The 57671-nt window shown below is 58.7% G+C and carries 39 protein-coding genes and 1 pseudogene (1 of these 40 cut by a window edge); 24 read left to right on the forward strand and 16 right to left on the reverse strand.

Going from position 1 to position 57671, the window contains the following annotated elements:
* From I2E69_RS12600 to I2E69_RS12615, 4 genes and pseudogenes are all read left to right on the forward strand, one after another.
* Positions 1-205, forward strand: a pseudogene (locus tag I2E69_RS12600) (DUF4855 domain-containing protein); the annotation flags it as partial.
* 15 nt (positions 206-220) lie between these two features.
* Positions 221-1693, forward strand: a complete 1473-nt coding sequence (locus I2E69_RS12605) for a DUF4855 domain-containing protein (RefSeq protein ID WP_229095509.1) — start codon at positions 221-223, stop codon at positions 1691-1693.
* A 51-nt stretch (positions 1694-1744) separates the two neighbouring features.
* Complete coding sequence (locus I2E69_RS12610) at positions 1745-3490, forward strand: DUF4855 domain-containing protein (protein WP_288331764.1); 1746 nt, start codon at positions 1745-1747, stop codon at positions 3488-3490.
* A gap of 23 nt (positions 3491-3513) precedes the next feature.
* Positions 3514-4773, forward strand: coding sequence for a hypothetical protein (locus tag I2E69_RS12615; RefSeq protein WP_195461585.1), 1260 nt, complete (start codon positions 3514-3516; stop codon positions 4771-4773).
* 86 nt (positions 4774-4859) lie between these two features.
* On the opposite strand, the gene I2E69_RS12620 is transcribed toward I2E69_RS12615, so the two are convergent.
* The 9 genes from I2E69_RS12620 to I2E69_RS12660 all read right to left on the reverse strand — a co-directional run bounded on the left by I2E69_RS12620 (position 4860) and on the right by I2E69_RS12660 (position 16231).
* A complete protein-coding gene (locus I2E69_RS12620) occupies positions 4860-5558 on the reverse strand; it encodes an SGNH/GDSL hydrolase family protein (protein WP_195461586.1) in 699 nt (232 codons plus the stop codon).
* Between the two features lie 12 nt (positions 5559-5570).
* The gene (locus tag I2E69_RS12625; RefSeq protein ID WP_195461587.1) at positions 5571-6656 is read right to left on the reverse strand and encodes an SGNH/GDSL hydrolase family protein; all 1086 of its coding nucleotides are present in this window, start codon (positions 6654-6656) and stop codon (positions 5571-5573) included.
* A gap of 7 nt (positions 6657-6663) precedes the next feature.
* Complete coding sequence (locus I2E69_RS12630; RefSeq protein WP_195461588.1) at positions 6664-7299, reverse strand: GDSL-type esterase/lipase family protein; 636 nt, start codon at positions 7297-7299, stop codon at positions 6664-6666.
* An 11-nt stretch (positions 7300-7310) separates the two neighbouring features.
* Positions 7311-9116 carry an FAD-dependent oxidoreductase gene (locus tag I2E69_RS12635; protein ID WP_195461589.1) on the reverse strand — a complete coding sequence of 602 codons (1806 nt, stop codon included), beginning with the start codon at positions 9114-9116 and terminating at the stop codon, positions 7311-7313.
* Positions 9117-9191: 75 nt separating this feature from the next.
* Positions 9192-10358: an AGE family epimerase/isomerase gene (locus I2E69_RS12640; RefSeq protein WP_157359516.1), complete on the reverse strand. Its 1167-nt coding sequence runs from the start codon at positions 10356-10358 to the stop codon at positions 9192-9194.
* A 58-nt stretch (positions 10359-10416) separates the two neighbouring features.
* Positions 10417-11811 (reverse strand): sugar porter family MFS transporter, encoded by a 1395-nt coding sequence (locus I2E69_RS12645; RefSeq protein ID WP_229095510.1) that lies wholly within the window; start codon positions 11809-11811, stop codon positions 10417-10419.
* 7 nt (positions 11812-11818) lie between these two features.
* Positions 11819-12922 carry a DUF4434 domain-containing protein gene (locus I2E69_RS12650; protein WP_195461591.1) on the reverse strand — a complete coding sequence of 368 codons (1104 nt, stop codon included), beginning with the start codon at positions 12920-12922 and terminating at the stop codon, positions 11819-11821.
* A 350-nt stretch (positions 12923-13272) separates the two neighbouring features.
* Positions 13273-14721 (reverse strand): phosphodiester glycosidase family protein, encoded by a 1449-nt coding sequence (locus tag I2E69_RS12655; protein ID WP_195461592.1) that lies wholly within the window; start codon positions 14719-14721, stop codon positions 13273-13275.
* 490 nt (positions 14722-15211) lie between these two features.
* Complete coding sequence (locus tag I2E69_RS12660; protein WP_195461593.1) at positions 15212-16231, reverse strand: LacI family DNA-binding transcriptional regulator; 1020 nt, start codon at positions 16229-16231, stop codon at positions 15212-15214.
* Between the two features lie 356 nt (positions 16232-16587).
* Between I2E69_RS12660 and rbsK the strand changes: the two genes are divergently transcribed.
* From rbsK to I2E69_RS12760, 20 genes are all read left to right on the forward strand, one after another.
* A complete protein-coding gene (gene rbsK, locus I2E69_RS12665; RefSeq protein WP_195461594.1) occupies positions 16588-17496 on the forward strand; it encodes a ribokinase in 909 nt (302 codons plus the stop codon).
* 30 nt (positions 17497-17526) lie between these two features.
* On the forward strand, positions 17527-18537 hold the full coding sequence (locus tag I2E69_RS12670) for a GRP family sugar transporter (protein ID WP_195461595.1): 1011 nt from the start codon (positions 17527-17529) through the stop codon (positions 18535-18537).
* A gap of 15 nt (positions 18538-18552) precedes the next feature.
* Positions 18553-19581, forward strand: a complete 1029-nt coding sequence (locus I2E69_RS12675; RefSeq protein WP_195461596.1) for a nucleoside hydrolase — start codon at positions 18553-18555, stop codon at positions 19579-19581.
* Between the two features lie 25 nt (positions 19582-19606).
* Complete coding sequence (locus I2E69_RS12680; protein WP_195461597.1) at positions 19607-22885, forward strand: SusC/RagA family TonB-linked outer membrane protein; 3279 nt, start codon at positions 19607-19609, stop codon at positions 22883-22885.
* Positions 22886-22896: 11 nt separating this feature from the next.
* Positions 22897-24699 carry a RagB/SusD family nutrient uptake outer membrane protein gene (locus I2E69_RS12685; protein ID WP_195461598.1) on the forward strand — a complete coding sequence of 601 codons (1803 nt, stop codon included), beginning with the start codon at positions 22897-22899 and terminating at the stop codon, positions 24697-24699.
* Between the two features lie 35 nt (positions 24700-24734).
* A complete protein-coding gene (locus I2E69_RS12690) occupies positions 24735-26522 on the forward strand; it encodes a BACON domain-containing protein (protein WP_195461599.1) in 1788 nt (595 codons plus the stop codon).
* Between the two features lie 84 nt (positions 26523-26606).
* Complete coding sequence (locus I2E69_RS12695; RefSeq protein WP_195461600.1) at positions 26607-27767, forward strand: hypothetical protein; 1161 nt, start codon at positions 26607-26609, stop codon at positions 27765-27767.
* Between the two features lie 8 nt (positions 27768-27775).
* Positions 27776-29089 carry a glycosyl hydrolase family 28 protein gene (locus tag I2E69_RS12700; RefSeq protein WP_195461601.1) on the forward strand — a complete coding sequence of 438 codons (1314 nt, stop codon included), beginning with the start codon at positions 27776-27778 and terminating at the stop codon, positions 29087-29089.
* Complete coding sequence (locus tag I2E69_RS12705) at positions 29089-30714, forward strand: calcineurin-like phosphoesterase C-terminal domain-containing protein (protein WP_195461602.1); 1626 nt, start codon at positions 29089-29091, stop codon at positions 30712-30714. The genes I2E69_RS12700 and I2E69_RS12705 overlap by 1 nt, the downstream gene beginning before the upstream one ends.
* A gap of 178 nt (positions 30715-30892) precedes the next feature.
* Positions 30893-31480 (forward strand): RNA polymerase sigma-70 factor, encoded by a 588-nt coding sequence (locus tag I2E69_RS12710; protein WP_195461603.1) that lies wholly within the window; start codon positions 30893-30895, stop codon positions 31478-31480.
* A 123-nt stretch (positions 31481-31603) separates the two neighbouring features.
* Entirely contained in the window at positions 31604-32587 is a 984-nt protein-coding gene (locus I2E69_RS12715) for a FecR family protein (RefSeq protein ID WP_195461604.1), read from the forward strand.
* A 119-nt stretch (positions 32588-32706) separates the two neighbouring features.
* Positions 32707-36039, forward strand: a complete 3333-nt coding sequence (locus I2E69_RS12720; protein WP_195461605.1) for a TonB-dependent receptor — start codon at positions 32707-32709, stop codon at positions 36037-36039.
* 25 nt (positions 36040-36064) lie between these two features.
* Positions 36065-37636, forward strand: coding sequence for a RagB/SusD family nutrient uptake outer membrane protein (locus tag I2E69_RS12725; RefSeq protein WP_195461606.1), 1572 nt, complete (start codon positions 36065-36067; stop codon positions 37634-37636).
* A gap of 2 nt (positions 37637-37638) precedes the next feature.
* A complete protein-coding gene (locus I2E69_RS12730; RefSeq protein ID WP_195461607.1) occupies positions 37639-39474 on the forward strand; it encodes a beta-N-acetylhexosaminidase in 1836 nt (611 codons plus the stop codon).
* A 2-nt stretch (positions 39475-39476) separates the two neighbouring features.
* Positions 39477-40493: a DUF6528 family protein gene (locus tag I2E69_RS12735; RefSeq protein WP_195461608.1), complete on the forward strand. Its 1017-nt coding sequence runs from the start codon at positions 39477-39479 to the stop codon at positions 40491-40493.
* Positions 40494-40502: 9 nt separating this feature from the next.
* Positions 40503-41423 (forward strand): sugar phosphate isomerase/epimerase family protein, encoded by a 921-nt coding sequence (locus tag I2E69_RS12740; protein WP_195461609.1) that lies wholly within the window; start codon positions 40503-40505, stop codon positions 41421-41423.
* A 22-nt stretch (positions 41424-41445) separates the two neighbouring features.
* Positions 41446-43152: a hypothetical protein gene (locus I2E69_RS12745; RefSeq protein WP_195461610.1), complete on the forward strand. Its 1707-nt coding sequence runs from the start codon at positions 41446-41448 to the stop codon at positions 43150-43152.
* Positions 43153-43296: 144 nt separating this feature from the next.
* Entirely contained in the window at positions 43297-44046 is a 750-nt protein-coding gene (locus tag I2E69_RS12750) for a lipopolysaccharide kinase InaA family protein (protein ID WP_195461611.1), read from the forward strand.
* A 238-nt stretch (positions 44047-44284) separates the two neighbouring features.
* On the forward strand, positions 44285-45130 hold the full coding sequence (locus tag I2E69_RS12755; protein ID WP_195461612.1) for a prephenate dehydratase: 846 nt from the start codon (positions 44285-44287) through the stop codon (positions 45128-45130).
* A gap of 22 nt (positions 45131-45152) precedes the next feature.
* Positions 45153-46217 (forward strand): bifunctional 3-deoxy-7-phosphoheptulonate synthase/chorismate mutase type II, encoded by a 1065-nt coding sequence (locus tag I2E69_RS12760; RefSeq protein WP_195461613.1) that lies wholly within the window; start codon positions 45153-45155, stop codon positions 46215-46217.
* A gap of 330 nt (positions 46218-46547) precedes the next feature.
* Here the strand turns inward: I2E69_RS12760 and I2E69_RS12765 are convergent, their stop codons facing one another.
* The 7 genes from I2E69_RS12765 to I2E69_RS12795 all read right to left on the reverse strand — a co-directional run.
* Positions 46548-47555, reverse strand: coding sequence for a glycoside hydrolase family 130 protein (locus I2E69_RS12765; RefSeq protein WP_195461614.1), 1008 nt, complete (start codon positions 47553-47555; stop codon positions 46548-46550).
* 2 nt (positions 47556-47557) lie between these two features.
* On the reverse strand, positions 47558-48856 hold the full coding sequence (locus I2E69_RS12770) for an MFS transporter (RefSeq protein ID WP_195461615.1): 1299 nt from the start codon (positions 48854-48856) through the stop codon (positions 47558-47560).
* 18 nt (positions 48857-48874) lie between these two features.
* Entirely contained in the window at positions 48875-50935 is a 2061-nt protein-coding gene (locus I2E69_RS12775; RefSeq protein ID WP_195461616.1) for a family 20 glycosylhydrolase, read from the reverse strand.
* A 147-nt stretch (positions 50936-51082) separates the two neighbouring features.
* Positions 51083-52297 (reverse strand): DUF1735 and LamG domain-containing protein, encoded by a 1215-nt coding sequence (locus I2E69_RS12780; RefSeq protein ID WP_195461617.1) that lies wholly within the window; start codon positions 52295-52297, stop codon positions 51083-51085.
* 27 nt (positions 52298-52324) lie between these two features.
* Positions 52325-54652: a glycoside hydrolase family 18 gene (locus I2E69_RS12785; RefSeq protein ID WP_195461618.1), complete on the reverse strand. Its 2328-nt coding sequence runs from the start codon at positions 54650-54652 to the stop codon at positions 52325-52327.
* Between the two features lie 38 nt (positions 54653-54690).
* Positions 54691-56268, reverse strand: coding sequence for a SusD/RagB family nutrient-binding outer membrane lipoprotein (locus I2E69_RS12790; RefSeq protein WP_195461619.1), 1578 nt, complete (start codon positions 56266-56268; stop codon positions 54691-54693).
* A gap of 13 nt (positions 56269-56281) precedes the next feature.
* Positions 56282-57671: the 3' portion of a SusC/RagA family TonB-linked outer membrane protein gene (locus I2E69_RS12795; RefSeq protein ID WP_195461620.1), read on the reverse strand. 1970 nt of this gene lie beyond the right edge of the window; the window shows 1390 of its 3360 coding nt (coding positions 1971-3360); the start codon falls outside the window, past its right edge — the gene reads right to left on this strand; its stop codon occupies positions 56282-56284.

The raw sequence follows: 57671 nt of genomic DNA on the forward strand, positions 1-57671 counted from the left end.
GAAACCCAACTGCGACGTGTACAAAAAACGCTTCCGGGAATATATGTCCAACGCCAAATCGGAGGGAATCTACGGCAAACAGCCGCTGAGCTACTACCACGGGACCAACGGGTTCTACGACCTGTGGGCGTCCCCGGCAGAGAAGGACAAGGAACTCTACCACGAATTCTGTCAGTTCGTGATCGGAAACCCATTGCGGAAATAAAAATCGGATACCGGCATGACAACCACAAGATTCATAACAATGCTCCTGTGCTGCGTCTCATTCATCTGTTGCAGCAACGGCAAAAGCGGCGAGGACGAGGGTTTGCAGCCCGCGATGAGCATGAAGATACTGACCTCATCGGCCTCATCGGTGACTCTGCGCGTAGAGAGTGTGAACGCCTCGCACTGCCGCATCCTGTGCGCGGCGACCAACGACGAATCCTCGCGGACGGCCCGGCAGGTCTTCGACGAGGGTAAAACCTACACCGGCAACAGGATCGTAATCGACGGGCTGTCGAAACTCACGACCTACACGGTCTTCGCCGTAGCCTGCAACGACAAAGGCGACTTCGGAACCCTGCAATCCGTTAAATTCACCACCGAAGCGACAGACCCCACGATGTACGCCTGGGAACAGAGCCGCGGCGGAATCCTCTCCTTTTCGGACCTGGTGCTGTGCTACGGAGGCAGTTCGCACCGAACGCCTTACCGGTGGGATAAGCAGCGGTTCGCACCGTTCGTCACCTATACCGACAAGCAGGGAAAGGAGCACTGGCTGTTCGACAGTTTCCTGGCCATCGAGTTCCAGGTAACCAGCAGCGTCGACAGCAAGCCCTACTCCTATATGGTGGGATTGAAACTCACTTCGGCGGCAAAGCCCCAATGGCAGGAGCTGATCGACTACTGGTTCGACAAGGACAACGGTATAAATGCACTCGAAGAGGCCGTGAAAGAGGCCGCACAACGCATGGGAACGCCGCCGTCCAAACGCAAAGTCGTCATGATCATGCCCGATCCGATCATTTACAGGGAGTACGCCGACGAATCCGCATCGACGGTCTACTGGGGCGAACTGAACGGCCGCACAATGAATTTTGCAAATGCCCAAGACCGCACAGCGGTTTACAAGTGGTATATCGACCAGGTGCGCAAGAAATTCAATGAAACAAATTACCAGTATGTCGAACTGGCCGGGTTCTACATTATTTCGGAGGATCTCACCACGCCGAGCTACGGCTGGAACAATGAGCTGAAGCGGTCGGACGAGATTATTCCGCCTATTGCCGAATACCTCAACTCGCTCAACGAATGTCTCTGCTGGATTCCCTACAACCGGGCTTCAGGATATAACAAGTGGACCGATTTCGGCATCAACTACGCCTACATGCAGCCCAACCATTTCTGGGACGATAAAAACGAGCACCCTCTTCCCCGCTTCTTTTCCGATATCAAAGCCAATAATCTGGCGATGGAATTCGAATTCGACGAAGCGCTGCTGGAAGGAAAACCCAACTGCGACGTGTACAAAAAACGCTTCCGGGAATATATGTCCAACGCCAAATCGGAGGGAATCTACGGCAAACAGCCGCTGAGTTACTACCACGGGACCAACGGGTTCTACGACCTGTGGGCGTCCCCGGCAGAGAAGGACAAGGAACTCTACCACGAATTCTGTCAGTTCGTGACCGGGAATCCGCTGCGGAAATAAAATTCAACGTTCAATATTGTTATGAAAGCCTTTAAATACTTTGCATTTTCCGTGTGCTTGGTACTGTTTGCCGGAAGTTCCGGAACTGCCGCCGCACAAAACTACCAGACGACCGACATTCAGGACCTCGCGCTGATCTATCAGGGCGGGAAACACCGGCTGGACTGGACGGTCGACGAATTCCGCCCCTACGTCGTACACCAATTCCTCGACGGTTCGAAACATTGGCTTTTCGACGGATTCCTGTTCCTCGAATTCAAAAACGGCACGGGCCGCTGCTACACCGTCGGGTATGAGAAAGAATTTGCCCGCAAACCCGAATGGGAGTGGCTCCTGGACCACATCTTCGACGAGGGCAAGTCGCTTTCCGCGCTGGACCAATGCATCGGCGAGCAGATCGCAGAGATCGGCAAACCGGCGTTCAGGCATAAGGTCGTGCTGGGACTTCCCGAAGCCGTGCGCGACCAGAAAGACTGGGGCGAACTGGATGGCCGCAGGATGGACTTCTCGAAAGACGAAGACCAGATCGCCGCGACCAAATGGTATATCGACCAACTGATCGCGCGGTTCAAAAAAGCCGGGTACAAACACCTGGAGCTCTCGGGCTTCTATTGGGTCGCCGAAGACACCAACCATTGCGGTGACCTGACCGTCCCGCTCAGCGAATATATCCACGCGCAGAAGAAACTTTTTTACTGGATTCCCTACTGGCAGGCCAAAGGCCACGAGGACTGGAAACGCCTGGGATTCGATGTGGCTTATCAGCAGCCCAACCACTTCTTCAACAAGTCGATCCCCGACAGCCGCCTGGACGAAGCCTGCGCCGTCGCCCGCAAAAACGGCATGGCGATGGAGTTCGAATTCGACGAGCGGGCTACCATTGCCGCCCCCGATACGTTCTATGACCGGATGCTGGCCTATATCGACCGGTTCGAAAAGAACGATGTCTTCAACGCATCGGCCGTAGCCTACTACTGCGGCAACCGCGGTGTACTAACGCTTTTCGAGTCGAACGAACGCAAAGACAAGGTCATCATGGACCGTCTGGCCCGTATCATCTATACGCGCCAGGTGATGAAATACGGATTGCCCGTCAAAAACAAAACCCGCGTGGTGGCCCACCGCGGATTCTGGCATACCGACGGTTCGGCGGAGAACTCCGTTTCCTCGCTGTTAAACGCCGACAAACTGGGCGCCTACGGTGCGGAGTTCGATGTCTGGATGGCTGCGGACGGCAAACTGGTAATCCACCACGACGACAAACACGGCAGCTATGAGATGGAGAAAAATCCCTCGACCGTACTGACGACGCTCGAATTGGCGAACGGCGAGAAAATCCCCACGCTGGAACAGTACCTGCAGGCCGCCCGGAAAACGAAACTCGAACTGGTGCTGGAGGTCAAACCCCACGCTACGCCCGAAGCCGACGCCGAAGCGGTCCGCAAGATCGTGGAGATGATCGGCAAATACGGACTCGCAAAGCGCGTAACCTATATTTCGTTCTCGTTCCATGCGCTGAAAGAGTTGGTGCGCGTGGCCCCGGCCAAAACCCCGATCATGTACCTGGGCGGCGGCACGCTGCCCGAAGACCTGAAAAAAATGGGGATGACGGGATGCGATTTCAACTACTGGGTTTTCCAGAACAATCCGACGTGGCTCCATTCGATCAAATGGCTGAAAATGGCTTCGAACGTCTGGACGGTGAACAACCCGGTCGAAATGTTGTGGGTGATCGAAAACGGGTTCGATTTCATCACCACCGACCGTCCCGACCTGTTCCTCAGGCTCGTCCGGTGACACCACGCCAAAAACGAAAAAAAATGAGACACCGAATTTTACGCTGCCTGCTGATCTGCTGTCTGCTCCTGCCTGCGTCCGCCTGCGCCGACAAAGGTTCCGGCGAAGAGAGCGGCAGCAACGGCGGCAATGCCGACGACGGCAAACGCCCCTATTCCGAGATGATGTACGTCAAGCGCCAGGGCGACAACCTCTACATTTCGGCCAAAATGGACGCTTCGACGGATATCCTCTACTGGTTCAAGCGCTGCCTGTTCAACGAAGTCTATACCTTCTACCGCGTGGGAACCCGTCCCAATACGGACCGGACGCCCACGACCCGCCCGGAAAGCGAACCCGCCGAGGTGCTCAACCTGGCTTACAGCGACAATATCGGCCCGTTCAATATCCAGGGCGGCGGCTGGTGCGGAGCGAACCACAAATACATGGAGCGTACGGCCCGGACGGCCTACAACAAGAGTTTCAGCATAACGGTGGACGGGCAGCCCCTCGAAGGCGACAAGGCCGTATGGAGCCGGCAGGGAATAACGATCGAGGCGGAAAACGTGATTCTCGACCCGACGCATCCGTACAAAAACGCCGATAACGAGGAGGAACTGCGCGATAAGCTGTGCCACGAGTTCGCAACCTACCGGATCTTCCGCAACAACATCGACGTGACGGTACGCCACGATTTCTGCTGCAAAAATCCAGTGACGATAGCGATTTACTACGGCATGCAGTCGATGTTCGCGAACAAGACCCATTTCGCCACGCCGGGCGGGGCTTACAGCAACTGGACACCCCCTCCCGCAGCCGGGGAATCGTCATTCACCAAAGCCGACTACCCCGATTTCCGACGATTCGTGGAGAAAAATACAAAGGCTTACCAGTCGGCATATCTGTTGCCGGACGGGTTGGGCGACCATAGCTGGCTGGCAGATGCCGACGTGATGTTCATCTGTGCATCCTACGGCAAAAGTTACCACAAGCTGATTTCGAACAAACCGATCCAAAACGGCGATGCGATCGACTGGCGCGGCGTTTACACCTGGTTCGCAGCGCCGATTGCCGACGACGGCGACATGCTGTGCTACGAAGGAGCAGTGAACGGATATCCGGCGGTCTTCATCGACACCAAAAGAGCGTGTGAAAAAAGCATAACGCTGCCTTCGCACCTCGATCCGGAGAAGTACGAAACGATCGGCCCGAACGGAGGAATCCGCATCACGCCCGACGGAGCCGGGAAGCTCCGGATTTCGGCCGATAAGGCCGGCGGATGCGTCCTGTCGTTCTGCAAGTGACCGAGCGGCCCCTGCCGGGAACAGCCAAAGAAAGAGGTCGACGGCAATCGTCGACCTCTTTTTTTGTGCAGATACCGGCCCGCAGGCTATTTATGACGCTTGGATCCCGTGTGTTTGAGCGCAGCGCCGATCACCGGCTGCACGATCGCCTCCATTACATCGTAACCTGCCTCCGTGGGGTGAACGCCGTCGCCGGTATAGGCGGCGATCATTCCCCCGTCCGGCTCGGCCATCGGCGTGTGGTAATCGACATAGGGAATCTTCTCCTGCGCGGCATAGGCACGAATCATCCGGTTCAGCTCGATGATCTTCGGAGCGGGTTCCAGCCCCTTGTGCCAGCCGAAATCCCGGGCAGGCAGCAGCGAACAGAGAATGGGAGCGATGCCGTTCGCCCGCGCCAGTTCGACCATCGAGACGATGTTGCCGAAAATGTGCGGCAGCGAGATATAGCCGTTATTCTGGGCGATGTCGTTCGCACCTCCGCAGATCACCACGACCTGCGGATGCAGGTCGATGACATCGGCCCGGAAACGCACGAGCATCTGCGAAGTCGTCTGGCCGCTGATGCCGCGGCTCACATAACCGTTCGAAGAAAAGAATCCGGGGTGTTTGCCGATCCAGCCCTCGGTGATCGAATTGCCCATGAAAACCGCTTTCGGCGCGGAAGGTTGTTCCCGGTTCGCCTGTTCGAACCTGCTAAAACCGGCCCAGTCATTCTGGGCATGCGCATCGGCGCAGATCACAATGCCGGCAAGTACGGCAACGACAGTCAATAGTTTTTTCATTTTATGCTGATTTTATTCGATTGCCCGCAGCGGCATCTCCCAACCGGTGATCGTTGCGATGTAGGGAATTACCGCCGCGGCTATTTTGCGGTGTCCGCGGTAATTGGGGTGATAGCCCGCTCCCAGATCTGCATCCATGTCGTGAATCTCGTCGAATTGCAGGATACAATGCAGGTTCTTATCGTTCAATCCCTTGATAATCGTTCGGGCGAAATCGGAAAACGGCTCGGCGCCCTGCGGCACGACGTAGAGGATCGGCACGTCGCCGTATTTTTCACGCAAATTGCCGCACATGCGCCGGAAAGCCTTCCCGAACACACGCTCCGAAGGCACAATGTCCGCACTCAGATCGTTGGTTCCCAATTTGATGACCACAATATCGGGTTTATAGCCCTGAAAATCCCATCGGGAATCGGCGACCTCGTCGAACGTGCGCATCATGCGGTCGGTCATGGTCATCTCCGAAGCCGCTTTCGGATCGCCCCAATTACGCACGATCCCCCGTCCCGAATGAGCGATCAGCACGTAATCCGCATCGAAGTAGCGGGCCGTAATGCAGGCCCAGGCCAGGTCGCAATTCTCGGTCCGGGGCGTAAACGGCTCGCGGGGCGACAGCCCCTCGGTTCCGTAACCGCAGGTATGCGAGTCGCCGATAAACTCGATCAACCTCCCCGGTGCGGGCGGCGGCGCCAGCAACCTGCCGTCGGTCTCTATCGCGTAGAGCGTCGTTCGCCCCTGCTCGGCTTCGGTCCGCTTCTGAACCGTCACGGTGTGCGGTCCGCGGCGGAGTTTTCCGGCAAGCGGGATGACAGAGGTCCCGCCCTCGACCGTCACCGTGCCATAGAGCTTGCCATCGACGAAGACATTGTAGTAGTTACACCCGGTGTCCGAAGCGCGCATCGAGCAAGCCGTACCGTCGAAACGGAACGAGAAATGGCTGCCGCTCCAATCGAACGACAGGCTGCCGGCGGCGTCTCCGGCGGCACGCCCTACAAAGCGGACCAGTTCCGAATCGGCCCGGCAGGAACGCGGCCCGCCGTCGGCCGCACCGACCCCGGCCGACAGAAACAGCGCGACAGCAAAGAACAGGATTTTCATAGCCGGATTATTTTACGTACGGACGAATCTTGTCGATCCAGACTTTATAACCGTCGGCCTTGAGGTGAATCCCGTCGAAATGGTATTTTTCGGGCAGTTGTCCGTTCTCGGCCATGCTGCTCCAAATATCGATGTATTGCAATCCGCGCGCTGCGGCGGCCTTTTGCAGCAGGGCGTTGAACTCGGCGATACAGACATTCTTGCCTTTGAGCGATTCGCCGCGCGACTCGTCGACGGGCAGTGCGCTCTGGATGTAAACCTTCGTGCGGGGAGATTTGTCCGCAATAATGTCGAGCATCCGCTCATACTGCCCGAGCAGGTCTTCGTTGCTGATATCCGTGAACACCAGATCGTTCACTCCTGCCATAATAAAGATGGCGCGCGGCTGCCCTCCGACGATGGGGTCGAGGCGGGCAAGCATCCCGACGATACGGTCTCCGCCGATACCGCGGTTGAGCACCCGCTTATCCGGGAAATACTCGGACCAGAATCCGCGTTCGGTGAGGCTGTTGCCAAGCATGACGATATTACGGCGTGTTACGGGCACGAGTTCCTCGACATTGCGCTTGGTCGTGTAGTAGTCCTGGGCAGAAACGGCTGTCGTCAGCAGGGCGGCCAGCAGTAAAAAAATCATTTTTTTCATGATCGGATGGTTTATTTGAGATTTCCTTCAAAATCAATGTCCCGCTCGAACGGATGCAATGCCTCGTCGACCATGCGGGCCGCTTCGCGCCGGGTCAGGGGCGTCGTATCGGCGCTCGGGGCAATCCGTCCGCCGGCTCTGCGGAGCAGGTCAGCCGCCGAAGCCGCCGTGAGGGGCGCCGGGTCGTCCTCGACCGCGATCTGCGGGGCATAGTCGTGCAACCCCAGCGTAAATTCCCCGACCGATACCGTCCGCTCGGGGTAAAACCACGAACGATTCGCCCACTGGTAGGGTTCGCCCGTCATGCGCAGGATGCCCGTGGAAGCGATACGCTGCAACAACCCGAAATCCGGATCGTCAGGCTTCACGTCATAGAGCGGCTGAAGATAAGCTTTCTGGGCCAGCAAGGCAGCCTGAAGCCGCCGTACGGGGACTTCGCGGGGCGTACAGCCGGCCTTGACCGCAAGGGCCGCCAGCGTCCCCGCGGCCTGTCCGGTAAGCATGACGACGGGCTGCACGCGCGTCGACCCGTTGATCAGGTTCGAGACCGAGATCGCTTTGTCCGAAACGATAAGATTGTCGGTTCGGGCCGGAATCATTACTCCCGCCGGAACACAAAACGACGGCACGGGCAGGAATGCGATGCCGGGAACGTCGGGACGGCATTTGTGGTGATGGTCCACCGGGTAGTCGCCTACCGAAATACCCGTCCGGTAAAGCGGCGCAGGCCGGTCGTAACGTGCCATCACGTCGTCGAAAGTCAGCATGACGACCCCTTCCGCCCGGCGTCCCTCGCGATGGTAAGGCAGATAGGCCAGTCCGTCGGGAGTGTCGAATTCGTCGGCGGCGATACCCAGGTTGCGGTATCCCAGTTCGGTCTGGATGTAATAAATGAAACGCAGCGTCTTTTCACGCGCCGGACGCAACGCGGCTTCGCGCCGTTCATACGGCAGTTCGACGACATTGAGGTAGATGTCGTTGCCCTTGGTCGGCCAGTTGATCATGTACTTGCCGTTGGGCAGGCGACCGTAGGTAATCACCATTTCGGACGGAATCGGATCGCCGACAGCCGTCGCATTACAACCGGAGAATTCCGCGGGATCGTAGTCCTCGGGGCGCGGGATCGTCCTGTCGGTCCCGGGACCGTAGTCCTTGAGAATCGCAGTGACTGTCAGGTCCTGTACGATATTGCGGGCCTTCTCCGGGGCCAGCGACTCGCCCGTCAGGCTGCGCGAATCCATTCCCAACCGGTAAGGCGTACCGCTCAGGGGAAGCGCGTCGCCCAGGTCGGTGGCGTCGACGGTGACTTCAGCCGAAACCTCCAGCCTGTTGCCGGCTTTGTCGACGAACCGCGCCCCGGTGACTTTACGGCCGCGCCTGAATACCTTCACGGGGCGGAATCCATACTCGACCGACAACGCCGGTTCGGCCGCAGCCATGGCTTTGAAAATACTGTCGGCGACATGGGGTTCGAAGAGCGTATTGCTCACCCATCCGGTAGCCAGAGCCGGGGCTCCTCCGTAATGGGCCCGGAGCGCCTCGCGGAATTCATTCCACAAGCCCGAAGGCAGATTGGCATTGCCGTCGACGGCCGGAACGCCCTGCGCCGTAAACATTCCGCCGAGCATCGGCGTGGATTCGACGACGAGCGTCGTCACCCCCTGCCGCGCCGCGGCAACGGCCGCTGTCGTGCCGGATGTCGTACCGCCGATAATCAGGACATCGACCACCCGACGGGTGGTTTTGGCGGCTGCCGACAGTGCGAAAGCGACGGTTACGACCAATACGGCCGCGAGAAGGAATCCTGTACGTTTCATGCTTTTGACTTTTACGAATGAAACTCGCGGCTCAGGTTCGGGCCGCGAGTGAATTGAATTTGTATACAGGCCCGCCTACTCGCACTGTTCCAGAATTTGCCATATCTGGTACATGCCGCGCGGGACGTGGAAGCATCCCTTCCATTTGCCGCCCTTGAGCGGAAGCAGCACCTCGCCGCGGCGGTTCAGGTAGCCGAACCATTCGGGGTATTCGGAATCTTTGAAGTGCGTCCACATATATTCGTGCAGTTTCCCGAACCAGGCCAGGCACGCTTCGTTGCCCGTCATCCGGTAGCCTTTGATCATCGTGATCGCCGACTCGATATGCACCCACCACAGTTTCTGGTCCCATTCGAGCTGCTGCTGGGGATGGCCCAGCCGGTCCATGAAGTAGAAGATGCCGCCGTACTCCTTGTCCCAGCCGTATTCGATGGTCGACAACGCGATCTTCACGGCTTTGTCGATCAGTTCGGGACGGTTGAGCCGCTTACCCAGGTCCATAATGAACCACATGGCTTCGAGCGAGTGTCCGGGATTGATCGAACGCCCCTCGAACGAATCCACCAGCGAATTGTCCGCCGCCGAGACATTCTCGACGATCAGCCCCAGGTCGGGTTGATAAAACACGTCCAGCACCTCGTGCAGACAGGTTTCGACAATCTGGTCGATGAGCTTCGGATCGATCAGGTGCTCGATTTCGAGCGAGAGGTTGCACAGGATCATCGGCAGCGCAAAGTCCTTCATCGGACGCGTGCCGGGGTGGCCCTTGCTCCATTTGCCCTTGGGATTCGAGCGCTTTTCAAGCACCCGGTCGAAGGTCTTCCTGGCGATCAGGGCGTACTCTTCGTTGCCGGACGCTTTGGCCAACTGCGCAAAAGCCATCGTGGCGAAGGTATAGGAAAAGATGTTGTAGGGATCGACGATCGGCTGTCCGTCGCGCGTGAGCGAGAAGTACCAGTTGTAATCGCCGTCATGCCCGTATTTCCGGAGGAACTCGCCGCCCTGAACCGCACAGTCCAGCCACTCCTTGCGTTGTTCCACCTGGTTGTAAAGCATCGAGAACATCCACACCTCACGGCCCTGCAGCCAGATGAATTTATCCGTGTCGTAGACGCTTCCGTCACGATCGAGGCAGGTGAAATAACCGCCGTACTGTTCATCCTGCGAGTGCTCGAGCCAAAAGGGCAACACACTGTCCAGCAACTCCGACTTATATTGATCGGCTAATTCTTGAAAATTCATCATATTACTATTCGGTTAATTTCGAGGTTGTTAAAACCGCGATGAAAACATTGGTAAACTATTTCTGCCAGTACTTTTCGATCTCTTCGAGCGAGCGCCCCGTGGTTTCGGGAACGGCCTTCCAGATAATCAGGATATAAGGAACGCACATGGCGGCGAAGAGGAAGAACGTACCTGCGGGGGTGAGGTTTTCGAGCATCCACGGCGTCAACTGGCCGATCAGGTAAGTGCCGATCCACAGGGCGAGTCCGGCGATCGACATCGCCAGCCCGCGGATGCGGGTGGGATACATCTCCGAAAGCAGCACCCAGATTACGGCGCAGATCGACACCGCGCAGCAGAAGATGTAGGCCAGGAAGAAGATTAGCAGGAACGTACTGGACACACCCCATGCCGCTCCCCACAGGAAGTAGAGCCCGATGCAGACCAGCGACAGGATCATGCCCGACACGCCCCAGTATACCAAACTTTTACGCCCCACACGGTCGATAATCACCAGAGCCAGAACCGTAGTCAGCATATTGACCATCCCCACGAGTATCTGCGAAAAAAGCGAGTCCCCGCTCGAAAGACCGGCGTTCTCAAAAATCGTCGGACCATAGTAGAGCACCGCATTGACCCCCATGAACTGCCCCAGCACAGCAATAAACACGCCGATCAGAACCGCCTTGCGGATACCCGGAGCGAACAGCATACGCCATTCCGACTTTATCTGCTGCGATCCAGCGGCGCGCACGGCCGCGATCTCCGCCGAGGCGACTTCCGAAGAGCGGTAGATACGCTCCAAAACGGTATGGGCCCGTGCGTCGCAGTTGCGCAGCACGAGCCAGCGCGGACTTTCAGGGATAAAGAAGATGACGATGAAGAAGAGAAGCGCCGGAAGCGTTTCGCTTCCCAACATGCCGCGCCACATCTCCGTTACCAGGATTTTCTGCATCAGGGCGGATGAATAGACCGCCGTTTCGGCCGATCGCAGGATCAGGAAATTGACCAGATAGGCTCCCAGGAATCCGATCGTGATGGCCAATTGGTAGAGCGACACGAGCGTACCGCGCCAGCGCGCTACGGCGACCTCCGAGATGTACATCGGCGAGACGATCGACACGACGCCGATACCCACCCCGCCGATGATGCGGTAAATGACCAACTGCGTGAAATCGGGACTCAGGGCGCAGCCGATGCCCGATACGGTAAAGAATACGGCCGAGATAAGCATCGTCATCCTGCGGCCGAAACGGTCGCTGAGGATGCCGGCCACCGCAACGCCGCCGATCGAACCGACGAGCGCACAGCCGACGAACCATCCCTGCTGCATGGCGTCGAGTCCGAATTGGGCCGAAACCCCGGTCACGGTTCCCGAAATGACTGCGGTATCGTATCCGAACAGGATTCCGCCGATAGCGGCTACGACCGAGAGGAACGCAACGTAGCCTGTGTTTGTCTGTGATTTCATAGTAAGGCTACCTGATATTGAAGTACTCTTTGTAACGGTCATAGAGGTGTCCGGCCTGCAAATAGGCCGACTGCGGACTCATGAAGTGCGAGAACTCGAAGGTGATCGCCTTGTCGTACCCGGCGCGCTTGGCCGCTTCGAGTTTCATGCGCAGTTTGTCGAATTTGATCGGCAGGAATTTGATCGGCATATCGCGGTCGAACGACTCGGCGTTGGTCCAGCACTGCATACCGTATTTATCGGCCATCTTCTTGTTGACGGAGAAGAAAGCGTCCAGTTCGTCGTAGTCGATGTGTCCGTCCTGAAAGGCGCAGGCATCGACCACGTCGTGAATCCCGTCGAAAATCTCGCTCCACTCCTTCTCGTGCTGCTCGACCGACACCGCCTGTTCCTTGGTCAGTTGGCTGCCGCTCGCCATAACGGCTTTCTTGCCGTCGATCCACGGGGAAATGAAGGTCGGCAGTCCGCCGGAAACCGCTTTGCACTGACTGCCCATGGCACGAAACGCCCCGATAGCGCCTTTGGTACTGCGGCTGATCTCGCCGCTCAGATACCAGCCGCCGAAACTCCGATACTTTTCACCGTACATCCTCCAGACCTCGTCGATGACGTATTTATTATGCTCGACTTCACTCGACATGTCGCCCGTGTCCCAGTACCGTCCCGAGTCGTAGAGGCCGAAATAGAATTTCATACCATATTTCTGGGCCAGACGCAGGTACATATCGACCAGGTCGACCGAGGGCATATAGCATCCCTGCCCGAGCAGGTGGGGCGACGGATAGGTGATGAACTTGCGGTATCCCGAGCGAATCAGGATCACGGTATCGATGCCGACGGCCTTCATGTAGCGGAAGTCGGCGTCCCACTCCTTCTCGCCCCAGTTCTGGTGGGGAATATCGTGGGAAATCTCATCCAGGAATGTTCCCGAAATCTGTAATCCGTTCCCTTTGGGGACAATCAGACCGCCCGGGCCCGGGAACGCCTCCGCCGATTCGGCCTCTGCGGTTCCGAGGTTTTCAGACGCCTTGACCAGCCCAGGTACGGCAACCGCCGAGGCGGCAGTAATGGCAATTTTTTTCAGGAAATTCCTGCGGGTCGAGGTTTTCATATTGGGTTCCAATTTTATCGCACACTCAAAATAAAGTAAATTTTATCACTCTACAATGCAAATATAATTAATTTATTTACAATGAAGCAACCTTTTGCCTTTAAAATTCACGATCGGGCAAAAATAAATACGTTTAGCACCGGCAACCGGAGTTCGGCGTGTCATCCTAAGAAAAACCGGTGCGCATACCGACTTCCGTCAGCCGATTTTGCCGGTCCCGATCGGCGATACCGGTCCGCTCCGCGCCTGCGCAGGTGCAGGTGCGATCGCGATAAAAAACCGGGACAGCCGAAAAGCCGTCCCGGGTACAGAAAATTTACCGGCCAGTAAATTATGCCGCCTTTTCTCCGCTACTTGAATCCAAAAGCGCCCTGCACTTTCTTCGACGCTTCCACAGACCCTTTGGAGTTATCCACGGTCTTCTGACCGTTGATGAGCATATCGGGCGAGCTGGACCGTTCGAATACGATGGCCGAAGCGCAGCCCGTATCCTTCATGACCTGCGCCGTTTCCGGAATCGTAAGGCCCACGCTTCCGTTGATCTGCTGTCCGCAGAATGCGATCACCTTACCGTGAGGAGTAAGTCCTATCGACGAGGTTGCATACCGGTTGACATCGGTGGGATAACCCCAGTTGATTCCCGTATTGCAGATCATCTCGTCGGCAGTCTGGATTTGTCCGTCCCATAAGATCATCAACAGGCCGGAGGCTGCATTCTGCGCGTCCCAAACCGTTCCTTCCTCCTTTTTCCGCTCGACATAGGTCGAACCCGGCTTGTAGGGGAACGCATAGAGTTTGTCGTCGAATTTCTGCGACCAGGCCATCTTGTACACACCCTTGCTGTCCTGTCCCAGCGTGCCGAAAGGATAAAGCGCGCCTTCCTGCACGAATTGTCCGCCGCGGAAGATCAGCGGCTCTGCCGTAGATTCGATGCCGACCAGCAGAACATTCCAGGAGGGTTCCTCCGAAGCAAAGGTATAAATCGATTTCTTGTTATCCTTGCCGGCTCCGAGCGCTCCCATCGTCGATTTGCCCGGCGACATGATTGCGATGTAACCGATGCTCTTGGTGGCTGCATTGTTGAGCAGGTCTTCGTTCTTGTAAACTTTGATGTAGTTGGGAAGCGTGCCGTAGGACGAAGTCACGTTCGTCCAGCCCTTGCTCAGCAGCGGATCTACATAATCTTTCACCTTGACGGTATAGTTGTAGTCTTCACCCTGATAGGTAACCACCAGTTTGCCGTCCTCGAGTTCGAGGTTGAACGTCTTGTCGGCGGGCGACTTAACGGTGGCGCCGCTCAACAGGCTGAAATCGAACGTCATGGCGTTGATCTCCATCTCGGGTTTGTAGCCGATCGTGATGAGCTGGCCTTCGACCACCGCATCGGTGTCGCCGACTTTGGCCCCAACAACCGGCTGGAGTATCTCTTTGGGCGTCGCCGTCATCGTATAGGTCACCTCTTTCACGCCGTTGTGCAGTACGACCGAATAAGGAGCCGATAGATTGAGCGTCGAAGTGGCTTTGCTCGGGGTTTTCAGGAGCGCGCCCTTGGTCATGTTGATCGTAACCGACACACTGGTCAGGTCGGACAACTCCTCGAATGCGAATTTGATGGTTTTGTCGGCATCGGAAATCACGGCATTGGCTGTTTTAGAGCCGTCGACCGCCACAACAGACGCAATCGGATTGGCAATCTCTTTCGAATCGCCCTCACCGTCGTCCTTATCCGAACACGAAGCGAGCCCTCCCCCTACCAGGAGGCCGAGCAATAAAGTCATCAGACTAAAATGTCTTTTCATAATTAAAGGTTTTTAGGTTACAGGAGGTTTGACGTTTTAATAATATGTAGTTTCAGGTCCCCTTTCGCTATAAGTTTTTTTCATTGACAACGGCGCTACATCTTTCGATGTCCTCAAAACAACATTTATTCATTTTGAAATAAAAATGTAACACCTTTGACACACAAACATAGTAATTATTTTTATCAATTATTCAATTTTGAATAAAATAAATAAACATATTTATCCAAATAGCAGAATTACCCGAAAATATCACACCTACCAAGCCGCGACTTAGCAAACCGCACCGCAATACCGAAAGATCATTCGCAGAAATTTTATTTCCGCAAAACATTATTGCCGAAAAACAGAAGAATGAAGAGACACAACGCATACAACGGGAATATCCGTACGGACATCCCCGTTTTCCGCACGGCCTATAAACAAAAGAGAGCCGGCGACAGGCCGAAAAACAAAAACGGGAACCTTGCAGGGTTCCCGTTTTTGTTTTCTACAACAGCAGGTTGCGCACCGAACGCCGGATAATCAGCGACGGCGGCAGGTGCAGGTGCGAAGACGCCGCACCGGGTTCGCGGATAGCGCGGATAAGCAGTTTCACGGCCAGCGTGCCGATCTCGTCCGTGGGCTGCCCGATGCAGGTGATCGCCGGGTCGAGGTAGTTGAAAAGCATGTTGTCGTCGAACGAAACGACCGAAATATCGTCGGGAATCCGCAGGCCCGATTCGTGGACAGCCTTCACCACCCCGAGCAGGATCAGGTTGCTCAGCGCGAAGATCGCCGTAGGCCGCTCGGCCTGGGCCAGCGCCAGTTTGGTCTCCAGATAACCGTTTTGTACGGAAAAATCCTCGCCCGTCACCACGATCCGATCGCCCAGCCCGTGTGCACGCAGCGTATCACCGAATCCGCGCACGCGGTCCCGCACGGGCATCGAATGAGGCGTACCCTGAATACAGGCGATGCGACGGTGGCCGTTCTCCAGCAGGTATTCGGCCGCCATCACCGCGCCGCGGTAGTTGTCCGTCGTGACGTATGACAGCATCCCGGCATCAGGCAGGTAGCGGTCGATCAACACCAACGGCATGCCGCCCTCCTGCACGCTTGCGAACAGCGCAGCGTCGTTGCCGCAGGGCGCAGCGATGATTCCATCCACACGCCGCGCCAGCAGGGCCGACAATCCGTCCTGCTCGTTACGCTCGTCCTCCTGCGTGTCGACCACCACCACCTTATAATTATAATTGCGCGACTCGCGGATCACCACGCCCGCGACATTGGCAAAAAACGAGTTTTCGATATTCGGAATCAGCAGGCCGATCGTATCGGTACGATTTGTGCGCAAACCCTTTGCCAGCAGGCTGGGCGTATAGTTGCAGCGTTTGACCTCCTCCATCACGCGCGCCACGGTGCGCTGGCTGATGCGGTATTTGGCCGCATTGCCGCTCAGGACACGCGAAACAGTGGAAATCGAACATCCGGAACGTTCGGCGATGCTAACAAGAGTTTCTTTTTTCATTGTTTTATTTTCAGTTCACCCATGACAAATGTATAAAAAATATCGAGAAAGGAAAGAAAAATGATAAAATAATTTTGGAGGTTTCTAAAAAGTAATTATATTTGCGCAAACGATAAGCGCAAACAGAGTCGAAAAGATAGAATCCGAAAGCACAGACAGCCGCACCATAGGCCATATGAAACGTATCGCATAAAATTGATTTACGAAAACAAGAGGCGCAAAACGGCAAAAAGAGCCTTCGGAGGCCATCGAAAAACAACCTGAAACCCGAAAACAGCATTTCCCCCGAGCGGATGCGTCGTCCGAATCCTCCCGGGTGGAGAAAGTGTCAAAAATTAACCAACGATAACCGAACGATGAACAAGATTCTGGTAATTGGCAGCACCAACATCGACATGATCGCCTGTGTCAAACACCTCCCCCGCCCGGGCGAGACCGTCGGCGAGGCGCGCTTCATGCAATCCAACGGCGGCAAGGGAGCCAACCAGGCCGTAGCGGCCGCACGCCTGGGCGGCGACGTGGCTTTCGTCACGTGCCTGGGCGACGACACCGGGGCCGCAGCCCTCCGTCAGCAATTCACCGCCGACGGCATCAACACCGAAGCCCTCTTCACGGCCAAGGACACCCCGACCGGCACGGCGCTGATCTTCGTCTCGCAGGACGGGGAGAACTGCATCGCCGTAGCCCCCGGCGCCAACCACAGCCTTACGCGCGAAGCGATCGACGCCGTGGCGGACCGTATCGCCGGGGCCCAATACCTGCTCGTACAACTCGAAATCCCGATGGAGACGGTGGCCTACGCCATCGAAAAGGCCTACGAAGCGGGAACCCGCGTGGTGCTCAACCCGGCCCCGGCCATGCCGCTGCCCGACGACCTGCTGAGCAAGGTCTACCTGATCACCCCCAACCGGACCGAAAGCGAAACGCTGACGGGAATCCCCGTACATACGGCGCAGGAGGCCTCGAAAGCCGCCGCCGCACTGCTGGCGAAAGGCGTCGGAAACGTCATCGTCACGCTGGGCGGCGAAGGTGCGCTGATCCAAACACCGGCCGGGGAGCAACTGATCCCGGCGCACACGGTCACGCCCGTGGACACCACCGCCGCCGGCGACGTCTTCAACGGGGCCCTGCTGGTAGCCCTCTCCGAAGGCAGCAGTCTCGCCGACGCCGTACGCTTCGCCTCGCGCAGCGCCGCGGTCTCCGTGACCCGCATGGGTGCCCAGACCTCGATACCGTGGCGCGAGGAGCTGGAAACCCTCGCCTGAACCGAACGAAAACCTTAAAACTCAAATACTATGTTCGTTGTTAACAGCTACTCTTTGGCAGTCATCTTCTGCTTCATCACGATGCTCTGCTGGGGCTCGTGGGGAAACACCCAGAAACTCGCCGGCAAGACCTGGCGTTACGAGCTTTTCTACTGGGACTATGTGATCGGCATGGTGCTCTTCGCCATACTCCTGGGCTTCACGATGGGAAGCATCGGAACCGAAGGCCGTCCCTTCCTCGAAGACCTCGCGCAGGCCCAATGGAAAGGGATCGGCAGCGTCGTCCTGGGCGGTGTGATCTTCAACGCCTCGAACATCCTGCTCTCGGCCTCCGTATCGCTGGCAGGGCTCTCGGTAGCCTTCCCGCTGGGGGTAGGCCTCGCACTGGTGCTGGGCGTCATCGTCAACTACATCGGCGCTCCGAAAGGCGACCCCGCCATCCTCTTCCTGGGCGTTGCGCTCATCGTTGTCGCAATTATCTGCAACGGCATCGCCTCGGGGCGGATGCGCAAAAGCGGCGATTCGGCGGCCCAAAACCGCAAAGGCATCGTGCTGGCCGTCGTGGCAGGCGTGCTGATGTCGTTCTTCTACCGTTTCGTCGCCGCGGCGATGGACCTCGACAACTTCGCAGCCCCCACGCCCGGCATGCTGACGCCCTATTCCGCCATCTTCGTCTTCTCGGTCGGCGTACTGCTGAGCAACTTCGCCTTCAACACCTACGCCATGCGCCGGCCCTTCGTCGGAGCGCCCGTCAGCTACCGCGAATACTTCCGCGGCTCGCTGCCGACCCACCTCGTAGGCGTGCTGGGCGGCGCCGTCTGGTGTCTCGGCACGGCCTTCAGCTACATCGCCGCCGGAAAAGCCGGAGCCGCCATCTCCTACGCGCTCGGACAGGGCGCACCGATGATCGCCGCCGTCTGGGGCGTCTTCATCTGGAAGGAGTTCAGGGGCGCCGACCGCAAAACCAACACGCTGCTGGCCGTGATGTTCCTCTTCTTCATCGCCGGACTGGCCTCGATCATCGCCTCCGGCGGCAACTAAAACCCAAAAACCGAAATGAAAACCTCACTGCTCCCCGCAGCGGCCGCCCTGCTGCTCGCGGGTACGGCCTGCGACTCCCGCCCCGCAGCCGCAACGCCGGAACCGATCCGGCTGATCGTCGAGACCGACATGGGAAACGACATCGACGACGCACTGGCCTTCGACCTGATCTACAAGGCGATGGACGACAGCCGCGTAGACCTGCTCGCCATCGGCAACCACAAACTCAGCCCGACGGCCACCGATTACATCGACATCCTCAATACGTGGTACGGCTACCCCGGCACGCCGCTGGCCCAGTCGCCCACCCCGGTGTTCAACGACCACGCCCCCGACTACACGGCGGCGGTCTGCGCAATGACCCGGGAGGACGGGTCCCCGGCCTTCGCCCGGAGCAAAACTCCGAAACAGATCGAAAATCCCGTCGCACTCTACCGCCGCACGCTGGCCGCACAGCCCGACGGCTCGGTAACCGTCCTTTCGCTGGGATTCGCCACCGAACTGGGAAAACTGCTCGACAGCCCGGCCGACGCCGTTTCGCCCCTCACAGGCCGCGAACTGGTGGCCCGCAAGGTGAAACTGCTCTCGATCATGGCAGGCAGCTACGGCGAAAAACAACGCGCCGAATACAACGTCGTCAACGACATCCCCGCCATGCAGAAACTCTTCGCCGAATGGGAATCGCCGATCGTGCAGAATCCCTTCGAACTGGGAAAACAGGTCATGTACCCCGGCTCGGCCATCGAAAACGATTTCGGCTGGGCGGAACTCCATCCGGTCGTCGAAGGCTATAAGAATTACCACAAAATGCCCTATGACCGCGCGTCGTGGGACCTGCTGTCGGTGGTTTACCTGCTCCATCCCGAATACTTCACCGAAAGCCAGCCGGGAACCGTCGCCGTCGACGACAAGGGCTTCACGCACTTCACACCCGACCCCGGCGGACGCCACAAGTGGTTGACCGCTACGCCCGAACAACTGGTCCTGCTGCGCGACTACATCGTCCAAACCACGACCCGCGCCCCGAAACACCCCAAACACTGACCCAAACACTTCAAGAACCTCGCATATGAATCTTTTCAACTACCTATCCGTAATCCGCCGGAAAATCGTCGGGGGGGGGATTTTCCTCCTCCTGATACTGGCGACGGGACAGGTCTTTGCCCAAAGCAAGGCTGTGTCCGGAACCGTGAAATCCCAACAGGGTGAGCCGCTCGCCGGCGTCACCATTCTCATCGAAGGCACGACGCAGGGAACCTCGACCGATGCGCAGGGAGCCTTTACGCTGTCGGCCAAGCCCGACGACATGCTGGCCGTCTCCTACCTGGGTTACAAGAGCCAGCGCATCAAGGTAGGCCCCCGCACCAAACTAGAGGTCGTCATGACCGAGGACCAGAACCTGATGGACGAGGTGGTCGTCGTGGGATACGGAACCCAGCGGCGGCGCAACATCGTCGGAGCCGTCGAGAACATCTCCGGGGAGGTGCTCGAAAACCGCCCCAACGCCTACCTGCTCCGGTCGATCCAGGGCCAGATTCCGGGCGTGAACATCACGATGGCCGACGGAAAGCCGAGCCGTTCGGCGACGATCAACATCCGCGCGAACACCCAGTCGATCGGCGCAGGCGGCGCGGCTCTCTGCCTGATCGACGGCGTGGAGGGCGACCTGACGGCTATGAATCCCGAGGACGTGGAGAGCATTTCGGTGCTCAAGGACGCCTCCTCGACAGCCGTATACGGCGCCCGGGGAGCATTCGGCGTCGTACTCGTGACGACGAAAAAAGCCCGCCAGGACAAAATTTCGGTCGATTACAGTGGCAGCGTGTCGATCATCAGCGAAACCGTCCGCCCGAAATACGAGACGGACAGCCAGACCTGGTACGACAACTACATGACCGCCTACGTCGGTTATTCGCACCACCTGCCGACGGGCATCAACAACTTCTTTCCGTGGACGCAGAGCTGGGAGGACGAGTACAAGAAACGCATGAACGATCCCGACCAGAGCTACCTGGACTGGGGACTCGACGCCAGCGGCAAATACCAGTACTACGGACGCAACACCGACTGGTACGACATGTTCTACAAGAAATCGACCACGGCCCACCAGCACAACATCCGGATTTCCGGCGGCGGCAAAACCACCAGCTTCATCGCATCGGCCCGCTATTTCGAACAGGACGGCATCTACCGCGTCGGCGACGAGAAGTTCCGCCAGTTGAACGCCCGCGCCAAAGGAACGGTCAACATCACCAAATGGCTGACCGTGGAGAACAACACCGACTTCGTCCGCCGCAACTACCACCAGCCCACGACCTATTCGCAGAGCCTGCTGGTACGCCGCAACCTGGAGCATCAGGGCTTCCCGCTCACCAAGGTCACCAACCCCGACGGAACCTGGACCGCAGCGGCCGTCTACACGGGTTACGCCAACATGGCCGAGGGCAACTCCTACCGCGACAACCTCAAGTTCGACATGAAGAACACGACCGTCGTGACCATCGACCTCATCAAGGACGTGCTGGTGGCGAAGGCCGACTACTCCTACCTGTTCAACCATTCGCGCCAGAACGACGTGATCTCGCAGGTTACCTATTCCAACGGCCCGGAGATCCAGATCTCCTATCCGGCGAGCAGTTCGATGCGCACCACCGAGACGCAGACCGAATACCACAGCGCCAACGCCAACCTGTCGTTCACCCCGCGGCTGCCCGAAGACCATTCGCTCAACGTGATGGCCGGCTGGAACATCGAACACAAACGGGCGCGCAACACCCGCATGGGCCGCGACGGATTCATCGTGGGCGGCAAGCCCAACTATTCGCTGATGAACGGCATCGACTACGTCCTGGAGGACGCCAACAGTTACGACTGGGGTTTCGTCGGCATCTTCTACCGCGCCAGCTATGCCTACAAAGGCAAATACCTCGCGGAACTGAGCGGCCGCTACGACGGCAGTTCGAAGTTCCCGAGCAACGAACGGTGGGGCTTCTTCCCGTCGGCTTCCGTGGGCTGGCGCATGTCGGAAGAGAAGTTCATGAAGGACATCTCCTGGATCAACAACATCAAATGGCGCTTCTCGATCGGCAAGGCGGGCAACGGCAACGTTTCGCCCTACAAGTACATGGAACTGCTGAACTTCACCAAGGCCGGCGTAATCGTCGACGGCAGCCAGCGCACCTATACTTCGGCCCCTTCGTCCGTACTGCCCGCGAACCTCACGTGGGAGACCGCTTCGACGATCAACCTCGGACTCGACATCAACCTGCTGAACAACCGCCTGAGTTTCGTGGGCGACATCTACAAGAAATCCACGACCGACATGTTCGTCACCGGGGCCGAGCTGCCGGCCGTGACGGGTTATTCGGCCCCCTACGGCAACAACGCCGACATGGAAACCAAGGGATTCGAAGTCTCGCTGGGCTGGACGGACAGCTTCCGCGCCGGTAACAAACCCTTCAATTACAGCGTGCGCTTCTCGCTCTGGGACAGCAAATCGAAGATCACCAAATACACCAGCAAATCCAACACCCTGCCCACGATCTACTCCAACGCCTACTACGAAGGCATGGAACTGGGCGAAATCTGGGGTTACCACGTCGTAGGACTCTTCGCCACCGACGAGGAGGCGCAGGAATGGGGTCTGAAAGCACAGGAGAAGACCTTCTGGAGCGGCGACAACAAGTCGTGGAACGCCGGCGACCTGAAATTCGCCGACCTGGACGACAGCGGAGTCGTCGACAACGGCAGCAACCGCCTCGACGACCACGGCGACCTGCGAAAAATCGGCAACTCCTCGCCGCGTTACCACTACGGCATCAATTTCAGCGCAAACTGGAACGGCATCGGTTTCTCGGTCTTCTTCCAGGGACTGATGAAGCGCGACTGGTATCCCGCCGGCGAATCGGGCCTCTTCTGGGGACAGTACGACCGCCCCTACGGATACAGCCTGCCGTGGCAGAACACCGACCGCTGGTCGGAGGATAATCCCAACGCCTACTGGCCGCGCCTGCGCGGTTCGCTGGCCGTCAGCGGACGCGGCACGCTGCGCGCGGCCAACGACCGCTACCTGCAGAATGCGCGTTACTGCCGCCTGAAAAACATCACGCTGGACTACACGCTGCCGCAGCAGATCACCCGCAAAGCCCACATGGAGAAGGTGAAAATCTACGTCTCGGGCGAGAACCTGTTCTTCTGGTCGCCGCTGAAAAAGTATGCCAAGAACTACGACCCCGAAATGATCACGGCGGGCGACGCCGACTTCGCGTCGAAGACGGGAACCGACGGCCAGGGCTACGGATACCCGATGACCAAAAGCGTAACCATCGGACTGAACATCACATTCTAACAAGCAATCCCATGAAACCCATACTGAATAAAATAGCGATAATAGCCGGATTGTCCTTCACGGTCTCCTGCCAGAGCTTTTTCGACGAAGACCCCGTTTATTCGACGACCACCGACACCTTTTTCAATTCGGAAACGGCGCTGGAGACCTATGCGATCGGGTTCCTCGAAAGCCACCTGCCCTCGGCCGCAACACTTACGCGCGGCGACCAGTACAGCGACATCTGCGTGACGACCCAGACCGAAGGATTCCTCAAGACGGGCGGTTACAGCGCCCAGCAGGCCAATAACTGGGCCCGCGGAAACTGGCGTCCGCTGTACAACGTCAACTATTTCCTCAAACACATGAAGGACGCGGCGCCCTATGTGGACGATGCGACGATGAAGCATTACGAAGGCGTCGGCCGTTTCTGGCGCGCCTGGTTCTACTGGGACAAGGTCAAGATGTTCGGCGACGTTCCGTATTACGACGAGCCGATCGACCCCGACGACGACGAGCAGCTCTACAAAGGCCGCGATCCGCGCGAAATGGTCATGCAGAAGGTCCTCGAAGACCTCAACTTCGCAGCCGCCAACTGCTCCACCGCCAGCAAATACGTCAACACCAACGTGATCAACCGCTACGTGGCCCTGGCCCTGAAGTCGCGCATCTGCCTCTACGAGGGAACCTACCGGAAATACCACGGACTCGAAGACAGCGAGAAATGGCTCAAGGAATGCGTCGCCGCATCGGAGGAACTGATGACCGACAGCCCCTACACGCTCGTCGCCACAGCCGGCGAGGAAACGACGAATTACAGCAAGGTCTTCAAGAGCGAGGAACCGCAGTACACCGAAGTGATCCTCTCCAACGAATTCAACACGATGCTCAACCGGTTCCACGACGCTTCGTGGTACTACGCTTCGGGAAGCTACGGAAGCCGCAACTCCGGCCCGAAGGCATTCGTCAACATGTACCTCAACCTCGACGGAACCCGCTTCACGGACAAGGCCGACTACAACAAGACGCAGTTCAAGGACGAGTTCGCGGGCCGCGATTACCGTCTGCGCCAGACCTTCATCACGCCCTTCTACACGAAGAAGGTCGCCGGCAAGGAGACCAACGAATTCGCGAAGGTCTTCCCGGGCCTGACCACGCAGCTGACCTACTACCGCATCATCAAATGGAACACCGACGACGATGCCAACGAGAGCAACACCTCCAGCCCGAACTCGCTTTCGGTGTTCCGCTACGCCGAAATCCTGCTGAACGAAGCCGAAGCCAAGGCCGAACTGGGCGAGATGAACCAGACGGTGTGGGACAAGACGATCCGTCTGCTCCGGGAGCGTTCGGGCGTGAACGGCGCGATGCCCGCAACAGCCGACCCCTACCTGGCAGACTACTACGACCGGGTGACCGACAAATGGATTCTCGAATGCCGCCGCGAGCGGAGCATCGAACTCTATATGGAGAACACCCGGCGCGACGACCTGATGCGCTGGCGGATGGGCCACAAACTGACGGTCGAATTCGCGGGCATCTACATCCCCGAACTGGGCAAACCGTTCGACATGAACGGCGACGGGAAAAACGACATCTGCTTCTACTCGAAAAGCCACCCCAGATCGGGCAGCGCACAGGCCGGGGTTTCGTATGTGGAGGTAACCGCCGAGCCGGGCGACAACGTCACGACGTACGGCGTGAACGAGGACAACTGCCTGGTATATATCCTCGACCGGGAGTGGGCGGATTACAAATACCTCTACCCCGTCCCGAAAAACGCGATCGACATCAATCCCAACCTGCGGCCGCAGAATCCCGGCTGGGACGATTAATCCGCTTATCCGAAACGACCTAAAAATCCGATTCTATGAAACTACATCCCATAATTTCGTTTTTGTGCCTGGCGCTCGTCGTCCTCGGCACTTCCTGCAAAGACGACGAGACCGTGTTCCTGCAACGGAGCCACGATGCGCTCTCGTTCCCGTACCTCAATTCGACGGAAGAACTGCTCGTCCTGTCGAACGGCCGTTGGCGCGTCGTGCCCAACGATCCGTGGATCAGCTGCTCGCCCGAAGAGGGCCAAGGCGACGGAAAAAGCGAGCAGCCGGTGGGAATCACCGTCCTGCAAAACGACGGCGCGGAGCGCAGCGGCAGCGTCACGCTGACCGACGGGCTGAAAGAGCTCGTCATCCGGATCACACAGGAAGACGGTTTCTTCGCCATCGGCAATCCCTCGATCGCCACCAGCTTCGACCTCTACGAAGAGCTCACGGACAAGCGGGTGACGATCCCCTACCAGAAGTCGAAGCCGGGCTACAAAGCCAACGTCACGGCGTCGCTCGAAGGCGCTGGCGCCGAAGGCATCGCCATCGAGTCGCTCACGGATTACGAAATGGAGGTAGGCGACGGCGCAATCCCCCTCAACCTCAGCGGAACCCCGACCCGGAAAGGCCCGATCACGGTAAAACTGCATGTCGAGATCACAACCACGGGAGCCGACTATAACCTGACCGCCGAGAGCCGCGCCAAACTGGCCGGCGAAGTGACCGTCACGATGTTCAAGCTGCTGCCCCGCCTGGCCGTCCTCGACTGGGGCGACTACGAGAAAGGAACCGGCACGAACTTCAACAACGGCAATCCGCGTTCGTTCAGCTTCGGCCTCGCACTGGAAGAGGAGGGCGACAACCTGCGCAACTACACGTCGAAAACGGCCGATTGGCTCACCGCCAGCAGCATGTTCTTCGCACACAACCGTTTCGCCTTCGGCAACCTGAAACCCGGCACGACCTACTGGTTCTGGATCGTCGCCCACGAGCTCGGCCCCAAGAAGGAGGATTCGGACAAAACGTGGCTGTCGTTCACCACTCCGGCGGAAGAACTGGCGCCGAACGTCATCCTCTACAAGGATTTCGACGATTTCTGGTTCAGAGGCTGTCCGATCTACCAGGCATTCGGCGTCGAAGTCACCAACGCCCAAATCGGCGCGAACATCGACCCCGACGATCCGAACTGTCCGGCGGCCACCGGAAAAATCGTAAACCCCGTCAACTCCACCGACTCGTTCTTCAACTACGTCGGGAGCGCGACCGACAACCGCGGTCCGGTGAAAGCGGCCAAACTGTGGGAAGCATGGTGGGAAGGCGACAAGTACGGCACGAACTACGCCGACGCCGACTACCCCGGCTGGCAGGGCTTCTGGGTGCGCACCCAGACCGGAGCCGCACTGCTCTCGACCGCATCCGTCTCGGGTTACCTCAAGACGCCCAAGCTGACCGGAATCGGCGAAGGGACGGCCGACATCACCGTAACGTGCCACACGGCGCCCTACTTCGAGCCGTACCACTCGTGGGGACAGGACCACGAACAGCACTACATCCAGGTCGAAGGTCCCGGAACCATCACCGACGGAGGCCCGACCAAAGCCGAACCGACAGGGGCCGCCACGGCCAATACGGAAAAGCAGGTAACCGTGCAGTGCTCGACGCATGTGGACAGCAACAAAATTCCCACGACCGACTACGTAAACCCCACGGAGCATGTGGTCAAAATCACCGGAGCCACCAAGGAGACCCGCATCGTAATCGCGGCGCATCCTTACGGAACCAAGCACTACCGCCTGTGGATCGACGATATCCAGGTAACGAAAGACCGATAATCATAAATTAGAAACAACAGGTTTTATTCGGTATTGCCGCCCGGGGCGGCAATACCGAATTTACCGCAACTAAAACGACATGCTATGAAACTGTTGAAATTCACCCTTGTCCCGATCCTGGGCCTACTCCTTTGCACCTCCTGCGGCGGGGACGGCGACGACACCCCCGGTCCCGGCAAACCCGAAGGTCCCGACAAATCGTCGACCACGGGGATCGGCCAGTTCTCGGCCGCAAACATCTTCAGCCGAAACACCTACCTGCCGGACAACACGGCGATGCAGGGTTTCAACCTCGATTCGGACGGCTCGGTCTGGTATACGCAGCTTTCCAACACCAACCAGGCGCAGCTGACCTGGGTCCGCGCACAGCCCAACAAAGGCTCGACCGAGATGACCGCCAACAAGGAGTACATGAAACTCACCTATTTCGGGCACGGAACCAACACCGCCCTCGAAGAGGACGGCGCCGACCGTTACCTGTGGGCCGGAGCCTACGGGCTCTGCAACGCCAAGGGCCAGTACTGGAACGAAAAACTGGTGGGTCGCGTCAAATACGTAAAAGGCGCTACCGTCAAGACCAGCGAATGCGACGAGTACTACTACATCGGGGACTACACCGACCTGCATCCTTCGATCGACGCCGACAACGACCTGCTGACAATCAACTACGGCGACAGCAAGAACTCGTCTTACAGGTGTTTCGTCATCTACAAGCTGAGCGAAGCCAAAAAGGCCCCCATGACCAACGTCACGATCACCTGCACCGACGGCTTCCAGACCGACAAGCCCGCCTCGACCAACCAGATCAGCGTGGTGGTGCGATGCCGCGACCTGACGACGCTGAAGCCCGTCGCCCAGCCGCGTTTCCTCAAGACGGGATACGGTGCGAGCGGCGCCACCTATTACGACTGGCAGGGGTACGACGTTCACAAAGACCGCCTCTACTACACCGAAGGACAGTCGAACTACAACCTCACCGGTTCGTTCTACTCGGGCAGTTCGTACGCCTACGTCACGGTATTCGATTTCAACGGAAACATCGTCGAGGAACGCACGCAGGTGGCCGTCGTATCGGACAAGGACAAACTGACGGAAATCGGCGTCTCGGTGTTCGGGGCGCTCGAAGCCGAAGGCATCAAGGTCTACAAAAGCAAACTCTACCTCGGCTACACGGCCCGCGGAATCACGGCCGAAAATACGAAGCACTACCAGAATATCTTCGTGTTCGACCCGTCTTCGAAATAACAGGACCGATGAAAACCCGTATCTTGCGAAAACTGTGCTGCGCGCTGTTGCTGGCGACGGCCACTGAGGGCTTCGCCCAAAGGCCGGTCACGCCCAACGATTTTGAGGGGAGCGACACCCGGCGCATCCGGCTGGCGGTGGAGGCCGCGAAAGGGACGACCAACTCGGTCACCATTCCGCGCCGGAACGCCAACGGAACGAACGTCTGGATGATCGACAGCGCGATCCTGCTGCCGTCGGGCATGACCGTCATCCTGGACGACTGCACCCTGCAACTGTCGGACAGCTGCCGCGACAACCTGTTCCGCAGCGACAACGTGGGCATCGGCATCACCGACCCCGCGTGGAACGAAAACATCGCCATCGTCGGCGTGGGGAACGCGGTGCTCAAAGGCGCCGCCAACCCACGCGCCACGGGCGACGGACTGCGCAACCTGAGCCTCGACCCCGGGCCCAACCACAACAGGGACCGCAGCAGCTACGGGACCGACGCGGGCCGCATCGGCCGGAAGCAAAAGTCCGACTGGCGGAACTTCATGATCCTGATGGCTTACGTGAAGGGTTTCGAGCTGAAGAACGTGCGCATCGAGTACGCCCACACCTGGGCGGTCAATTTCGAACGGGTCCACCACGCCGAGATTTCGAACATCCGCCTCTACACGCCGCAGTACCGCTATGTCGGCGGCGAGAAGAAGTACACGTTCAACAACGACGGCATCGACCTGCGCGAAGGGTGCAAATATTTCCGCATCGACGACATCACGTCGGTCAACGGCGACGACTGTATCGCCCTCTCGGCACTCGACATGGGTCCGGAGTACCACACCAACGGCAATATCGATTCGTTCCAGGTGACTTCGTGCCGGCACAACGGCCCCGAGGACGACATCGAGCACATCTACATCACCAACGTCAAGACCAACTACACCGGCGTCGCACTGCGCGCCAGCGACAGCGCGAGCATCCACCACGTCTACATCGACGGCGTCATCACGGCGGCGGACCCTACCGTCACGCCGCCCTATGCCGGCAGCCCCTACGTCATCCTGGTCGGCAACCGCGCCTACGGGAAACCGGCCGAAAGGCACACGATCCACGACATCTACGTGATGAACGTCATCGGCGACGGCCTCCGGCTGATCGACATCAAATCCCCGATTGCCGACTGCGTGTTCATGAACGCCGTCTATACCGGCGACAAGGCTCCCGCGGCGATCACCTACCGGGACGGCATTTGGGAACAATGCGTCAACATACAGGAAATCAACCTGATCAAAGCGCCCGGAAGCGGCAGAAACCCATCAATGCGAACCGAAAAATGATGTCATACGTCAGAAAATACGCCGCGGCGCTCGCCGTCCTCGTCCTGTCGTCCTGCAACGCCCATGCCGCAGGGCCGCAAGTCCCCGCCGCGGGATCACTCACGGGCCGCGTCGCCTCGGCGGACGGAAAACCCCTTGCCGGAGTGGTCGTCTCCGACGGCGTGCGGGTCACGCAAACCGATACGGAGGGCATGTATACGCTCGACTCGGACAAAGAACTGGGCTACGTCTTTATCTCCATTCCTTCGGGTTACATGACCGCTGCCGACGCCTGCGCCATCCCGCAATTCTTCGCCCGCACGGCAAAACCCGCAGGGCAGAGCGAGCGGCACGACTTCACGCTGACGCCCGTGGATAACACCCGCCACACCGTCATCGCGGCCACCGACCACCACCTCGCCGACCGTGAATCGCTCGACGTGACGCAATTCACGGCCGAAGGAGGCTTTATCGACGACGTGAAAGCCGTCGCGGCGGCGACCGCGTCGCCCGTCTACTCGATCTGCATGGGCGACATGAGCTGGGACGAGTACTGGCACAAGCGCAACTTCATGCTCCCCGAGTTCCGCAGGCTCTACGAGCGTTACACCTTCCCCTGCCCGGTCTTCAACGCCATGGGCAACCACGACAACGACCCTTACTGCGCGTCGGACGAAGCGGCTTCGGCGGCCTTCCGCCGGGAGATCGGCCCGACCTACTATTCGTTCAACCTCGGCCAACTGCACTACGTCGTGCTCGACAATATCGTCTACGTCAACACCGGGGGCCGGGAGGGCGCGATCGGGAAACTCGACTACGAGGTCCGCATCGACGACCGCCAACTGGCCTGGCTCAGGGCCGACCTGGCGACCGTCGCGGACAAGAGCGCCCCGCTGATAATCGTCATGCACGCCCAGTTGCACTGGTGGTATCGCGGCAGCGAAGGCGTTTCATGGAAGTACGCCTTCACGCGCGACGCCGGCTGCCTCGTCGACGCCCTCGCCGGCTTCAGCGAGGTGCACCTCGTCACGGGCCACTCACACATGAATTTCCGGCTGCTGAACGGCAACCTCCGCGAACACAACATCGCGGCAACGAGCGGCACATGGTGGTGGACCGGACAGATCCACGGCGACTACACGATCAATACCTGCCTTGACGGTTCGCCCGGAGGCTACGAGGTCTTCGAAGTCGACGGACGCGACATCCGCTGGCATTACAAGGGCATCGGGCTCGAAGACGACTACCAGTTCCGGGCCTACGACATGAACGAGGTGCTGAAAAACGAACGTATCCGCTCTTCGGGCGACTTCACGCCGGAGGGGACCGCAGGCGGCATGAACGACGCCTGCGGAGAAAACGACATACTCGTGAATATCTGGGGCTGGCAGCCCGACTGGACCGTCCGCGTGACGGAAAACGGGCAGCAGCTCCGGGGTGTGCGCGTCATCGGCAAAGACCCGCTGCACAAGATTACCTATACGCGCAGCACCGTGCCGTTCCAGACAGCCTATAACCCCCACATGTGGCGTTACCGCGCCTCGGGGCCTTCGACGACCGTCCGTATCGAGGTCACCGACTCGTTCGGCCGCACCTCCTCGGAGACGATGACGCGGCCCAAAGCGTTCCACATCCGGATGAAATAAACCCCGAAAAAAGGCGGAAGTGATTCCGCCTTTTTTCATGCCCGGGAGGTCCGGGATACGCTGTTTCGTCCGAAAATTTGGTAATTCTGCGGGGAATACTTATTTTTGCTTTGGCAGACACCTCCCGATCCGCACCCCGACGACCCGGAAAAGAGACACGTCTTCCGCTCGCAGACCGATGAAAAAGGTATTTCCCCAGGACCAGACAAACCAGACGCTCGACCGGTTCCGGCAGGGCGATTCCGAAGCGTTCGCCAGTCTCTACCAGTCCCACTGGCAGCAGGTATTCCGTTTCAGCCGCCTCTACCTCAGAAGCGACGACGATGCGGAAGATGTCGTGCAGGAGGTTTTCATCCGCCTGTGGCAGATCCACGAACGCATCCACCCCGGCGACAATTTTTCGGGGCTGCTCTTCATCATAACGCGCAACCTGATCTTCAACCGCTTCCGCAGGCAGATCGACCCGCTGGGCTTCAAGGTCTCGGTGCTCGCCGCCCTCGAGGCGTCGGACGACATCGAATCCGAGATCAGCGCCCGCGACCTCTCGGAATATATCGACCGGCTGGTCGACCTGATGCCCGCCCGCCAGCGGCAGGTGTTCAACATGAGCCGCCGCGAGCACAAGAGCTACCGCGAAATCGCCGAAGAACTGGACCTCTCGCAGAAGACCGTCGAGGCGCACATGCGCGAAGCGCTGCGTTTCCTGCGCGACAACCTCGCCGTGCTCCTTTGGCTCGCGCTTTTTCACGACGGAATGACCAGCTAAAGGCCCTCTGTCCGGGGCGTGAGCCCTTCCAAAACAAAATTTACAAAAAAATCGCTGCACGCACTAAGGGTATCCGGTGCCGTGCCGTGTATTTATTGCGGATATCCACAGAAGACAACCGAGATGACAGACATCAAAACCCTCGTCCGAAAGCTGCTCGCCGACAAACTCTCGCAGAAAGAGCTGTCGGAACTCTGCCTGCGGCGCGACATCACGCAACACATGCAGCGCGAATGGGACGGCAGCGCGGAGCAGGCCGAAGAGGACTCCCTGCGCGAAAGCCGTATCTGGGGACGCATCGTCCCCCGGACGGAACTGGCCGGAAAACCCCGCCCGGGACTCCGCATGGCATGGCGCCGCTGGAGCTACGGCATCGCCGCATCGGTCATGCTGGCCGTCGGGACCGGACTCACGATCGCCAACCTGCTGTGGCGCCCCGCGCCGGAGGTCATCCACACCCTGTACAGCGGCAACCAAAGCACCGAACAGGTCGAGCTGCCCGACGGCTCGACCCTCTGGCTCGGGGCCAACTCGTCGTGCCGCTACGCTGCGGATTTTTCGGGCCGGGAACGGCGTGTGGAACTCAGCGGCCAGGGCTTTTTCGAAGTGGCGAAAGACCCCGCGCGGCCGTTCGTCGTGAGCACCGGGGATATCGATGTCACGGCGTTGGGAACCGCCTTCGAAGTCTTTTCCGACCTCGAAGGACGGCACGTGGAGACCATCCTGCGCAACGGCTGCGTACGGGTGTCGATCCCCGGGGTGACGAAAAAGACCTACACGCTCTCGCCCGACCAGAAATTCGCCTACTCGGCCGACACGCGCAAAGTGGTCGTCACGCAGGTCAACGCCCAGCGTTACACCCTCTGGCACGAACGGATGGCGCTGAGTTTCGAGAACCAGCCCCTGTCGGTTATCCTGCCGCGCCTGGAGAGGTGGTATAACTGCCGCATCGACTGTTCCGCAGAGATCGCGTCGCGCTACTATTACACCTTCACACTGAGCGACGAGACGCTCGACCGGACGCTTCAACTCCTGCAGTCTTCGACCAACCAGGCGCCGATCTTCTACCGGCGCGACGGCATGCACGTACACATCTTCGAAAAATAACCCGAACAGCCCTATGAACAGAGACCGAAATTACGGATAACCATTTTCCGCCGAACAGCCCGGCCGCACAGCGGCCGAAACCCACACCGAACCAACCCCTACTAATTTAAAAACCGTTTATGAAAAACCTTTACACAATCCGGAAACACTTCCGGAGCCTGTTTTGCTGTATCCTGCTCATCGCAGCGAGCGGCATGCCCGCAGCACTTTACGCACAGAAGGGAGGAGGTCTGACCATTGAAATGAAAGACGCCCCGATCCTCGACGTGCTCAAGGCCATCGAAGCGCAAAGCGAATTCTCCTTTTTCTACAACAACAACCTGATCGACCCGGGGCTGCGCGTCACGGTGTCGAAACGCAACGCCCCGATCCTCGACGTACTCGGGCAGGTGTTCGCAGGAACGCCCTATGCCTACCGTATCGTCGACAAGCAGGTGCTCCTCTCGAAAAAAGAGGCTCCCTCGAAATCCGGCGGGCCGCTGAAAATCCAGGGACAGGTCACCGACCTGAAGGGCAACCCGATCGTGGGCGCCACGGTCGTCAACATGCGTACGCTCCAGGGCACGGCGACGGGCATCGACGGACGGTTCGAAGTGACGGTTCCCGCACTGACCGAAGAGTTGACGTTCAACTACATCGGCTTTAAGACCAAAGTGCTCCCGGCATCGAACGTCGGGCGGGTCGAGCTCGAAGAGGCCACCGTCCTCGAAGATGTCGTGGTCGTGGGCTACGGCACGGTCAAGCGCGTGAACCTCACCGGTTCGGTCGCCACGATCGACATGAAGGAGAAGGCCAACCAGCCCATCACCAACACCACGCAGGCGATGTACAACACCCCGGGCGTGTGGATCAACCAGAACAACGCCAAACCCGGCTCGGACGGCGGTACGATCCGCATCCGCGGCGTCAACACGCTCAGCAGCGCCAACCCGCTGGTACTGCTCGACGGCGTGGAATACAACATCAACGAAGTCAATCCGGCCGACATCGAGTCGATCTCCGTACTGAAAGACGCCTCGGCGGCCATCTACGGATCGAAAGCCTCGAACGGCGTCATCCTCATCACCACCAAGAAAGGCACGAAAGGCGCACCGGTCATCAACTACCGGGCCAACTTCGGCGTACAGTACGCGACCTACGTACCCGACCCGATCGACGACCCGATCCTCTACATGCGCCTGCGCAACCAGGCTGAAATCAACTCGGGAAAAGCCGCCTCGGGCGTCTCCTACTCCGACGCCGTCATCAAGGAGTACCAGGAGGGCATGAAGACCAACCCCGACGTATACCCTTCGACCAACTGGTTCGACATCTGCCTCAAACCGGCCTTCATCCACCAGCACGACCTGCGCATCTCGGGCGGAAGCGAACGGCTCGATTACAGCATGGCCGTAGGCTACATGAAGCAGGACGGCGTATTTATCGCCAACGACTGGGCCGACCGCATCTCGATGGACATGAAACTCGGCGTCCAGATCAACAAATACGTCAAGGTCGGCGCTTCGCTCTACGGCAACATGCGCCACTACCTGGAACCGGGCTACGGGACCTCGACGGTGATGGACGCCATGATGCGCGCCCTGCCCATCATGTCGGATTACCACAAAAACGGCATCTACGGATCGAGCTGGATCGCCACCCCGGGCCGCGGCAACTACGAGAATCCCCGGATGATTATCGAGCAGGGCACGACCGACCGCCGCGTACAGCAACTGCTGGCCCAGGCTTTCGTCAAACTGACGCTTCCCCACGGCATCACCTACGACGCCAATTTCAGTTTCCGCAAGCGTGACACCCGCAGCAAAGACCACATCCCGGCCATGTACACCATGAATCCCAAGACCGAGGAGGTCCGCAACTACAATTCGGCAGCCCCGCGCGTCAAGGACTGGAACGCCTGGGAAACGGGCAGCTTCTTCACCCAGACGCTGGGCTGGGAGGGCAACTTCCGCGACGAGCACCACATCGGCCTGATGGTCGGCCAGGATTACCAGGAGTTCTATAACGACAACTTCCAGGCCTACAAGGAAGGTTTCTACGACAACTACCACACCGACCTCAACTCCGCGTCGGGACAGGTCAACGCACAGGCCACAGGCGCCTCCTCGCGCGAAAAACTGGTCTCGGTCTTCGGCCGCCTCTCCTACGACTACAAACAGCGTTACCTCGTGAGCGCCGTCTTCCGCTACGACGGTTCGTCGCGCCTGGCCCCCGACCACCGCTGGGCTTTCTTCCCCTCGGTGTCGCTGGCATGGCGTATCGACCAGGAAAACTTCATGAAGGACGTGAAGTTCATCGACCAGCTCAAACCGCGCTTCTCGTGGGGTAAGATGGGCAACCAGGCCGTCTCGCTTTACAGCTACCTCAGCACGGTCAACACCTCGGGCTACGATTACAGTTTCGAAGGTTCGAAATACGGCGGCGCAGCCATCTCGGCCCTCGCGGACAACACGATCACCTGGGAGAAGACCACCTCCTACGACGCCGGCGTCGACTTCTCGATCTTCGGCAACCGCATCCTCTTCACGGCCGACTGGTTCCTCAAGCGCACCGAAGGCATCCTGCGCACGGTCAACCTCCCCTCGCAGGTCGGCGACCTGAGCGGCCCGAAGAGCAACGTGGGCGTCGTGGACAACAAGGGCGTCGAACTGTCGCTCGCACTGCGCGACACGTGGGGCGACTTCTCGGCCGGCGTTTCGGGCAACTTCTCCTACACACGCAACGAAATCGTGGACCTCAACGGCGAGACCGAAATCAGCGGGCGCCTGATCTGCAAGGAGGGTTATCCGATCAATTCGTGGTACTTGCTCCAGGCCGACGGCGTCTTCCAGACCCAGGCCGAAATCGACCAGGCACAGGCTGTCTACGGAAACCGCGCCAACCTGCGCCCAGGCTACGTAAAATACGTCAACCAGAACAACGACAACAACATCGACGGCAACGACCGCGTCATCGCGGGCAACACGATTCCCAAATTCACCTACGGCTTCAACCTCAATTTCGGCTGGAAGGGCATCGCTATCGAGGCGCAGTTCCAGGGCGTAGGCGACGTTTCGGTCTATCCGTCGAGCAACATGGCCTTCGGCCTCTACAACGGCGCAGGACTGACCAAACAGTGGGTGAAAGATTCGTGGAGCGCCACCAACCGCAACACCAAATATCCGCTGCTGACGACCTACCCCGAGGCGGGCGAGAACTTCCAGAACTCTACGCTGTGGCTCCAGGACGCGTCCTACCTGCGCCTGAAAAACATCCAGTTGAGCTATACGTTCCCCAAAAAGCTCATCGGGCGCATCGGCATCAAGGGGCTGCAGGTCTACGTCAGCGGCCAGAACCTGGTGACTTTCTCGGACTTCAAGATCTGGGACCCAGAGATCTCGATCTCGCAGGCCAACCTCTTCTCCTACCCGATCCTGAAAACCATCAGCTTCGGCATCAACCTTACCTTATAACCGCTCTCTTCAAAACCGATAAACCATGAAACGCTTTCAAACCATCATACCGGTTCTGCTCGGGATCATCTGCACCGGGTGCGACCTGGACATCGAACCGCAGGACCGCTACGACCAGCAGACCTTCTGGTACAGCGCCAAGGCCGCGGAGGGCGGCCTGACGGGATGCTACAATGCCCTGCTCGAAAAGGGCATCTACGGCCGCGCCGCCGTCTACTGGGAGGACGACGCCACACCCAACGGCTACAATTTCAGCAACGACGACTCCTGGACGACGATCGCCAACGGCGCGCAGACAGCCACCTCGGGCGGCATCATCTCCAACCGCTGGGCCCATGCCTACAAGGGCATCGGGCGCTGCAACACGCTGCTCGACAACATCGACCTCAACCGCGAACTGGACAAGAGCGTCATCGAGGAGTACAAGAACCAGGCGCGCTTTCTCCGCGTTTTGTTCTACTACATGCTGACGACCTATTACGGCGACTGTCCGCTGATCACCAAAACCCCGGTCATGGAGCACAGGACCCTGCCGCGCAACCCGCGTTCCGAGGTACTCTCCTTCATGCTCGGCGAACTCGAAGAACTTTCGAAGGCGCTGCCCCCGAAGGCCAAGCCGGGACGCCCCACGTCGGGCGCCGCGCTGGCCCTCAAGGCCCGCATCCTGCTCTTCGAGGCCAGCCCGCTGCTCAACCCCGGCCACGACGAGCGGAAATGGCGCGACGCGGCCGATGCGGCCCGCGCCGTGATGGACTGCGATTCGGAGTACAAGCTCTTCACCACCCCGGGCCAAATCGGCTCGGCCTACCGCAACCTCTTTCTCGAAGCCAGCGAGAACAGCAGCGAGTGCATCTTCAGCGTGCAGGGCATGAACCAGAACAAACTGGGCCTTTCGTTCGAACTGATCGCCCGCCAGTACGGGACGATGGCCCCGCTGCGCGACCTGATCGATTTCTTCTGCGACCGCGACGGCAACGCCCGCACGCCCGGCGAGCAGAAACTCGACCCCGCGAAGATCGACCCGCGTTTCGGCGCTACGATCGTCTACCCCGGCTGCAAGTTCATGGGCGCGGTCGTCACGCCGACGCAGTTCCAGCAAACCGGCTGCACGATCAAAAAGTACACGGTTTACGACGAACATACGCCCACCGCCGCCGAAAAGAGCATCGGCGACACCGAGTCGCCCATCGACTACATGATCCTGCGCTACGCCGACATCCTGCTGATGTACGCCGAGGCCAAAAACGAACTGAACGAACTGGACGAGACGGTCTGGAACGAAACGATTCGCCCGATCCGCGCCCGTGCGGGATTCACGGCCGAATCGGCGCTCGGGTTCCCCGGCAAGGACCAGGAAAAACTGCGCAGCGTCATCCGCTACGAACGCCGTGCGGAGTTCGTGGGAGAGGGCTACTACTACAACGACCTGCGCCGCTGGCGCGAGGCGGAGAACGTCAACAACGGCCCGATCCGCAAGTTTAACAACGATGTCATCCTGGTCCGCAGTTTCGAACCTTCGCGCGACTACTGGTGGCCGGTTCCGCAGGGAGAAATCGACCTGAACCGCAACCTGCTGCCCAATAACCCCAACTACTAACCATGAAACGCATACTCACACTGATCGCACTCTGCGCCGCATTCGCGGCTTCGGCCTCGACGCGGCAGTTGCAGGTCATTCCCCAACCCGTAAAGGCCGAACTCCGCGTAGGCATCTTCGTCACCGCCGGCTGCCGCGTCGAATGCGAAGGCTTCGACACCCGGCCCGATCGTCTGACGGCGCTGGCCGGGCAGCTGGTCACGCCCTGCGATCCCGCATCGTCGTGGAACGGGGCGAATGCCGTCGTACTGCGGCGCGACCCCGCGGCGGGAATTCCTGCCGAAGGCTACCGGATCGACATCTCCGCACGCCGGGCGCAGCTCACCGCAGGCGACGAAGCCGGATTCTTCTACGGCCTGCAAACCCTTTTCCAGATGGCCGACCAGCGGGGCAACCTCCCCTGCGCCTCCATCGAGGACTACCCCCGCTACCGTTACCGCGGCCTGCACCTCGACGTTTGCCGCCATTTCTTCCCGGTGAAGTTTATCAAACACTACCTCGACTGGATGGCCTCGTGCAAACTCAACACCTTCCACTGGCACCTGACCGACGACCAGGGCTGGCGCATCGAGATCAGGCGTTACCCGCGCCTGACCCAAATCGGCGGCTACCGGACCCAAACCCAGATCGGCGGGTTCCACGAAGACCCGATCACCTACGAACAGGGCCGCTACGGCGGTTACTATACGCAGGACGAGATTCGCGAAGTCGTGGCCTATGCCGCCGAACGGCATATCACCGTCATTCCCGAGGTCGAAATGCCGGGCCATGCAATGGCGGCGCTGGCCGCCTACCCCGAACTGGCCTGCGGCCACGGCCCGAAGCATTTCGAAACGAGCGGACGCTGGGGCGTGCTGGACGACGTTTTCTGCCCGGGCAAGGAGCAGACCTTCGAATTCCTCGAAGGCGTGTTGGACGAGGTATTGGAACTCTTTCCCTCGAAATTCATCCACATCGGCGGCGACGAGTGCCCCCGCGTACGCTGGAAGGAGTGCCCCGACTGCCAGGCCCGCCTGGCGGCCGAAGGGCTGAAGGACGAGTCCGGATTGCAGGCCTACCTGACCTGCCGCATCGGCCGTTACCTCGCATCGAAAGGCCGCCGGCTGATCGGCTGGGACGAGATTCTCGAAGGCGGACCGGCTCCCGACGCCGTGGTGATGAGCTGGCGCGGAACCAAAGGTGGAATCGCCGCCGCACGCCAGCAGCACGAGGTGATCATGACCCCGAGCACCTACCTCTACTTCGACAAGAAGGCGACCGACTCGTACGACGAACCCGTCAGCCTGAGCAGCAGCCTGCTGCCGCTGGAGAAAATTTACGGATACGACCCGGCAGAAGGTATCGCTCCCGAAGACCGGCGCTACCTGCTGGGCGTACAGGCCAACCTCTGGACCGAATTCATCTGGACCGAAGGCCGCGTAAGTTTCCAACTCCTGCCGCGCATCTATGCGCTCTCCGAAATCGCCTGGTCGCCCGTCGAACGCAAGTCGTGGGAGGAGTTCTCCGAGGTACGGCTCCCGGCCCACCTCGCGCGGATCGACGCCACGGGAGAACCCTACCGCCTGCCAGCGCCCCTCGGCATCGAAAACGGGACCTCCAAAGGCGAAAGTTTCTCCTTCGCGATACGTCCGCCGTTCCCGGGCTGCAAGGTCTGCTACACGCTCAACGGCGCCGTACCGCAGGATTTCGACCGCGAGATGCCGGAGACGTTCGACATCGTTGTCCCCCGCGGCGAACAGCGGACGCTGCGCTGCGTGACCATCGCCCCCTCGGGACGGCGCAGCACCGTCACGACGGTCATGCTCACCAACCAAATACAAACCAATAACCCCGAATGACTATGAAACGCCGTATAACAGCCCTCTTATGCGTAGGCTGCCTCTTCACCCTCACCGCCTGCCAGGAAGACATCGAGATCACGGAGGTTCCCATGCCTCCGGTCGAGGAAGAACCCGGCCCCGGTCCCGACGACACCGACAAAATCTACGACTGCGAACACCCGCTGCTGCTGACCGAGCAGGCGCAGGGCCGCATTCTCATCGTCGACGCCGACACCAAAGAGATCCTCTGGGAGTGGCGGGCCGCAAGCGCCTCGGACATGCCCAACGCCACTTCGCTCATGCGGCTTCCGAGCGAAGTCAAAGCCATCTACAACCGCCGTTACATCCTGGCCACAGCCTCGGGCGGCGGCGTGGCGATCATCCGCATCGCCGACAAGAAGGTAATGTTCTACGCGTCGGTCGGCAACAACCCCCACTCGGCCGAGGTCTTCCCCGACGGCAACCTCGTCGTGGCGTCGACGGACAACGACGGATTCCTCAACACGTTCCGCGTCGACACGGTGGCCCGCACCGGACAAATCGTCCAGAAACTGCCGCTGACCTTCTGCCACAGCGCCGTCTGGGACCGTGCGCGGGGCCGCCTGCTGGCGACCTCCGACAACAAGCTGTGCGTCTTCACCTACAACGGCGACGGCAACGCCCCCCGCATCACGAAGGAGTCCGAAACCCCGATTCCCGAGGGCAGCTGGGCCCACGACCTCTTCCCCGTCTACGGTGAAAACGCCCTGTGGCTCACGAACAACAGTTGTGCGATGAAGGTCTCGGCCTCCGACCTCGCGATGATGACGACCGATTTCTCGCAGTCGTCCATCAAGTCGGTCAGCTCGGGCCCGGAAGGTTTCGCCACGATCCTGATGATCCCCAAGGACGGCGAGTGGTGGAACACCAAAGTCGTCGACACTGCGGGACAGACGGTCTTCGAACAGAGCGGCATGCAGATTTACAAGGCGCGCTGGTTCGTCGAAAACGCATACAGCTACCCCGCCAAACATGATTTCGTACAACCTGCAAAATAGCCCCGCCCCATGAAAAGAATACTCAGATTCCTCCCCCTGCTGCTGCTCCTGCCCGCCGTCGCATCTGGCCAGAAGCGGCTGAACGAGGTAGGCGCGGTTTACGGGGCCATCCGCTCGATGACCCCCGAAGCCTACAAGGAGGCGCACGACAAATACGGCATCCGCTGGATCGAAGCCTGGACGGGCAATCTCACGGGCGGGACCGAGGAGCAGTACGACGCCTGGATCACACGTTTCAACACCGCGATGAAAGGCTCCGGGCTGAAACTGTGGTCGGTCCACCTGCCCTTCACGCGCAAGTCGCCGAACGACCTCTCGGACAACCGCCCCGAATGGCGCGAAGCGACGCTCAAAAACTGGATCGAAATCCTCGACCGCGCAACGCGCCTCGGCAAATTCCGCGTGGTGGTGATGCACCCCAGCAGCGAGGCGCAGATTTCCGACGTGGAGCGCCCGCAGCGGCTCGAAAACCTCCGTGAAATGCTCCTGCGCTTCATCCCGCTCGTAAAGGAGCGCTACGGCGCCGTGGTGGCCGTCGAGGACCTCCCGCGCGGGTGTCTGGGCAACAGCAGCGCCGATTTCGACTGGCTGGCGGCCAATGTCCCCGGCTTCAAAATCTGCTACGACACCAACCACCTGCTCGGCGAGGAGAGCCACGCCTTCGCGGCCCGTTTCGCCCCTTACATCGTCAACATCCACGTCTCGGACTACGACGGGGTGGACGAACGCCACTGGATGCCCGGACGCGGCATCGTCGAATGGCCGAAAGTGATCGACATCCTCACCCGGTCGGGCTACGACGGCCCCTTCATGTACGAAGTCACGCCGCGCAACGATCCGCGCGGAAGCGCCGAATACATGCGGCAGACGACCGACAGCCTTTTCAGCCGGTATGCGCTTTACAAGAAGCAGTCGGAACGCAAAAAATAACCCTTCAAATCCCGAACCTTTTATGAAACGATACATCTATTACACCGTATTGCTGGCCCTGGCGGCATGGAACGGCACGGGCTGTTCCGACGGTTACGAATACTTCAACCCCAATCCCGGCGACGAAGAGCAGGCAGCCTCCCCGATCGTCAACACCGGCAAAGCCTCCGTCAACGCCATGGCGGGAACCGCAACGATGAACGGCAACTGCAACGACATGGGCCAGACCGTCACCGAAGCCGGATTCCTCTACGGCCGCACGGCCGCCGAAATGATGAAATCCGAACCCATCGTCTGCCCGGTCGACGCCGAAGGGCGTTTTTCGTACACCCTCTCCAATGTGGACAACGGCGACCACTATTTCCGCGCCTACATGATTATCGGCGGCCAGACCTACAACGGCCGCACCGGATGGTTCGAGGTAAAGGTGGCTTCCGTTCCGGAGGTCACCACCGAATTCTCCGAAGCCGCCGGAGGCGTCATCTCGCTCAAAGGCAGTTACAAACTCGACCGCGACCTGAGCGTGGAACCGGGATTCCGCTACGCCACGACCGAAGACGGTGTTTCGTCCGTACAGTTCGTACGGGCCACGCAGGTCGACGAGCAGAACAAGACCTTCAGCCTCGACATCCCCGACACGGGCCAGCCCTGCTTCTTCCAGGCCGTCGTGCGCATGTCCACCGATTTCTACGACGGCCAGGTGAGCGAAGTGATCCGCCCGAAAGACCTTTCGGCGGCAGGCGTCGCCAACTGCTACATCGTCACCGAAGGCGGCTGGTACAGCATCGACCCCAAACGGCCCGACGGAACCACCGTCGCCGCAGCCGCAGCCGACTGGGTATGGTCGTCGGGCTCCGGGCTGGTATCGGGAGTGCACCTCTCGGCAGGCCGTATCGTCTTCCAGACCAGCGGCAATGCGGGCAACGCCGGAATCGCCCTTACGAACAGCGCGGGCGAAATCGTCTGGAGCTGGCACATCTGGATGACGCAGGCCCCCGCCGCCCAGACCGTCAACGGCCGCACGTTCCTCGACCGCAATGTCGGCGCCACGGAGTTCGACGGCGCGCTGGTCGGCTCGCTGGGACTCTACTTCCAGTGGGGCCGCAAAGACCCGTTCATCGGCGCCAACCGCATCCAGAAAGACTATGCCAGTGCTGTCGAATATGAGGGAACCGGATTCCAGACCACGGGCGACACCGGTTACACGGCACTCTTCCTCTACAACGATGTCCTCTGCGAAGGCTTCAAATTCGTAAACAAGGATATGGACATGGCCACGAGCATCGCCAACCCGACCGTTTACTACGGAGTCTACAACGGCGGCGGGTGGAAAGGCTCTAACAGCGAAGTCAAAGACTACTGGGGCGGCGTGAGCGGCACGAAGACCAACAACGACCCATGTCCGGCCGGTTACCGTGTGCCGACATTCGACGAACTCAACGGCTACATCAAGGACATCGACACCGGCAAGACCGCGCAGGAAAACGTCAGCGCCCAGTCTTTCGGCCGGAAATACACCATCGGCGACGAAACCTTCATGTTCCCGGGCTCAGCCCTGCGCGTGTGGAGCGCCAAGGTGCGCTATCCGGGCCGCCTGACCTTCTTCTGGACGGCAACCATCTCGCCGTCGGCCGAAAAGAAAGCGCTCAATTTCTACGACTATCGCTGGACCACCAACGCAGACCCGATCTGCAGCGGCATGGCGATCCGCTGCATCCGGATTCAGTAAGCCAAACCGTTCGTTACGACAGGGCGTTCCTTGAAGGGACGCCCTGTTTTCGTGTTCCAGTTCCGTTTCAGGACAATTTCACAACCAAAAAGGACTGACGTATGCGCCGCAGGTGCGTAACTTTGCAACGGAAAAACTACTGCAATGCGCATTCACGTCAATACGGCTGCGGAACACCTCCGGGATTTCGCACAGCGCCTGCCCGAACTCTTCGACCAGGGCGGCGAAATACTGCACGCAGGACGCAACACGATCAAGGCCTTCGAGATAAACGGCGAACGCCTGGTCGTCAAGCGGTTCCGGCGTCCGAACCTGCTGCGAGCCGTGATCTACACCTTCTTTCGCCGGAGCAAGGCGCGCCGCTCCTACGAGCACGCCGTGCGGCTGCGGGCGCTGGGGATCGACTCGCCCGAGCCCATCGCATGGAGCGAATACCGCCGTCACGGACTGCTCAGCGACACTTACTACGTTTCGCGCCGCTCGGACTACGCCCCGCTGTCGCAGACCACCGAACACTTTCCCGCGGCGGGAACCCTGCCCGTACTGGAGGCATTCGCCCGCTTCGCGGTTTCGCTCCACGAAAAAGGCATCGAACACCGCGACTTCAACCACGGCAACATCCTCTGGAGCCGCACCGCCGCGGGCGTTTACCGGTTCCAGTTGATCGACATCAACCGCATGCATTTCGAGGACGCGGGCCTCTCCTCGCGGGCCTGCATGATCAACCTGCGGCGGCTTGCCTGCCCGGCCGTGGCATTTCTCTACATCCTCGACCGATACGCCGAAGCCCGCGGGTGGAATGTGGACGACACGCTGCTGCGAGGCACTTTTTTTCGGTTGGCATTCGGCCACAGCAAACAATTGCGCAAACGGTTCCGGCGCCACAAACGCTGATTTTCCACAAAAAAACGCGCCGGGAATTTGGTTTTACGGATTATTTCGCTACATTTGCCAACGATAAAAGCTATCGAACGATGAGAGCATACGGTTTTGCATATTATTTTTATTACTTTTTCTTTTATAGCAAGGGAAAAAGCGGGATCGCATGCAATTAACTGTATACATCGAAGTATAGATTAATATGACACGAAAATCCCGCTCGGCCGAGCGGGATTTTCTTTTTCAAACCACTATGGAACAGATCGCAATACAGGGCATCGCGGGATGCTATCATGAAACGGCGGCGCGGCGCTATTTCGCAGACCGGGAAATCGAAGTTCTCCCCTGCCTGAGTTTCGACGAGTTGTTCGCCCGCATGGCTGCCGATCCGGCGCTGCTGGGCATCGCAGCCATCGAGAACACCATTGCCGGCAGCCTGCTGCCCAACCACGAACTCCTGCAGCAGAGCCACGCCCGGATCATCGGCGAACAGAAACTCCGCATCTCGCACGTACTGGCGGCCCTCCCCGGCCAAACGTCCGACGACATCGCCGAAGTCCGTTCACACCCGATCGCCCTGATGCAGTGCGGCGACTTCCTGAAAACCCGCCCCGGCATGAAAGTCGTCGAACGCGACGACACCGCAGGCAGTGCGCGGGAAATCGCCGAAGGGCATCTCGCAAACACGGCGGCCATCTGCGGCGCCGACGCAGCCCGCCTCTACGGCCTCGAAATCCTCCAACAGGGCATCGAAACCAACAAACACAACTTCACACGCTTCCTGCTGCTTGCCGACGAGAGCCGCGCCTCAGCCTTCTCCGACCCGGCGAACACCGACAAAGCCTCGCTGCTCTTCACGCTTTCGCACACCCAGGGGAGCCTCTCGAAAGTGCTGACCGTCCTTTCGTTCTACGACATCAACCTCACCAAAATACAGTCGCTGCCGATCATCGGGCGCGAATGGGAGTACCGCTTCTACGTCGACGTAACGTTCGACGACCCGGTACGCTACCGGCAGGCCATCGACGCCGCCCGGCCCCTCACGAGCGACTTCCGCATCCTCGGCGAATATGCCGAATGCACCAACCCCGCAATTTAAAAACAAATAAATCATACCGATCATGAACGACATTCAACCCATCACACTCCCGGGAATCGATCCCAAACGCCCCCTGGTAATCTGCGGTCCCTGCAGCGCTGAAACCGAGGAACAGGTCCTCAGCACGGCCCGTTCGCTGGCCGCCCAAGGCTTCAACCTCTACCGCGCCGGACTCTGGAAGCCCCGCACCAAACCCGGAGGTTTCGAAGGCGTCGGCGAAACGGGCATCGCCTGGCTCCAACGCGTGAAGCGCGAAACGGGAATGTACACCGCGACCGAGGTAGCTACCCGCGAACACGTAGCCGCAGCGCTGAAAGGCGGCATCGACCTGTTGTGGATCGGCGCCCGCACGGCAGCCAACCCCTTCGCCATGCAGGAAATTGCCGACGCACTGCGCGGGGCGGACGTTCCCGTGCTGGTGAAAAACCCCGTCAGTCCAGACCTCGAACTGTGGATCGGCGCCATCGAGCGCATCTACAACGCCGGAATCCGCCGCCTCGGGGCCATTCACCGCGGGTTCACGTCGATCGACAAGAGCCTCTACCGCAACCATCCGATGTGGGCCATTCCCATCGAACTGCACCGACGCCTGCCCCACCTGCCGATCTTCAGCGACCCCAGCCACATCGGCGGCAAGCGCGAACTGATCGCCCCGCTGTCGCAGCAGGCCATGGACCTCGGATTCGACGGACTGATCGTCGAGGCGCACTGCTCGCCCGACTGCGCCTGGAGCGACAAGGCCCAGCAGGTAACACCCGAAGCGCTGGCGTACATCATCCGCAACCTGGTAATCCGCGACGAATCGATCACCACAGAGAGCCTCACCGAACTGCGTTCGCAGATCGACAAGCTCGACGACGAACTGCTGGAACTGCTTTCGCGCCGCATGCGTGTTTCGCGTGACATCGGGCAGTACAAGAAGGAGCACAACATGCCCGTACTCCAGACACAGCGCTACGAGGAACTGCTGGCCCGCCGTGCCGGACAGGCCGAGCAGATGGGCATGGACCGCGAATTCATGCGCACCGTCCTGCAGGCCATCCACGAAGAGTCGATCCGCCAGCAGATGGAAGTGCTGGGAAAATAGGCGTTTCCATATTCTCTTCGAAAAAGAAGACCCGCAGTCTATGCCGCGGGTCTTTTTCATATGTACTCCAACCATTCTCGAAACAACGCATACATGTCTTCGGCTCCTCGGAACAGTATCACACCTTCGAGACGCGCAAAACGAAATACACGGGAAATACCACCTGCGGATTATAGCAGAGCAGACCCGGCAGTTTCGCGCACTCGCTCTCCGTCGCGCTAATTCGCCGGACCATGGCGTCGCTTTCGTTCGTCAGCCTCTCGCCCAGATTCAGCAGCAGATGCCCCCCCCCTCACCGCCGGGAAAGGTATAGCGTTCGTCGCAAGGCCATCACAGGATGTTGTTTTTCTTCGTGAACTCGATAATTTCAGGGATATAGCCGAACGCAAGGCCTGTCACCGTGTCGGCACACCCGTAGTAGACCGCAACGCGCCCCGTCGCGGGGTCGTGCAGCGCGGCGCACGGGAACGTAACGTTCGGAACGTCCCCCGTCAGTTCGTAAATCTCCCGCGGAGAGATCAGGTAGGGACCGCTCCGTGCCAGGACCTTCCAAGGCTCGTCGAGGTCGAGCAACGCCGAGCCGAAAGCATAGACGTAACCGTTACACGAGCGAAGCACCCCGTGGTAGAACAGCAGCCAGCCCTCCGAGGTCTCGATAGGAACCGGACCCGCGCCGACCTTCATGCACTGCCACGCCGACACCTCGAAAGCCGCCGGAGACATCACATGCCGGTGGCGGCCCCAGAACTCCATATCCGGGCTCTCCGAGTAGAAGATGTCCCCGAAAGCCGTATGGCCGTTGTCGCTCGGGCGCGAAAGCATCGCGAACTTACCGCCGATCTTACGCGGGAACAACACCCCGTTGCGGTTGAACGGGATAAAGGCGTTTTCCAACTGGTGGAAGGTCTCGAAATCATCCGTCCACGCGATACCGATCGTCGGACCATGGTAACCGTTGCACCACGTAACGTAATACTTGTCTCCGATCTTCGCAACGCGCGGATCGTAACCATAGACCCATTCCCCGATCTCGGCATCTGCACCCGTCAGGCGGAAATCAGCCTCCTCGATGTCCCACGCGATGCCGTCCACCGAGAAGCCCACATGGATACGCATGCGGCGATTGGTGTCGTCGCAGCGGAAAACTCCCGCATAGTTGTATTTCCCCTTCCGAAACGGCACGACCGCCGAGTTGAAAACCGAGTTCGAGGTCGACAAAGCGTCCCGACCGATGATCGGGTTCGCAGAATAGCGCCACAGCACCTCTTTGGAGCCTGCGGGACGCTCTTCCCAAGGCATATCGGGCAGATTATCGCCCGTAATTTTCAGATTATTCATTATTATTGTTTTTCGTTTGATTTGTCGTCATAGGTAAAAGGCACGAACCACGTCACCAGGAACGCCGGCACTGTGGCCAGCATCACTGCGAGGAAGAACATTCCATAGCCCAGCGCGTCGCTCAGGTAGCCCGAAACGGCGCCCGTCAGCATCACCGAGAGGTTCATGATCCCCGAAGCAAAGGCGTAGTGGGCCATCCGGTGTTTGCCCGGGGCCACCTGTTGCATCATAAAGAGCGTCAATCCCACAAAGCCGAATCCGTAGCCGAAGTACTCCAACACGATGCCCCCGCCCACAAGCCACATCGATGCCGGCTGAAACCAAGCCAAAAGCGCATAGACCGCGAACGGGATATTGAAGATACAGCAAAGCGTGAAAAGAGTCCGTTTCAGCCCCCGCCAGGCGATATAGTAACCCGCCAGCAGCGAACCGAGCAGAAACGCCCCCGCGCCGAAAGACCCGTAGTAAAGGCCGATCTGTTGGTTCGTGAGGCCCAGACCGCCCGAGACCGTGTCAGCCTTGAGGAACAGCGGAACGATCTTCATTACGAAACCTTCGCCTAGTCTATACAGGATGATAAAGCCGATATAATACCAGATATGTTTCTTTGAAAAGAATGCCGCAATAACTTCTTTCAGGCCTCGGAGACCCTCTTTCAGCGAGTGCGCAGCGGTTGGACGATCGGACGAAGGAAGCGCCCGGCTATGGTACAGCCCCAGCAGAACCAGAAGGCCGCACAGAATGAACAACACAACGCTCCACGAACGAACATAGGCGTCGAACACCGCAGAGCTCCCAGCCGAGAAGTTCTCGTAAAGCCAACCCGCGAACCACACAAGACCGCCCGTGGCGACCAGTTTGGCCAAATTGTAGAACGCACCCTGCCAGCCGATATATTTCGCCTGGGAAGTGGTGTCCAGTTCCGACATATAGACCCCGTCGGCGGCGATGTCATGCGTAGCTCCGCTGAAAGCAATGACTGCAAAGACCGCGATCGTTACCGCGAAGAACGTCGGCAAGTGAAGGGACAAGGCCGCAGCGCCGAACAGTACGCCGCTCAAAAGCTGCGTCGCAACGACGAAGAACTTCTTTGTCCGGAACAGTTCCAAAAAGGGACTCCACAGAAACTTGATTGTCCACGGCCACATAATCAAGGAGGTCCAGAACGCGATCTGGGCGTCCGAAATACCCAGATCCTTGAACATCACAGCCGAAACCATGTTCAGCACGACGAACGGCAGGCCCATCGCAAAATAGAGCGAAGGGACCCAGCGTAAAGGGGTAGGTGAAAATCGATCCATGTCAGTAGTGTCAGCGTATTATTCCACGATTATCTCGTCGATGAAAATCCATCCGCCGGAATGTCCGTTATGCAGAGCTTTCAGGCGGATATAGCGGCCCCGGGCTTCGCCGGTCCAGCCGAACTCCCGGTAACAGTCCTGCCTGAAGTCGAACGGCACGTCGTTCTTAACCGTCGCAAGCGTCGTGTAATGCCCGCCATCGTCGGAAACCGATATTTCGACAGCCCGGGGCATCCAAATATCGGCATAGAACCCTTGCATGAAATCGGCAGCAATGTGTTTCACAAAGAGGGATTCACCCAGATCAACGATCAGGTCTACATCCGTATCGAGCCAGCCCTGCCAGCGTTGGTCACCATAATTCCAGTCACCGCGCAGTCCGTCAGTCAGCGAACCGTCTCCTGCGGCCGCGTATTTCGGACTGTAAGGCGTATGGTAAATAACCGGTTTGCCCGTCGAGAGACACTGAACGGGTTCGAGCGATTCGGGACGGGGCCCCACGGCATTCTTCTGGTCGAAAGGATGGTATCCCCGCTCCTGCATCCACGCCACGGCATCGAGTACGCGGGTATGGAAATCGCCATAGTCCTTGCGTTCCGGAAGGCTCCAGCCAACTTCGGCGATGGCCATCAGCCGCGGCCACATCATGTGCTCGGCATGCTCACCGGTCGACACATGCTCGCACCACAGGTTGCCCTGCACGCCGAGAATCATCGGCACGGCCTCGGCGCCGAGCGAATCGGGAGCCGGATCGAAGGAATAGGCCTTTTCGAGCGTAACGAAAGCCGCTGCAGCAGGCGGTTCACGCGTGGGATCGTCTTGGCAGTAGTCAAGGTAGCAGTAGTTATTGGGAGTCATTACGGCCTGGTGTCCCGCACGGGCGGCCGCAATGCCGCCTTCGAGACCTCGCCACGACATCACCGTAGCGTCAGGGGCCAGTCCGCCCTGCAGTATCTCATCCCAGCCCAGCAACCGGCGTCCCTTGCTGTTGAGAAAAATCTCAACGCGATGCACCAAATAACTCTGCAGTTCGTCGACATCCTTCAGCCCCTCATGCCGCATCCGGGCCCGGCAACGCGGGCACGTCGCCCAACTCGCCTTGTCGGCTTCATCGCCGCCTATATGAATATACTCCGAGGGAAAGAGTTCGATGACTTCCGAAAGCACGTTTTCCAGAAATTCGAAAGTCTGTTCATTGCCGATACAGAGGTCCTTATCGACATAAGGTTTGCCGCTGCAGGCAAGTTGGGGATAGGTGGCCAGCACCTCTTCACTGTGTCCGGGCATCTCGATCTCGGGGATTACGGTGATATGCAGGGCACGGGCGTATTCGACCACTTCGCGGATTTCGTCCTGCGTGTAATAGCCGCCTTCGGCCGCAGAATCATCCCGGCGACAGTAATGCCGGTCGCCATAGTACCACTCCGTATAACAGGGATAGGGCCTCCAGGCCGCGAAATCCGTCAGTTCAGGGTATTTACGTATCTCGATACGCCAGCCTGCGCCATCGGTCAAGTGCCAATGAAACCGGTTGAGTTTATAGCGGGCCAGCAGGTCGAGCTGCCGCTTGACGAACTCCTTGTCACGAAAATGGCGCGATACGTCGAGCATGAATCCCCGGTAAGCGAAACGCGGAGCATCTTCAACAGTAACGGCGGGGATGCGTTTGCCCGAATGCTCGGCCAGCTGCGCCAGCGACTGCAGGCCGTAGAACAGTCCGGCAGCATCGGGCGCCGTGATCGTGATGCCGCTATGGGCAACATCGAGCCGATAACTCTCGGGAGCCCCTTCGTCCGAAAGCCGCAGTCTGAGGGCCGGAACATCGCCTTCGACGGCTTCGACGAAGGGAACGAGAAAGAACCGGCCTGCAGCGGAACGGTTCATCCATGCCGTGAGATCAGCTTTGTCCTGCCCCGCGAGATCAGTGGCGTAAGTCAGCGTCCGGGGCATACGGAATGCCCCCTCGCCCCAGGTCACCTGCTGCGGGGCGGGAATGATGCCCGTAGAAAGGTTATCCGGCGACTGGCTGCACGCGACGACAAACAAGGCGACAGCAAAAAACAGGTATCGTAGTTTCATGGTTCGTTTTTTAGGAGTAAAGCGGGCGGCCTGCAAGCCGCCCGCTTCGATAAATTGCACTGCATTCATCCGCGGCGGCGGCCCCTGCCGTCCGGAATTAATTCCGGACGGCACTGGGACTTCGTCTGAACGGACATGTGGACCCGGCTACCACGTAGCATCCAGAAACTGCGGGCTGGCCGAAAGACCGTAGGCATCGTACCCGTGTCCGGTCTGATCAACGATCTTGTTCCTCAGATTCCACCGCGAATAGGACTCGCGGTAATCACTGACCGACTCACTTTCGTCCATCTTCCAGTAAGCCAGCAGGTCGGGCGAATTCGGATCGACAATCACAAGGTCCTTGACATTGGCGATCTCACTTGTGCTGAGGGCTCGGGTCCAGACACGCGCCTCGGCCAGATAGCCGTTGAGCGGACGGTTGCCGTTGTAGTTGGACGCACACCCCAAGCCGAAGCCGATACCGCTGCCGTTCCATAGCTGCACCTGCGAAATGTCCACTGTCTCGCCCTTAGTCCGGGTTTCGGTAATGAACTTGCCGTCGATGAATACACGCAACGAGTTTCGGGTCCAGACGCCTGCCACGTGATACCACTGCTTCGTGGCGCAGGGAGAATTGATTGCCGCCGGCTGGTAATCTCCCTTGCAGATCTGGAGCACGTCATAGCCGATCTTCACGTCGCCGAAGCGCATGCAGACATTGCCTTCGAGGCCCATGATCGACGAAATATAGGGATCGCTCTTCGTGAAATCGTTCGCATAGACCCGGCATTCGAGCGTCAGTTCGGGAAGGGCCGACAGGTCGCGCTCGACATCTTGTCCCTTCTGGTCGTAGAAGCCTGGAACAATGTACTTGTTGCCGGAACCGATATAGACACCCTTCCCGTGGACCGGAGCACGGAAAACGATGTAGAGCGTGCTCGACGGGGCGAGCACCGGCATATTACCGTCGGTTTGGGTGATACGCAGCGGCAGGCAGTAGAACGTGCCCGGTTCGAGAACCTCCTTCACGACAATTTCACCGGCATCCGACACATTGGTGCCTGCCTTGATGGTCACTTCCTTTTTCGCAAAATCGTAAAGGTCCCCGTCGAGCAGCACGCACGTACGTCCGTAAGTGGTGTTGTACTCCTCGAGCAGTTCGGGACAGACCTGCACGGTGACATGCGTATCCTTATCGACAATTTTCGACGCGGAAACCGAAAATTCCGCTTTCTCTCCAGCATTGTAGATCGTAACGATCTTCGCCGGCTCCTTCTGCGCCTCCGTGATGTAGATCGATGGAGTGTATTCTGCCGCCTCCTGACAGCCCGCAAGAGCCGCAGCAAAAGCAAAGGAGGCAATTACATATTTCAATTTCATGATTTTCATTGAGTTGTGTAGTCTTGATTAGTTATTAGGAGCAATAGCATTCCACTCGCAGCTTCCGATAAAACCATTGCCGGCGCTGCCGGGAGTATTCTCATAGGTCATACGCACATAACGGCACTCGACCGGAGTAAGGAATTTCACATACTGCCAGTCGTCCCCGTCAGGACTTCCGATAGCGACCGCCTCGCCCCGTACCGACTGATCCGTCCAATCCGACCCGTCGAGGCTGGTCTGAATGTCATACAGTTTGTAGGTTTGGTAAGAAACACTGCCCAACACCATGCCCATCCGCCATCCGACGATCGTCTGCGGTTTTGTCATATCGATCTGAGCCCATCGTTTGCCTCCGATGCTCGAATACCAGCCCATTTGCCGCTGGTTGCCATCGAACATCTGGCCGTTGTCGAACCCTCCGATAGCGCCCGTATCCTGTCCTTCGATCGAATAAATCCAACCGGTCCGGTCTTCTATCACCCGACCGTCGACATAAGCCGCCCCGGATTCGACATTGTTCTTGCTTCGGGTAACGAGGATATACTTCACGATCGAATTTTCATTTACAGGCTGGTAATCGGTCTGTCCCGATAAATCGACCCGCATGGCGATCATCGATTTCAAGGCCGTCAGCTTGGCAAGGTCGGCCATCGAGACCTTAACGGACGAAGATGCATTCGCTCCTTTCTCCACAAGCAGTTTGCCCGAAACGGCGACATCCGAAGCTGCGATTGCGGTGTAATCGGTTCCGTTTTTCTCGTTATAAGCCGCAACGAGCGAAGGATCGATAATCAGCGCCATCTCAGTGGCAGCAGGCGCCGTATTCGAAAACTCGGCCGATACGGAGTGGGAAACATCGCCTTCAAGAGTTCCGTCGGGGAGTTCGAGCACCGTTATTCCGACAATCTGCTCCCCGGCAAGCGTAACGTTATTGATCCCCGTGCTCTTGGAAATCATCAGGTAGCGAACCTCCTTGCTGGTATTAGCCGAAAAACCGGAGCCTTTGGGGAAATCGGCGCGCAGGGGCACGAGATATTCACCGTCTTCGACCTTGGAGAAGTCCGCAATCGTGATCGTCACGGGCTCGGCGGTCACCCGTGTCCCGGCAGCGAAATGGAGCGGTCCGGAGAAAGCGACGAGCGCAGGATCGAGCGTCCTGTATTCAGTATAATTGTAATCGTTATAAGTTGTTACGAGACCGTTATCCACCACCAGAGAGATATCGGCATCGGCATCCGTGACGGAGGCGACCTCGGCAGTCATCGTCGTCTGTAACGTTTCACCCAGCCCCGAAGGATACATGGTAATGCTGTATTTTTCCTCTCCGGCTTCGTTGAGCGACAAAAGATTCTTCGTATAGTCGCCTTGCGGGGCCGGATTAGCGATCTGGATCGCCTCGCGGATGTACTTGTATGGCATCTCTGCATTGCCGTACTCATACTCCATATGGTAGGAACCGAAGCCTGCTGCCGTCTCTTCCGCAGCAAAATGAGCCATGCCCAGCAGCGAGGGAATAGTCTCGCCGTTATAACTGTAATTGGCTCCGCCGCTCTGCCACAGCGATTCGAAATTCTCCGTGAAGATCATCTGTTCGGGACGCCATCCCATGCCTCCCGCGGAGGCGGTCCGGCTGCGGAGATTACCCGGCCCCGAGCAGTTGTAAGCCTGCGAAACAGCATAGTCGCACAACTCGGCGATATTGTCCGGCAACCAGTTGCTGTCGACATTTCCATCGATCAGGAACAGGCGCCCAGTGCCCGACTTGGGACCAATATATTTACTCAGTTCCTCAGCGAATTTCTTGAAATTGGCCGGATTCGTATTCATTGGGCCCTGGTGGTCGATGGCTGTCTCGAAGTCGATGTCCATACCGTCGTACTGGTACTTGTCCATCGAGTCTTTGCCCCATGCCTTGGCATAGGCGACGATCCCCTCTTCGGTGATCTCACCATCGACCTTGAACTCGTCGGGCATATCTTTCGCGGAGATACAGAACACGACCTTGGTGCCTTTGATCTGCTGCACGAAGGCCTTGTCTTCGATCTGTTCGCGGCTCAGGCTGTGCCACTGACTCCACATCGAGATGATGTCCATCGAATCGGGAGCGCTACGCAGGCGGCTCTGTTCCGATGCGCCGATGGCCGTCCACGAGCCGTACCAGCCAAATGCTAGCTTGTGGTCGGTCAGTTTGTAGGCGCGCAGACGTGCGTAGTAGGCATCGTCGCGCGGGAAGGGCGACTGTAAATCCGGACGCTGGATGCGGATAGGCTCCGGCGTCGTCTGCTTCTCGCATGCGAAAAGAACCACGATGGCGGCAAGCAGCGAGAATGTATATATCAAGGTATTTTTCATATTGCTTTCTTGGTTTTTCATGGAAGTAAGCGTTCCGTTTATTTCTTGTCCCACCACTGTTTCGTGCCGCCGGCGTCGGGACCATTCAGCAGCCGGATCGCGGCATTCACGGCTCCCTGATTGTTCGAGTACTCGAGTTTAGGGAAAACCATACGGCGGATCTGGATGTTCTTGTCGATGCTCGGATCTTCGCTGTTAGCTACAATCGGAAAGAGACGCGGAAAACCCGTACGGCGGAACTCGGCCCAGGCCTCCATGCCGTTGGGGAACAAGGCGATCCACTTCTGGGTGATGATACGCTCCAGTTCATTGCCGTCATCCTTCCACTTGACGGTGACACGTCCCAGAGCACTGGCGGTATATTTCGTGGGATTCTCCGAAACGTCGTTGAAACGCCCCGGCACCTTCTCGCTCGCAGCATATTGGTCGGCCTCGCTCGTGGAAAGCCCGTTCTCGAGGAACGAAAGGCGGATACCCTCCTCGTAGTCGGATTTCGCACCTGCGGCATCCCCCGTCATGAGTTTATACTCGGCCTTCAGGAAAGCTACCTCGGAGGCCAACAGCCAGTTCATCGGCGTATCGGTCTGAATGTTGGGCGCCGACATCTTGGTATAGAACTTCTGTTCGGTGGAGCCCAGACCGTTGCGAACTCCGTGAAAACCGCCGCCGTCGATGGTTGCCGGCTGGAACATCTTCTCCATGCGGGGGTCCTCATAGCCGTTCAGGTAGGAATCCATCGAAGCCCCCATACGGGCGTCGTTGTAGGAGTTCCAGATCATCTCCATCGGGTTGTTGACCGTGATCTGCCGGTAACTTTTCAGCATGGCGTTATCCTTGGTCGAGGTGATAACGCCCGCCGCGATGGCATCCGACGCATATTTCTTCGATAGTTCGGGTTCGACATAACGGATGCGGATCGCCAGGCGCAGTTTGAGCGAGTTGGCGAACAGCAGCCATTTCTTGAGGTCGCCCGCGTAGATGGCATCGACCTTCTCCAGCGACTTATCGTCGGGCGCGACGGCGATTTGCGCCTGAAGGGCTTCGATCGAACTGTCGAGTGTTTCAAAGAAGTGGTGGTAAAGTTCTTCCTGCGAGTTGTAAGGGCTGCGGGCCTGGCCGAACTTAAGTACCGGCAGCGGGCCGTACATATCGCTCGCGCGATGAAGCGTCAGCACCTTAAGGATATCGGCCACGGCCATCGCATGCCGGGTCAGAATACCCTCTTCGTAACCGGACTTGAGCATCAGCCACGCCGGCATCACCTGCGTGAAAGCCACCTCGAAGACTGTGTTGCTCCAGTTGTTGGCCTTCAGGTTGTAGACCATCGGGTTACTGCCACCGTCGAAATGGTTGGCGCAGGCCATGTAACCGGCATAGTGATCGGCCAGCAGGTTCCAGCCCGTCTGGTAACGGTTGACGGGCACGGTGGTTTCGCCCGTCGTCGGGTAAACGGCGTCCATCTCCATCGTAGTGATAAGCGAGGCCTGGTCCACCTCCTGAGCAGCGTTGGGATCGGTGTTGAAATGCTCGAAATCCCCGGTACAGGACGATGCCGCAACTGCGAACGCAGCTACAAATGCCAGGCATGTTTTAGTTCTGTTCAGTATGTTTTTCATGGATTTAATCGTATTAGAATTGGAGTCTTACGCTGAATCCGATTGTCCGGACACTCGGCTGCATGAAGAAATCGAAGTTTTGGTAATAGGTGCTCGTTGAAGCAGTCAGCTCCGGGTCAAACGGGGCCTTGTTATAGAACATGAACAAGTTGCGTCCGACGAGCGAAACCGTTGCCCGGAATTTGTCATTAAACCACGACGAAGGAAGATCGTAGCCCACCGTAAGTTCGCGCAGGCGGACGTTGGACATGTTGTAAACATATTGAGACAACATACCCATACCGTCACCGGTATTGGCATAGAAATCCTTGACACTGAGGATCGTCTGATCTTCGGAGATGCTGACGCCGCCAGCTTCGCGGGCATCGGCCGACACCTGCGAAACACCGAAACGGTCCATCAGAGCCTGCGTCACGGAGACGCCGCGGCCGCCGATGCGTGCATCGATCAATACACCGAGCGAAACACCCTTGTATTCGAACCGATTGTTCCAGCCAAGGCGATAACGGGCGTCGGTATTGCCTGCAAAAATCCAAGTGTCGGGGTCGATCGTAACCGTACCGCCGTTGGGATCGACATAAATCTGGCCCTGGTCGTCGGTCTTGAGGCCCGTTACATAGAAATCGCCGATCGAACCACCCTTTTGGAGTTTCACACGGTAGCCGCCGAAATCCATATTTACCTCGGGTAGCGAAACCGTAGCGCCCGTCACGGGATCTACCGTACCTTCGGGAACCAGTTCTCGGATCTTGTTGCGGTTCATCGAGAAGTTAAACGAAGTCATCCACGAGAAACCGCGCCACGTATTCTTGTAACCGGCAACGGCCTCAACGCCCCAGTTGTTGACCTTGCCGGCATTCAAGTAGGACTGTTTGTAACCGGTGCTGGGAGGTGCATCGTAGAGGAAAAGCTGGTTGTAGGTGTTGGTGTCGTAATAGGTGGCGTCGAGCCAGAACTTGTTGCCCAGGAACTTGGCATTCAAACCGACCTCGAACGACTTGGTGCGCTCGGGACGCAGATATGTGGCAGGAGCATAGGTCTGGGTAGTCACGACGCCATTTTTGATCGAATAATTGGCTCCTGTAATGAAGCGCTGCGGCGGGTTGCCGACTTCGGCGTAGGAGGCGCGGACCTTCAGGAACGAAATGCCAGCCTTCGAAAGGTCGGCCATCGACGAAATTACGGCCGAAAGGCCTACCGAAGGATAAAAGATGTTCTGCTGGCGCGTGAAAGCAAGCTGCGAGGCCCACTCGTTGCGGAAAGTAGCGTCGAGGTAGAGCATGCCCTTCCAACCCAGTTGCAGCGTGGCATAGATCGCCTGGTTCTGGTCGTGGTAGTTCTCCTGCATGGGCAGGGTATTCAGGTCGCTGGGAACGATGTTGTTGAAGGTAAACTTGTTGGGA

It is taken from the genome of Alistipes sp. D31t1_170403_E11 (assembly GCF_015553985.1).
GTDB classification, from domain to species: Bacteria; Bacteroidota; Bacteroidia; order Bacteroidales; family Rikenellaceae; genus Alistipes; species Alistipes montrealensis.

What these genes read in the sequence shown, in the direction of transcription:
- I2E69_RS12730 (WP_195461607.1), top strand. Translation starts at nt 37,639, where the DNA reads ATGAAACGCATACTCACACTGATCGCACTCTGCGCCGCATTCGCGGCT.
- I2E69_RS12755 (WP_195461612.1), top strand. Translation starts at nt 44,285, where the DNA reads ATGGAACAGATCGCAATACAGGGCATCGCGGGATGCTATCATGAAACG.
- I2E69_RS12705 (WP_195461602.1), top strand. Translation starts at nt 29,089, where the DNA reads ATGTCATACGTCAGAAAATACGCCGCGGCGCTCGCCGTCCTCGTCCTG.
- I2E69_RS12750 (WP_195461611.1), top strand. Translation starts at nt 43,297, where the DNA reads ATGCGCATTCACGTCAATACGGCTGCGGAACACCTCCGGGATTTCGCA.
- I2E69_RS12660 (WP_195461593.1), bottom strand. Translation starts at nt 16,231, where the DNA reads ATGAAAAAAGAAACTCTTGTTAGCATCGCCGAACGTTCCGGATGTTCG.
- I2E69_RS12630 (WP_195461588.1), bottom strand. Translation starts at nt 7,299, where the DNA reads ATGAAAAAAATGATTTTTTTACTGCTGGCCGCCCTGCTGACGACAGCC.
- I2E69_RS12725 (WP_195461606.1), top strand. Translation starts at nt 36,065, where the DNA reads ATGAAACGCTTTCAAACCATCATACCGGTTCTGCTCGGGATCATCTGC.
- I2E69_RS12770 (WP_195461615.1), bottom strand. Translation starts at nt 48,856, where the DNA reads ATGGATCGATTTTCACCTACCCCTTTACGCTGGGTCCCTTCGCTCTAT.
- I2E69_RS12740 (WP_195461609.1), top strand. Translation starts at nt 40,503, where the DNA reads ATGAAAAGAATACTCAGATTCCTCCCCCTGCTGCTGCTCCTGCCCGCC.
- I2E69_RS12645 (WP_229095510.1), bottom strand. Translation starts at nt 11,811, where the DNA reads ATGAAATCACAGACAAACACAGGCTACGTTGCGTTCCTCTCGGTCGTA.
- I2E69_RS12635 (WP_195461589.1), bottom strand. Translation starts at nt 9,116, where the DNA reads ATGAAACGTACAGGATTCCTTCTCGCGGCCGTATTGGTCGTAACCGTC.
- I2E69_RS12675 (WP_195461596.1), top strand. Translation starts at nt 18,553, where the DNA reads ATGAAAACCTCACTGCTCCCCGCAGCGGCCGCCCTGCTGCTCGCGGGT.
- rbsK (WP_195461594.1), top strand. Translation starts at nt 16,588, where the DNA reads ATGAACAAGATTCTGGTAATTGGCAGCACCAACATCGACATGATCGCC.
- I2E69_RS12720 (WP_195461605.1), top strand. Translation starts at nt 32,707, where the DNA reads ATGAAAAACCTTTACACAATCCGGAAACACTTCCGGAGCCTGTTTTGC.
- I2E69_RS12790 (WP_195461619.1), bottom strand. Translation starts at nt 56,268, where the DNA reads ATGAAAAACATACTGAACAGAACTAAAACATGCCTGGCATTTGTAGCT.
- I2E69_RS12760 (WP_195461613.1), top strand. Translation starts at nt 45,153, where the DNA reads ATGAACGACATTCAACCCATCACACTCCCGGGAATCGATCCCAAACGC.
- I2E69_RS12715 (WP_195461604.1), top strand. Translation starts at nt 31,604, where the DNA reads ATGACAGACATCAAAACCCTCGTCCGAAAGCTGCTCGCCGACAAACTC.
- I2E69_RS12625 (WP_195461587.1), bottom strand. Translation starts at nt 6,656, where the DNA reads ATGAAAATCCTGTTCTTTGCTGTCGCGCTGTTTCTGTCGGCCGGGGTC.
- I2E69_RS12710 (WP_195461603.1), top strand. Translation starts at nt 30,893, where the DNA reads ATGAAAAAGGTATTTCCCCAGGACCAGACAAACCAGACGCTCGACCGG.
- I2E69_RS12735 (WP_195461608.1), top strand. Translation starts at nt 39,477, where the DNA reads ATGAAACGCCGTATAACAGCCCTCTTATGCGTAGGCTGCCTCTTCACC.
- I2E69_RS12765 (WP_195461614.1), bottom strand. Translation starts at nt 47,555, where the DNA reads ATGAATAATCTGAAAATTACGGGCGATAATCTGCCCGATATGCCTTGG.
- I2E69_RS12785 (WP_195461618.1), bottom strand. Translation starts at nt 54,652, where the DNA reads ATGAAAAATACCTTGATATATACATTCTCGCTGCTTGCCGCCATCGTG.
- I2E69_RS12685 (WP_195461598.1), top strand. Translation starts at nt 22,897, where the DNA reads ATGAAACCCATACTGAATAAAATAGCGATAATAGCCGGATTGTCCTTC.
- I2E69_RS12700 (WP_195461601.1), top strand. Translation starts at nt 27,776, where the DNA reads ATGAAAACCCGTATCTTGCGAAAACTGTGCTGCGCGCTGTTGCTGGCG.
- I2E69_RS12615 (WP_195461585.1), top strand. Translation starts at nt 3,514, where the DNA reads ATGAGACACCGAATTTTACGCTGCCTGCTGATCTGCTGTCTGCTCCTG.
- I2E69_RS12695 (WP_195461600.1), top strand. Translation starts at nt 26,607, where the DNA reads ATGAAACTGTTGAAATTCACCCTTGTCCCGATCCTGGGCCTACTCCTT.
- I2E69_RS12680 (WP_195461597.1), top strand. Translation starts at nt 19,607, where the DNA reads ATGAATCTTTTCAACTACCTATCCGTAATCCGCCGGAAAATCGTCGGG.
- I2E69_RS12690 (WP_195461599.1), top strand. Translation starts at nt 24,735, where the DNA reads ATGAAACTACATCCCATAATTTCGTTTTTGTGCCTGGCGCTCGTCGTC.
- I2E69_RS12620 (WP_195461586.1), bottom strand. Translation starts at nt 5,558, where the DNA reads ATGAAAAAACTATTGACTGTCGTTGCCGTACTTGCCGGCATTGTGATC.
- I2E69_RS12670 (WP_195461595.1), top strand. Translation starts at nt 17,527, where the DNA reads ATGTTCGTTGTTAACAGCTACTCTTTGGCAGTCATCTTCTGCTTCATC.
- I2E69_RS12745 (WP_195461610.1), top strand. Translation starts at nt 41,446, where the DNA reads ATGAAACGATACATCTATTACACCGTATTGCTGGCCCTGGCGGCATGG.
- I2E69_RS12655 (WP_195461592.1), bottom strand. Translation starts at nt 14,721, where the DNA reads ATGAAAAGACATTTTAGTCTGATGACTTTATTGCTCGGCCTCCTGGTA.
- I2E69_RS12650 (WP_195461591.1), bottom strand. Translation starts at nt 12,922, where the DNA reads ATGAAAACCTCGACCCGCAGGAATTTCCTGAAAAAAATTGCCATTACT.
- I2E69_RS12640 (WP_157359516.1), bottom strand. Translation starts at nt 10,358, where the DNA reads ATGAATTTTCAAGAATTAGCCGATCAATATAAGTCGGAGTTGCTGGAC.
- I2E69_RS12780 (WP_195461617.1), bottom strand. Translation starts at nt 52,297, where the DNA reads ATGAAATTGAAATATGTAATTGCCTCCTTTGCTTTTGCTGCGGCTCTT.
- I2E69_RS12605 (WP_229095509.1), top strand. Translation starts at nt 221, where the DNA reads ATGACAACCACAAGATTCATAACAATGCTCCTGTGCTGCGTCTCATTC.
- I2E69_RS12775 (WP_195461616.1), bottom strand. Translation starts at nt 50,935, where the DNA reads ATGAAACTACGATACCTGTTTTTTGCTGTCGCCTTGTTTGTCGTCGCG.